The organism is Streptomyces sp. NPDC003034 (assembly GCF_053591375.1).
On record NZ_JBSFTS010000004.1, the window covers coordinates 1 to 56,665 of the forward strand.

General features: G+C 72.1%; 50 protein-coding genes and 1 riboswitch. Of the genes, 19 read left to right on the forward strand and 31 right to left on the reverse strand.

From position 1 onward, the window contains the following. Window positions 1-135: 135 nt before the first annotated feature. Both ACWDX7_RS06430 and ACWDX7_RS06435 read right to left on the reverse strand, forming a co-directional pair. Window positions 136-576, reverse strand: a complete 441-nt coding sequence (locus ACWDX7_RS06430) for an SRPBCC family protein (protein WP_451493195.1) — start codon at window positions 574-576, stop codon at window positions 136-138. A gap of 79 nt (window positions 577-655) precedes the next feature. Further along, window positions 656-1,453 (reverse strand): metallophosphoesterase family protein, encoded by a 798-nt coding sequence (locus ACWDX7_RS06435; protein WP_451493196.1) that lies wholly within the window; start codon window positions 1,451-1,453, stop codon window positions 656-658. 229 nt (window positions 1,454-1,682) lie between these two features. Here ACWDX7_RS06435 and ACWDX7_RS06440 point away from each other — a divergent pair, with 229 nt between their 5' ends. Continuing rightward, window positions 1,683-3,479, forward strand: a complete 1,797-nt coding sequence (locus ACWDX7_RS06440) for an AMP-dependent synthetase/ligase (protein WP_451493197.1) — start codon at window positions 1,683-1,685, stop codon at window positions 3,477-3,479. Between the two features lie 330 nt (window positions 3,480-3,809). On the opposite strand, the gene ACWDX7_RS06445 is transcribed toward ACWDX7_RS06440, so the two are convergent. The 6 genes from ACWDX7_RS06445 to ACWDX7_RS06470 all read right to left on the reverse strand — a co-directional run bounded on the left by ACWDX7_RS06445 (window position 3,810) and on the right by ACWDX7_RS06470 (window position 10,441). Next, window positions 3,810-4,952 carry a glycosyltransferase family 4 protein gene (locus ACWDX7_RS06445; protein ID WP_451493198.1) on the reverse strand — a complete coding sequence of 381 codons (1,143 nt, stop codon included), beginning with the start codon at window positions 4,950-4,952 and terminating at the stop codon, window positions 3,810-3,812. Between the two features lie 41 nt (window positions 4,953-4,993). Next, window positions 4,994-6,124, reverse strand: a complete 1,131-nt coding sequence (locus ACWDX7_RS06450) for a hypothetical protein (RefSeq protein ID WP_451493199.1) — start codon at window positions 6,122-6,124, stop codon at window positions 4,994-4,996. A gap of 75 nt (window positions 6,125-6,199) precedes the next feature. Continuing rightward, window positions 6,200-7,243, reverse strand: a complete 1,044-nt coding sequence (locus tag ACWDX7_RS06455) for an NlpC/P60 family protein (RefSeq protein WP_451493200.1) — start codon at window positions 7,241-7,243, stop codon at window positions 6,200-6,202. Between the two features lie 274 nt (window positions 7,244-7,517). Next, window positions 7,518-8,543 (reverse strand): NlpC/P60 family protein, encoded by a 1,026-nt coding sequence (locus ACWDX7_RS06460; protein ID WP_451493201.1) that lies wholly within the window; start codon window positions 8,541-8,543, stop codon window positions 7,518-7,520. A 253-nt stretch (window positions 8,544-8,796) separates the two neighbouring features. Then, complete coding sequence (locus ACWDX7_RS06465) at window positions 8,797-10,161, reverse strand: NYN domain-containing protein (protein ID WP_451493218.1); 1,365 nt, start codon at window positions 10,159-10,161, stop codon at window positions 8,797-8,799. A gap of 40 nt (window positions 10,162-10,201) precedes the next feature. Next, entirely contained in the window at window positions 10,202-10,441 is a 240-nt protein-coding gene (locus ACWDX7_RS06470; protein WP_008738811.1) for a hypothetical protein, read from the reverse strand. Between the two features lie 245 nt (window positions 10,442-10,686). Here ACWDX7_RS06470 and ACWDX7_RS06475 point away from each other — a divergent pair, with 245 nt between their 5' ends. Next, entirely contained in the window at window positions 10,687-11,409 is a 723-nt protein-coding gene (locus tag ACWDX7_RS06475) for a rhomboid family intramembrane serine protease (RefSeq protein WP_451493202.1), read from the forward strand. Next, window positions 11,406-11,687, forward strand: a complete 282-nt coding sequence (locus ACWDX7_RS06480; RefSeq protein WP_008738815.1) for an Lrp/AsnC family transcriptional regulator — start codon at window positions 11,406-11,408, stop codon at window positions 11,685-11,687. Before ACWDX7_RS06475 ends, ACWDX7_RS06480 begins: the two co-directional genes overlap by 4 nt. A gap of 4 nt (window positions 11,688-11,691) precedes the next feature. Here ACWDX7_RS06480 and ACWDX7_RS06485 read toward each other — a convergent pair whose 3' ends face one another. The 7 genes from ACWDX7_RS06485 to ctaE form a co-directional block, all read right to left on the reverse strand. Continuing rightward, window positions 11,692-12,273, reverse strand: a complete 582-nt coding sequence (locus ACWDX7_RS06485) for a ferredoxin (protein WP_451493203.1) — start codon at window positions 12,271-12,273, stop codon at window positions 11,692-11,694. A 13-nt stretch (window positions 12,274-12,286) separates the two neighbouring features. Then, window positions 12,287-13,705, reverse strand: a complete 1,419-nt coding sequence (locus tag ACWDX7_RS06490; protein ID WP_451493204.1) for an aminotransferase class V-fold PLP-dependent enzyme — start codon at window positions 13,703-13,705, stop codon at window positions 12,287-12,289. 219 nt (window positions 13,706-13,924) lie between these two features. After that, window positions 13,925-14,041, reverse strand: a riboswitch (SAM riboswitch). Between the two features lie 91 nt (window positions 14,042-14,132). Then, complete coding sequence (gene trpD, locus ACWDX7_RS06495) at window positions 14,133-15,197, reverse strand: anthranilate phosphoribosyltransferase (protein ID WP_451493205.1); 1,065 nt, start codon at window positions 15,195-15,197, stop codon at window positions 14,133-14,135. Window positions 15,198-15,389: 192 nt separating this feature from the next. Further along, entirely contained in the window at window positions 15,390-17,018 is a 1,629-nt protein-coding gene (qcrB, locus tag ACWDX7_RS06500) for a cytochrome bc1 complex cytochrome b subunit (protein ID WP_451493206.1), read from the reverse strand. Beyond that, on the reverse strand, window positions 17,015-18,073 hold the full coding sequence (gene qcrA, locus ACWDX7_RS06505; protein WP_451493207.1) for a cytochrome bc1 complex Rieske iron-sulfur subunit: 1,059 nt from the start codon (window positions 18,071-18,073) through the stop codon (window positions 17,015-17,017). The genes qcrB and qcrA overlap by 4 nt, the downstream gene beginning before the upstream one ends. Then, the gene (qcrC, locus tag ACWDX7_RS06510; RefSeq protein ID WP_451493208.1) at window positions 18,070-18,879 is read right to left on the reverse strand and encodes a cytochrome bc1 complex diheme cytochrome c subunit; all 810 of its coding nucleotides are present in this window, start codon (window positions 18,877-18,879) and stop codon (window positions 18,070-18,072) included. Before qcrC ends, qcrA begins: the two co-directional genes overlap by 4 nt. A gap of 76 nt (window positions 18,880-18,955) precedes the next feature. Then, window positions 18,956-19,576 carry an aa3-type cytochrome oxidase subunit III gene (gene ctaE / locus ACWDX7_RS06515; RefSeq protein ID WP_386522100.1) on the reverse strand — a complete coding sequence of 207 codons (621 nt, stop codon included), beginning with the start codon at window positions 19,574-19,576 and terminating at the stop codon, window positions 18,956-18,958. 224 nt (window positions 19,577-19,800) lie between these two features. On the opposite strand from ctaE, the gene ACWDX7_RS06520 reads away from it, so the two are divergent. Next, window positions 19,801-20,202 (forward strand): hypothetical protein, encoded by a 402-nt coding sequence (locus tag ACWDX7_RS06520; protein WP_451493209.1) that lies wholly within the window; start codon window positions 19,801-19,803, stop codon window positions 20,200-20,202. A gap of 118 nt (window positions 20,203-20,320) precedes the next feature. On the opposite strand, the gene ACWDX7_RS06525 is transcribed toward ACWDX7_RS06520, so the two are convergent. From ACWDX7_RS06525 to ctaC, 4 genes are all read right to left on the reverse strand, one after another. Beyond that, on the reverse strand, window positions 20,321-21,571 hold the full coding sequence (locus ACWDX7_RS06525; RefSeq protein WP_451493210.1) for an Ig-like domain-containing protein: 1,251 nt from the start codon (window positions 21,569-21,571) through the stop codon (window positions 20,321-20,323). A gap of 116 nt (window positions 21,572-21,687) precedes the next feature. Further along, window positions 21,688-22,086 carry a cytochrome c oxidase subunit 4 gene (locus ACWDX7_RS06530; protein WP_451493211.1) on the reverse strand — a complete coding sequence of 133 codons (399 nt, stop codon included), beginning with the start codon at window positions 22,084-22,086 and terminating at the stop codon, window positions 21,688-21,690. Further along, complete coding sequence (gene ctaD, locus ACWDX7_RS06535) at window positions 22,083-23,816, reverse strand: aa3-type cytochrome oxidase subunit I (protein ID WP_451493212.1); 1,734 nt, start codon at window positions 23,814-23,816, stop codon at window positions 22,083-22,085. The genes ACWDX7_RS06530 and ctaD overlap by 4 nt, the downstream gene beginning before the upstream one ends. Next, the gene (gene ctaC / locus ACWDX7_RS06540; RefSeq protein WP_451493213.1) at window positions 23,813-24,787 is read right to left on the reverse strand and encodes an aa3-type cytochrome oxidase subunit II; all 975 of its coding nucleotides are present in this window, start codon (window positions 24,785-24,787) and stop codon (window positions 23,813-23,815) included. The genes ctaD and ctaC overlap by 4 nt, the downstream gene beginning before the upstream one ends. Before the next feature lie 283 nt (window positions 24,788-25,070). Between ctaC and ACWDX7_RS06545 the strand changes: the two genes are divergently transcribed. After that, window positions 25,071-26,450, forward strand: a complete 1,380-nt coding sequence (locus tag ACWDX7_RS06545; protein WP_451493214.1) for an aminotransferase class V-fold PLP-dependent enzyme — start codon at window positions 25,071-25,073, stop codon at window positions 26,448-26,450. A 274-nt stretch (window positions 26,451-26,724) separates the two neighbouring features. On the opposite strand, the gene ACWDX7_RS06550 is transcribed toward ACWDX7_RS06545, so the two are convergent. After that, the gene (locus ACWDX7_RS06550) at window positions 26,725-27,699 is read right to left on the reverse strand and encodes a carbohydrate kinase family protein (protein WP_451493215.1); all 975 of its coding nucleotides are present in this window, start codon (window positions 27,697-27,699) and stop codon (window positions 26,725-26,727) included. A 132-nt stretch (window positions 27,700-27,831) separates the two neighbouring features. On the opposite strand from ACWDX7_RS06550, the gene ACWDX7_RS06555 reads away from it, so the two are divergent. Both ACWDX7_RS06555 and ACWDX7_RS06560 read left to right on the forward strand, forming a co-directional pair. Beyond that, the gene (locus ACWDX7_RS06555) at window positions 27,832-28,068 is read left to right on the forward strand and encodes a hypothetical protein (RefSeq protein WP_451493216.1); all 237 of its coding nucleotides are present in this window, start codon (window positions 27,832-27,834) and stop codon (window positions 28,066-28,068) included. Between the two features lie 89 nt (window positions 28,069-28,157). Continuing rightward, window positions 28,158-29,606, forward strand: a complete 1,449-nt coding sequence (locus ACWDX7_RS06560; protein WP_451493217.1) for a hypothetical protein — start codon at window positions 28,158-28,160, stop codon at window positions 29,604-29,606. A gap of 109 nt (window positions 29,607-29,715) precedes the next feature. Here ACWDX7_RS06560 and erpA read toward each other — a convergent pair whose 3' ends face one another. After that, on the reverse strand, window positions 29,716-30,072 hold the full coding sequence (gene erpA / locus ACWDX7_RS06565; RefSeq protein ID WP_008738845.1) for an iron-sulfur cluster insertion protein ErpA: 357 nt from the start codon (window positions 30,070-30,072) through the stop codon (window positions 29,716-29,718). Window positions 30,073-30,360: 288 nt separating this feature from the next. On the opposite strand from erpA, the gene nadA reads away from it, so the two are divergent. Continuing rightward, window positions 30,361-31,548, forward strand: a complete 1,188-nt coding sequence (gene nadA, locus ACWDX7_RS06570; protein ID WP_451492987.1) for a quinolinate synthase NadA — start codon at window positions 30,361-30,363, stop codon at window positions 31,546-31,548. 98 nt (window positions 31,549-31,646) lie between these two features. On the opposite strand, the gene ACWDX7_RS06575 is transcribed toward nadA, so the two are convergent. Next, complete coding sequence (locus ACWDX7_RS06575) at window positions 31,647-32,372, reverse strand: response regulator (protein ID WP_451492986.1); 726 nt, start codon at window positions 32,370-32,372, stop codon at window positions 31,647-31,649. A 69-nt stretch (window positions 32,373-32,441) separates the two neighbouring features. Then, the gene (locus tag ACWDX7_RS06580) at window positions 32,442-33,263 is read right to left on the reverse strand and encodes an adenosylcobinamide-GDP ribazoletransferase (protein ID WP_451492985.1); all 822 of its coding nucleotides are present in this window, start codon (window positions 33,261-33,263) and stop codon (window positions 32,442-32,444) included. A gap of 86 nt (window positions 33,264-33,349) precedes the next feature. Here ACWDX7_RS06580 and ACWDX7_RS06585 point away from each other — a divergent pair, with 86 nt between their 5' ends. Then, window positions 33,350-34,123 (forward strand): hypothetical protein, encoded by a 774-nt coding sequence (locus tag ACWDX7_RS06585; protein WP_451492984.1) that lies wholly within the window; start codon window positions 33,350-33,352, stop codon window positions 34,121-34,123. Between the two features lie 113 nt (window positions 34,124-34,236). Here the strand turns inward: ACWDX7_RS06585 and pspAA are convergent, their stop codons facing one another. Together pspAA and ACWDX7_RS06595 are read right to left on the reverse strand one after the other, a co-directional pair. After that, window positions 34,237-34,515, reverse strand: coding sequence for a PspA-associated protein PspAA (gene pspAA, locus ACWDX7_RS06590; protein ID WP_451492983.1), 279 nt, complete (start codon window positions 34,513-34,515; stop codon window positions 34,237-34,239). 13 nt (window positions 34,516-34,528) lie between these two features. Beyond that, window positions 34,529-35,323, reverse strand: a complete 795-nt coding sequence (locus ACWDX7_RS06595) for a PspA/IM30 family protein (protein ID WP_451492982.1) — start codon at window positions 35,321-35,323, stop codon at window positions 34,529-34,531. A gap of 283 nt (window positions 35,324-35,606) precedes the next feature. Here ACWDX7_RS06595 and ACWDX7_RS06600 point away from each other — a divergent pair, with 283 nt between their 5' ends. Continuing rightward, entirely contained in the window at window positions 35,607-36,206 is a 600-nt protein-coding gene (locus tag ACWDX7_RS06600) for a DUF3043 domain-containing protein (RefSeq protein WP_451492981.1), read from the forward strand. Between the two features lie 107 nt (window positions 36,207-36,313). Further along, window positions 36,314-37,021 (forward strand): class I SAM-dependent methyltransferase, encoded by a 708-nt coding sequence (locus tag ACWDX7_RS06605; protein ID WP_451492980.1) that lies wholly within the window; start codon window positions 36,314-36,316, stop codon window positions 37,019-37,021. 152 nt (window positions 37,022-37,173) lie between these two features. On the opposite strand, the gene ACWDX7_RS06610 is transcribed toward ACWDX7_RS06605, so the two are convergent. After that, window positions 37,174-37,386 (reverse strand): hypothetical protein, encoded by a 213-nt coding sequence (locus ACWDX7_RS06610; RefSeq protein WP_355412687.1) that lies wholly within the window; start codon window positions 37,384-37,386, stop codon window positions 37,174-37,176. Between the two features lie 102 nt (window positions 37,387-37,488). Here ACWDX7_RS06610 and ACWDX7_RS06615 point away from each other — a divergent pair, with 102 nt between their 5' ends. The 4 genes from ACWDX7_RS06615 to ACWDX7_RS06630 all read left to right on the forward strand — a co-directional run bounded on the left by ACWDX7_RS06615 (window position 37,489) and on the right by ACWDX7_RS06630 (window position 43,175). Next, window positions 37,489-38,718 carry a bifunctional adenosylcobinamide kinase/adenosylcobinamide-phosphate guanylyltransferase gene (locus ACWDX7_RS06615; RefSeq protein WP_451492979.1) on the forward strand — a complete coding sequence of 410 codons (1,230 nt, stop codon included), beginning with the start codon at window positions 37,489-37,491 and terminating at the stop codon, window positions 38,716-38,718. A gap of 142 nt (window positions 38,719-38,860) precedes the next feature. Next, window positions 38,861-39,925, forward strand: a complete 1,065-nt coding sequence (cobT, locus tag ACWDX7_RS06620; RefSeq protein WP_451492978.1) for a nicotinate-nucleotide--dimethylbenzimidazole phosphoribosyltransferase — start codon at window positions 38,861-38,863, stop codon at window positions 39,923-39,925. Between the two features lie 85 nt (window positions 39,926-40,010). After that, window positions 40,011-41,906 (forward strand): phosphatidylglycerol lysyltransferase domain-containing protein, encoded by a 1,896-nt coding sequence (locus ACWDX7_RS06625; protein WP_451492977.1) that lies wholly within the window; start codon window positions 40,011-40,013, stop codon window positions 41,904-41,906. 60 nt (window positions 41,907-41,966) lie between these two features. Further along, window positions 41,967-43,175 (forward strand): sensor histidine kinase, encoded by a 1,209-nt coding sequence (locus ACWDX7_RS06630; protein ID WP_451492976.1) that lies wholly within the window; start codon window positions 41,967-41,969, stop codon window positions 43,173-43,175. A 90-nt stretch (window positions 43,176-43,265) separates the two neighbouring features. Here the strand turns inward: ACWDX7_RS06630 and ACWDX7_RS06635 are convergent, their stop codons facing one another. The 5 genes from ACWDX7_RS06635 to ACWDX7_RS06655 all read right to left on the reverse strand — a co-directional run bounded on the left by ACWDX7_RS06635 (window position 43,266) and on the right by ACWDX7_RS06655 (window position 50,196). Beyond that, window positions 43,266-44,087, reverse strand: coding sequence for an endo alpha-1,4 polygalactosaminidase (locus tag ACWDX7_RS06635; RefSeq protein ID WP_451492975.1), 822 nt, complete (start codon window positions 44,085-44,087; stop codon window positions 43,266-43,268). Further along, window positions 44,084-44,749: a spherulation-specific family 4 protein gene (locus ACWDX7_RS06640; protein ID WP_451492974.1), complete on the reverse strand. Its 666-nt coding sequence runs from the start codon at window positions 44,747-44,749 to the stop codon at window positions 44,084-44,086. Before ACWDX7_RS06640 ends, ACWDX7_RS06635 begins: the two co-directional genes overlap by 4 nt. Before the next feature lie 87 nt (window positions 44,750-44,836). Beyond that, window positions 44,837-46,462: a hypothetical protein gene (locus ACWDX7_RS06645; protein WP_451492973.1), complete on the reverse strand. Its 1,626-nt coding sequence runs from the start codon at window positions 46,460-46,462 to the stop codon at window positions 44,837-44,839. Beyond that, window positions 46,459-48,000, reverse strand: coding sequence for a GT4 family glycosyltransferase PelF (gene pelF / locus ACWDX7_RS06650; RefSeq protein ID WP_451492972.1), 1,542 nt, complete (start codon window positions 47,998-48,000; stop codon window positions 46,459-46,461). The genes ACWDX7_RS06645 and pelF overlap by 4 nt, the downstream gene beginning before the upstream one ends. A 150-nt stretch (window positions 48,001-48,150) precedes the next feature. After that, window positions 48,151-50,196, reverse strand: a complete 2,046-nt coding sequence (locus ACWDX7_RS06655) for a hypothetical protein (protein ID WP_451492971.1) — start codon at window positions 50,194-50,196, stop codon at window positions 48,151-48,153. A gap of 348 nt (window positions 50,197-50,544) precedes the next feature. Between ACWDX7_RS06655 and ACWDX7_RS06660 the strand changes: the two genes are divergently transcribed. The 4 genes from ACWDX7_RS06660 (at window position 50,545) to ACWDX7_RS06675 (ending at window position 56,534) form a co-directional block, all read left to right on the forward strand. After that, window positions 50,545-52,074, forward strand: a complete 1,530-nt coding sequence (locus ACWDX7_RS06660) for a leucyl aminopeptidase (RefSeq protein WP_451492970.1) — start codon at window positions 50,545-50,547, stop codon at window positions 52,072-52,074. A gap of 333 nt (window positions 52,075-52,407) precedes the next feature. Continuing rightward, a complete protein-coding gene (gene lpdA / locus ACWDX7_RS06665) occupies window positions 52,408-53,796 on the forward strand; it encodes a dihydrolipoyl dehydrogenase (RefSeq protein ID WP_451492969.1) in 1,389 nt (462 codons plus the stop codon). Window positions 53,797-53,887: 91 nt separating this feature from the next. Next, entirely contained in the window at window positions 53,888-55,711 is a 1,824-nt protein-coding gene (sucB, locus tag ACWDX7_RS06670; RefSeq protein WP_451492968.1) for a 2-oxoglutarate dehydrogenase, E2 component, dihydrolipoamide succinyltransferase, read from the forward strand. Between the two features lie 199 nt (window positions 55,712-55,910). After that, entirely contained in the window at window positions 55,911-56,534 is a 624-nt protein-coding gene (locus ACWDX7_RS06675) for a GntR family transcriptional regulator (protein ID WP_451492990.1), read from the forward strand. Window positions 56,535-56,665: the final 131 nt, after the last annotated feature.

Below are 56,665 nucleotides of genomic sequence, written 5' to 3' on the forward strand. Positions count from 1 at the left end.
TCCGCCGGGCCCTGCAGGACATCCTCGCCGACAACCCCACCCGGGTCAGCCACCAGCAGAACGCGGAAATGACCCACCTGGCCCGGCCTGGCCGGGCCCGCGCCGTCCGCACCGTCCGGGCCGTCACGCGCCGGATCAGGCGGCCTCGACGCGCTTCTTCAGGCCCGCCAGGGCGCGGTCGATGATGACCTTCTCGGCCTTGCGCTTGATCATGCCGAGCATCGGGATCTTGACGTCCACGGTCAGCTGGTAGGTGACCTCGGTGCACTTGCCGCCGTCCACGGGCGTCAGCCGGTAGGAGCCGTCCAGCTGGCGCAGCATCTGCGACTTGTCCAGGGTCCAGCTGACCTCGTCCGCGCCCTTCCAGGTGTAGCTCAGCGTGTGGTCGTCCTTGATCGCGCCCGCGTCGAGGAGCAGCCTGACCTTCTCCGCGCGGCCCTCGGCGTCGGCGGCCAGCACCTCGGCCTCCTTCACCTCGCCGGTCCACTCGGGGTAGCGGGCGAAGTCGGCGATCACGGCCATCACGTCCGCCGGCGCAGCGTCGATCATGATGCTTGAGCTGGTGTGTTCCGCCATCGCGGTCGCTCCTCCGGAGAGTGTTCGAGGAAGTGTGCGGCCTCCGGCCGCCGCTCGAAGGCTACCGTGCGTGCGGAGCTCACCACTCCAGGGCCCAGGGCCTCCCCGTCGCCGCGAAATGCCCGACGTTCACGCATTCCGTCGCGCCGATGCGCATCCGCCGGGCCAGCGGCTGGTGGACGTGCCCGAAGAGGGCGTACCGGGGGCGGGTGCGGCGGATGGCGGCCAGCAGGGCCTCGCTCCCGCGCTCGAAACGGCGGGCGACCGTGTCGTAGCAGAGCTCCGGCACCTCCGGCGGGATGTGGGAGCAGAGCACGTCCACCTCGCCCAGCGCCTCCACCTTGGCGGCGTACTCCTCCACGTCCACCTCGTACGGCGTCCGCATCGGCGAGGGCAGGCCGCCGCCGACGAAGCCGAAGACCCGGCCGCCGATCTCCGCCCGCTGCCCGTCGAGCACGGTCAGGCCGGGGCGGTCGGCGTACTCGGGCCACAGCCCGGGGATGTCGACGTTGCCGTAGGTGGCGTACGTGGGGGTCGGGAAGGCGGCGAACATCTCCGCGTACTGGCGGCGCACGGCCTCCTCGGTCAGCCGTTCCCGGTCCAGCCCGGCCCACAGCCGCCGGCCCAGGGCCCGGGCCTCCTCGAAGCGGCGCGCGGTGCGCAGTTCGACGATCCGGTCGGCGTTCTCGACGCCGAACAGGTCGGGGAAGATGCCGCGCGAGTGGTCGGCGTAGTCGAGGTAGAGGATGAGGTCACCGAGGCAGATCAGCGCGTCGGCGCCCTCCCCCGCCCGGGCGAGGGCCTCGCTGTTGCCGTGCACGTCGCTCACGACGTGCACCCGGGTACCCCTCTTCGCGCCACGCGTGCTGCCAGCCATGCGATCACCCTAGGGAAGTCCGCGGACGGCGGGTAGAGGGGGTTGGGGAGGGGCCGGACCTGCGGTTACTACCGGGTCGTCAACGGGGTCGACTACTGTCGGCACCGTATGGCCGCGTCACTGTGACGCACGGAACATCTGGCCGGTTCCCTCTATCGGGAACCCACTACCGGTGGGTAACGTCCGGTCGGTCCACATGGTGGCGATGGCGCCCAGAGGAGCAGCAGTCTTGCGCGAGTTCAGCCTTCCGGCCCTGTACGAGGTCCCTTCGGACGGGAATCTGACGGATCTCATCCGCCGCAACGCCGCTCAGCATCCCGACACCGCCGTCATGAGCCGCAAGGCCGACGGCCGGTGGCAGGACGTGACGGCGACTGAGTTCCTCGCCGAGGTCCGGGCCGTGGCCAAGGGCCTGATGGCTGCCGGCATCCGTCCCGGCGACCGCGTCGCCCTGATCTCCCGCACCCGCTACGAGTGGGTGCTGATCGACTTCGCGATCTGGAGCGCGGGCGGCATCACCGTCCCCGTGTACGAGACCAGCTCGCCCGAGCAGGTCCAGTGGATCCTCGGCGACTCCGGCGCCGTCGCCGCCATCGTGGAGAGCCCCGGCCACAGCGGGACCGTCGCCGCCCTGCGCGACCAACTGCCCGAGCTGCGCGAGGTCTGGGAGATCGAGGGCGGCGCCCTCGACGCGCTGAGGACCGCCGGCGCCGGCATCACCGACGCCGAGGTGGACGAGCGCAGCACCCTGACGAACGCCGACGACCCGGCCACCATCGTCTACACCTCGGGCACCACCGGCCGCCCCAAGGGCTGTGTGCTGACCCATCGCAACTTCTTCGCCGAGTGCGGCAACGCCGTGGCGCGCCTGAGCCCGCTGTTCAAGACCGGCGAGTGCTCGGTGCTGCTCTTCCTGCCGGCCGCGCACGTCTTCGGGCGCCTGGTGGAGGTCGCGGCCGTACTGGCGCCGATCCGCCTGGGCTGCGTACCGGACATCAAGAACCTCACCGAGGAGCTGTCCTCCTTCCGGCCCACGCTGATCCTCGGCGTGCCGCGCGTCTTCGAGAAGGTCTACAACTCGGCGCGCGCCAAGGCCCAGGCGGACGGCAAAGGCCGGATCTTCGACGCCGCCGCGGAGACGGCGATCGCGTACAGCCGAGCGCTGGACGCCCCCCGCGGCCCGTCCCTCGGGCTCAAGCTGAAGCACAAGGTCTTCTCCAAGCTCGTCTACAGCAAGCTCCACGCCGTCCTCGGCGGGCGCGGCGAGTACGCGATCTCCGGCGGCGCCCCGCTGGGCGAGCGGCTCGGCCACTTCTTCCGCGGCATCGGCTTCACCGTGCTGGAGGGCTACGGCCTGACTGAGTCCTGCGCGGCCACGACCTTCAACCCGTGGGACAAGCAGAAGATCGGTACGGTCGGCCAGCCCATGCCGGGCTCCGTGGTGCGCATCGCGGACGACGGCGAGGTGCTGCTGCACGGCGAGCAGATCTTCCAGGGGTACTGGAAGAACGAGACGGCGACCGCCGACGCGCTGACCGACGGCTGGTTCCACACCGGGGACGTCGGCACCCTCGACGAGGACGGCTACCTGACGATCACCGGGCGCAAGAAGGAGCTCATCGTCACCGCGGGCGGCAAGAACGTGGCGCCCGCCGTGATCGAGGACCGGATCCGGGCGCACGCGCTGGTCGCGGAGTGCATGGTGGTGGGCGACGGACGGCCGTTCGTGGCCGCGCTGGTCACCATCGACGAGGAGTTCCTCGGCCGCTGGGCCGCGGAGAACGGCAAGCCGGCCGGTGTGACGGCGGCGGAGCTGCGGGAGGACGCGCAGCTGGTGGCCGCCGTGCAGAGGGCCGTGGACGACGGCAACGCGGCGGTGTCGAAGGCGGAGTCGGTGCGCAAGTTCCGCATCCTGCCGGCCCAGTTCACAGAGGAGTCGGGGCACATCACCCCGTCGCTGAAGCTGAAGCGCAACGTGGTGGCGAAGGACTTCGCGGACGAGATCGAGGCCCTGTACCGCGGCTGACCCCGCGCGCCCCCCGGCCCCGCCCGGACCCGGACGCACCCCGCCCGGACCCGGACGCATCCCGCCCGGACCCGGACGCATCCCGCCCGGACCCGGACGCACCCCGCCCGGACCGGGACGCACCCGGCGGGGCTGAGACGCAGCCCCGCCGGCGCTTGAGGCGAAACGCGCAGCCCCGCCGGCGCTTGAGGCGAAACGCGCAGCCCCGCCGGCGCTTGAAGCGAAACGCGCAGCCCCGCCGGCGCTTGAAGCGAAACGCGCAGCCCCGCCGGCGCTTGAAGCGAAACGCGCAGCCCCGCCGGCGCTTGAGGCGGGAGGCTCGGCCCCCGGCTACAGCAGCTCGCGCAGCCGTTCCGCGAGGAGGTCCCAGCGCCAGCGTTCCTCCACCCACGCCCGGCCGCGCTCGCCCATCCGCGCCCGCAGTTCCGGATCCAGCAGCAGCGTGCTGATACGGTCCGCCGCCTCCTCTGGGGAGCCGCCCCGGACGACCCAGCCCGTCTCACCGTCCAGCACCGCGTCCGGCGCCCCGCCCGAGTCACCGGCGAGCACCGGCAGGCCCGTCGCCGAAGCCTCCAGGTAGACGATGCCGAGGCCTTCCACGTCCAGACCGCCCCGCCGGGTCCGGCACGGCATCGCGAAGACGTCCCCCGCGCCGTAGTGCGCGGGCAGCTCCTCCCACGGGACCGATCCGGTGAACACCACCGACCCCGCCACCCCCGTGGCGGCGGCCAGCGCCCGCAGGTCCGCCTCGTACGGCCCGCCTCCCACGATCAGCAGCACCGCGTCCGGCACGGCCGCCAGGATCCGCGGCATCGACCGGATCAGCGTGTCCTGGCCCTTGCGCGGGACGAGGCGCGAGACGCAGACGACCACCGGCCGGTCGGTCAGCCCGAGCCGCGCCCGGACCTCCGCGCCGCCCGACTCGGGGTGGAAGGTCTTCTCGTCCACGCCCGGGGGCAGCTGCACCATCCGCGCCGCCGCCCCTTCCGTCAGCGCCGAGGCGATCCGGGAGCGGGTGTACTCCCCCAGGTAGGTCAGGGTGTCCGTGCCCTCGCCGATCCGCCGCAGCAGCTGCCGCGCGGCCGGCAGCTGGGCCCACCCCGCCTCGTGCCCGTGGGTGGTCGCCACCAGCCGCCGCGCGCCCGCCCGCCGCAGCGCCGGGCCCATCAGGCCGAGCGGGGCCGCGGCGCCGAACCACACGGACTCGCAGCCGTGTTCGCGCAGCAGCTCCACCGCCCGCCGCGTCACGCGCGGCGTCGGCAGCAGCATCGTCGTACGGTCGCGCACGACCTGGAACGGCTGCTCGGCGTCGAAGTCGGCGGTGGCCTCGCGGCCCTCCGCGCTGTGCTTCCAGGTGGAGGCGTAGACGACGACCCGGTCGGGGTCCAGCCTCAACGCCATGTTGTGCAGGAAGGCCTGGATGCCGCCCGGTCGCGGCGGGAAGTCGTTGGTCACGATCAGCGTCTTGTGCATGGCCTGCCGACAGTACCGGAAGCCGCCGCGCCGTACGGTGCTCACCGCAGCTCGCCGCGCAGCTCCTCCTGCCAGGCCTTCGTCAGCTCCGCCGGGCCGGTCCCGAGGACGTCTTCGAGGGCGGTCTCCAGCGGCTCCCGGCCCGCCCGCTCGTACAGCCCGACCAGCGCCTCGTCGCCCCACCGCCGGGCGATCAGCCGGCAGGCCAGCCACGCGCCCTCGTACGCCCGGGCCACCGCCTCGGGGTCACCGCCGAAGGAGAAGGCCTCGGCCCCGGGGAGCGCGCCCGGCACCTCTCCGCGCCGCACCGCGCGCGCCAGCGCCGGGGCGGCCTCGGCGGGGGCATCGGGGGCGGCCCGGTACGCCGCCCAGTCCGCGAAGCCTTCGGAGAGCCACAGCGGGGTCGTGGCGGAGGTCGCCGTCCGGGTGGCCACGTGGGTGACCTCGTGGGTGAGGACGAACCGCCGGCCCGCCTCGCCCAGCTCTGCGTACCCCTCGGGGTTGATCACCACCCGGTCGGCCGGGGCGGGGCCCGCGCCCACGCGTCCCGTGGTGACGGCGGCCAGTCCCCGGTAGGCGTCGGCCGGCCTGCCCAGCAGCTGCGCCATCCGGTCCAGGGACCCGGGGACCAGCACCACCACCCGGCCCGCCCACGGCCGGGGCCAGGCCGCGCTCGCCGCGGGGACCGCCCGGTCGGCCTCGGCGGCGATCCCGGCCAGGGTCTCGGCGCCGGCGGCGCCCAGGACCAGGGAGTGCGCGCCCCGGACGACGGCCACCGGTCCCTGGTCCCACAGCTGCGGCGGCGCGCCGGGCGCGGGCCGGTCGGCCCGGACCTGCCAGGTCCCGCCGTCCCCCTCCTCCAGTTCGAGTTCGCGCTGCGAGCCGTCGGGGGCCGCGTCGTGGCCGGCGAGCCGGTAGCGCAGCGCGGCCCGTACGAAGGCCCGTACGCCCTCGCGCCGCACCGAGGCGACCTCGTACGCCCAGTCCTCCAGGGGGATCCCGGAGAGCCGTTCGGGCGGCTGCCGCGACCAGGCGGCCACGGCCCGGCGGATGTCCTGCTCGGTGGCGTCGCGCGGGGGCGCCGGCGCACCGCATCCGGCCAGCAGGAGGCAGAGCAGGAGCAGCAGGACGCGGACGGCGCGACGGCCTGCGGCACCTCGACCCGGAAACATCAGCCGATCGTACGCACCGGCCGGACGGGCGCCGGACCCTGCGGCGCTACGGAGCCCGGCCGGGCCCCGATCGGGTCAGGGCCGGGTCACCGAGGACACCGGCATCATCCCGACCGGGTCGTAGCGGACCCGGGCGCCCGGGTACGGCGCGTGCACCACCTGGCCGTTGCCGACGTACATGCCGACGTGGCTGGCGTCCGAGCGGTACGTCACCAGGTCGCCGGGCCGCGCCTGCGACAGGGGCACCTGCCGCCCGGCGTGCCGCTGGGCCTGCGAGGTGCGCGGCAGGGAGACGCCGGCCTGCCGGTACGACCACACCATCAGCCCCGAGCAGTCGAAGCCGGAGGGGCCCGTGGAGCCCCACACGTAGGGGCGTCCGACCGCGGCCCGGGCCGCCATCACGGCGGCAGCGGCGCGGCCAGAGACGGCTCCCGCGGCGGCGGGGTCGGGCAGGCCCTCGGGGCGTTCCCCGGCGCGTGAGGGGCGCTCGAAGGCGGCCCGCTCCTCGGACGGCATGGCGTTGAGCAGGCGCCGGGCGGCGGCGAGCTTCGCCGTGACGGAGCGCTTGTGCCGGGCCACGTCGGCGCGCAGGGCGTCGAGTTCGGCGAGTTTGCGGGCCGCGTCCTGCCGCTGGTGGGCGAGTCGGCGCTGTTCCTCCCGCAGTTCGCCCAGCTGCCGGGCCTGGCGGTCGGTGAGCCGCTCCAGGACGGCGGCCCGGTCCAGGTAGTCATCCGGGTCCTCGGACAGCATCAGTCCGACGGTGGGGTCGATGCCGCCGCTGCGGTACTGGGCTCCGGCGTAGGTGCCGAGGATGCCGCGCATGGTGTTGATGCGGTCCTGGCCGCGAGCCACCGCGTCCTGGGCCCGGCTGACCTCGGCGCGCAGCCGGTCGGCCTTCTCGCCCGCCTCGTTGAAGCGCTCGGTGGCCTGCTCGGCCTCCTCGAAGAGCCGGTCGACCTGGGTGCGGCTGCTGCCGGGCGGCTCCTGCGGCAGGCCGGGGGCCGCGTTCGCGGGCAGGCCCGTCATGGCGACCGCCGCGGTGGCCGCGGCGGCGGTGAGGACGGTGACCTTCGTGTTCCGTTCGGGGCCGCTGGGCCCGGGCCGGCGATGGGACGCCACGTGAAACCGCTCCCTTGCGCTGTGCGGGCCCCGGGTCCGCCCCCCGTGGACGGCCGTGGGCCGGGTCCGCGCTGGCAGACAGTAGCCGCGCGACCGGGCACCGGCCAACGACCGCCGTGGGCACGCACAGTGACGCCCCGCAGGAGACGCAGGTCACCGGCGGGGCGTGCGGTCAGTACGCCGCCTGCGAATTCGCCCGGATGGGCGGTGTGCGGTGCGCACTTCCGCGAGGCGGGGGCGGCGGGGGCGTGGCCTGGAGCTGGGGCGGCGCGGCTCAGACGCGGACGCCGAACATGAACGGCATGTTGTCCATGGACTCGTACTTGACGCCGCCGCGCGGGTTGGCGGCGTGCAGCGTCATGTTGTTGCCCGCGTACAGGCCGACGTGGTGCAGGTCGTCGTAGAAGAAGACGAGGTCGCCTGGCTGGAGTTGGCTGCGGCTGATGCGTGTGCCGTCGTTGGCCTGCGTGTAGGTGGTGCGGGTGAGGGAGACACCGGCCTGCTTGTACGCCCACTGGGTCAAGCCCGAGCAGTCGAAGGCGCTGGGGCCCTCGGCGCCGGAGATGTACGCGCTGCCGACCTTGGTCTTGGCGGCGTTGAGGGCGGCGCCGGCCCGGCCCGAGGCCTGCACGTTGCCGAGTTCGACGCGCGTGCTGTCGCTGCGGCTGGCGCGCGTCTCCTCGTCCTTGATCGCCGCCCGCTCCTGCGCGGTGAGGCTGTTGAGCAGGGCCTGTGCCTGCGCGAGCTTGTCCGCCGAGACCTTCTTCTTCTCGCCGAGCTCCTTGCGGGTGGCGTCGAGGTCGGCGAGCTTGCCGGCGGCCTCCTGGCGCTGCTGGGCGAGGCTGCGCTGCTTGTCCTGGATCTTCTGGACCGCCTCGACCTGCTTGCCGCTCAAGTGCTCCAGCGTGGAGGCCTTGTCGAGGTAGCTGTCGGGGTCGGCGGAGAGGAAGAGGGCCAGGGACTGGTCGATGCCGCCGCTGCGGTACTGGGCGCTCGCCATGGAACCGAGCGTGCTGCGCAGTTCGTTGAGGTCGCCCTGGCCGCGTGCGACCTGGTCCTGGAGCTGCCCGATCTCCTTTTCGAGCTTCTCCTGGCGCTCCTTGGCCCCGTTGAACTTCTCGGTGGCCTGTTCGGCCTCCTCGTAGAGGGCGTCGACCTGGGACTTGACCTCGTCCTTGCTCGGCTTCGCCGGAGCGGCGGAGGCACCCTGGGAGGAAAGGGCGACGGCTGCGGCCGCGGTGGCGGTCAGCACGGTCACACGAGCACGGTTCGGCTGCTTGGGTCGACGGTGGGACGCCACGAAGGCGAGCTCCTTCTTCCTCTTGCCGCCGAAGGACGCAACTCGGCAGCGCCTTCGCTGTCACCCCGAATGGGTGATCTACCGCACGAAGGTTTGAACAGACCCTAGTGACCCCGCCGTGATCACTTCAAATCCTGTAAGGCAAAAACTCCGTCCCCGACCAGGTTCTTTACCTACAGCGCACGCTGTGTGCCGGGCACTTGACGGTACGTTCCCTGAACGCACCGCCAATTCCGGCATACCGCCGAGGAGTTTACGAAACGCGCGAAAGCCGCTTCAGCAACAAAGCGGACGCGACGGGCCGTGCCCCGGCCTTGGCCACCCCGTCGGCGACCTCCCGGTCCGTGGAGACGACGACCACCGGGCGGCCGGGCGGCTCGGCGCGCACCAACTGGCGGATCAGTTCGTCCGCCGTCACCCCCGCCTTGGAGAACAGCACCCGCACCCCGCGCGGCGGCGCGAGCAGCACCGGGGCTGCCAGTTCGGCCCCGTCGAAGACACAAGTCATCTCCGCGCCCGTCTGCGCGGCCAGCATGGACAGCCCGCCCAGCAGCCGCAGCCGCTGCTTCTCCAGCGGCATCGTCGGATAACCGGTCTTGGTCACGTTGTAGCCGTCGACCACCAGATGCGCCTGGGGCAGCGCCAACAGCTGGTCCAGCAGCGCCGGATCGGTCTCCGACAGGGCGCGCGCCGCGATGTCCTTCGGCATCATCCGGCCGGGCTCCACCGCTTCCACGGTGTCCGCGGGGCGGGTGGAGACGGGCGGCAGCGCCAGCTCGCGGCGCAGCCCCGCCGCCGCGTCGAGCACGGTGTCCAGCAGCAGCCGCAGCCGCATGTCCTCGATGCTGCGGCCCTCGCGGGTGGCCCGGCGCGAGGTCTCCAGCGCCGTCTCCACCTCCGCCAGCCGCGACTTGAGCCGCCGGGTCTCGCTCTCGGCGGCGGCCACGCGCGCGGCCGCCTCCCCGCGGATCCCGTCGATCTCGGCGTTCACCCTGCGCAGGGCCGCCTCGCCGCGCTTGACGTCGCTCAGCGCGCTGCGCAGCTTGCGGTGAAGCGATTCCGCTTCCTTGCGGGCCGCGTCGAGCTCGACGCGCACCTGCTCACCGCCGGTGCGCTGCTGTTCCCGTACGTGGGCCAGCTCCTCGCGCAGCCGCTCCAGCTCGCGCCGGGTCTCCTCGCCCACCCGCTCGGCGTCGGCGCGCTGGGCCTCCTCGCCCGCGGCGGCCACCAGCTTGACCCAGCCGACGGGCCGCAGGACGTACGCGGCGGCCGCCACGTCCAGGGGGTCGGCGGCGGCGGGCGGGACACCGGACTCCAGGGCCCCGGCGAGATCCGCCTGCGCCTCGCGCACCTTCTCAGCGACCCTGCCGCGGAACACGGCGTCGGTCTCGACGGCCGCGGCCATGGCGTTGCCGGCGAACTTCGCGCGCCGCGTCGGGGTGAAGCGGGCGTACTGGCGCAGCGGCGCCGGAAGATCCGCGACCGTCAGTCCGCCGAAGGCGTCCGAGACCAGTGCGACGACCCGGCGCCGCACGCCTTCCGGCAGCGGGCGGTCGAGCACCTCGGCGGCGTCGCCGGCCGCGTCGGCCGGCTCAGCGCCGCTTGCTGGCTCCACAATCCGTCACCCCTACCGTGATCTTCCTGTGGGCGCGCCTCCGTCAGGAGTCCGCGCCCGGCCTGTCCACGAGCTCGATCTGGTCCACCGCGTTGCACCACCGGCAGCGGACCGACTCGATGGTCTCATTGACCACCTCGCGCTCCTCGACCTTGGGCTCCCCGGCGAGGTCCAGGTGTACGTATTCCACGACCTTCGACGAACGGGTGACGTCGAAACGCGTGAGGTTGCCGCACAGGGTGCAGCGCCACCGAGTGGTGTCGGTCGGCAGGGGAACCGTCATCAGGCCGCTCTCTCCTTCGTAGCTGATTCAATTAAAGCCGCCCGCGGGCCGGACCGTCCGCGTCCGGCCGGGCGCGCGGAGGCCGGGAGCGCGGACGGCCGTGCGCGGATGGCCCTGCTGGCGTAAGGCCGTCCAGGGGCGCATACCCGCCTGTCGGGCCGCTCACGTCGGTCCGCGGACCGCAGCTCGTAACCCTACGGCCTGCCACCGCTCCCGGCGGGCGCTGTTGAGTCATGCTCTGTCGCATGATCGTAAGGTGGCGGGCGGTACGCGAGGCTGCCCGGGGACCGGTGGTCACCCACGCGCTGATCGCCGGCTGCGCAGTCGTGTTCCTCCTGGGCCCGGCGTCGGGGCTCGACCCGGCCTACGGGACGGGCGACGAGCTGCTGGCCGCCGGGACGGCGTACTTCCGGCGCTGGGGCGTGATCCCGGCCGAGCTCTTCACCGGCGGCGTCCGCGCCCTGCTGACGCCGCTGACCGCCCTGTTCGTCCACGGCAGCTGGCCGCACCTGCTCGGCAACATGCTCTTCCTGCACGTCTTCGGCCGGATGACGGAGCAGCGGATGGGCCGCGCGGCGTTCCTCGCCTTCTACGTCTGTACGGGCTACCTGGCCCTGGCCGTGTACGCGGCGGCCAACGCGGGGTCCTCGCAGACGCTGGTCGGGGCGTCCGGGGCCATCTCCGCGGTGCTGGGCGCCTTCCTGTGCCTGCTGCCGCGCGCCCGGGTGACGAGCCTGTTCCCGTTCCTGTTCTTCCTGCCGCTGCGCTTTCCCGCGTGGATCGTGCTGTTGTTCTGGTTCGCCCTCCAAGGAGTGGCGGCGCACCGCGCCGAGAGCGGTCCGGGGGTCGCCTATCTGGCCCACCTGGTGGGCTTCTCGCTCGGCTTCCTGTACGCGGGGGTGCGCTACCGGCGTGGGACTAGAGTGAGGCGACCAGCGACGGCCACCGAGGGAGACAGCCAGCCGTGATCACCGCGATCGTGCTCATCAAGACCAGTGTGGACCGCATCCCCGAGATCGCCGAGTCCATCGCCGCGCTGGACAGCGTCAGCGAGGTCTACTCCGTCACGGGTACGTACGACCTGATCGCGCTGGTCCGCGTGGCCCGCCACGAGAACCTGGCGGACATCATCCCGGGCCGGATCAGCAAGATCCCGGGCGTCGAGGCGACGGACACGCACGTGGCGTTCCGTACGTACTCCCAGCACGACCTGGAGGCGGCCTTCGCGATCGGTCTCGACGCGTAGCGGCTCATAGCGGGGGCAGCGCCTCTCCCGACCGGGCGGGGCGGCCCTCTCCGAGCCAGAACAGGTATCCGCGCAGGTAGTCCGCGAGGCCGCCGTCGATGTGGGCGACGTAATCGCGGGCCCCTGAAGCAGCCTCGCGCTCGTCCTCCCGCTCCGAGACGGACCATTTCCGGTCCAGGGCCACGGCCCACTCGCGCACGCGGCCGTGCTCGCTCCACCACTGACGGACCAGCTCAGGGGTCCAGTGTGCGTCGCCGTTGCACTGGTAGCCCACCATCGGGTCCTGGGACGCGGCAGCGATGACCCGGTACGTCTCCTCGGCGTCGCGGGGCTGTCGATAGACGAACTCCTGGCCCGAATCGTCGTCGTAGAGCACCTGGGCAGGCGCGACCTCCCGCCCCACCCAGCAGGTGTCGGTCCCCGCGCCGTAGAACGGCCCCGGCACATTGCGCCAGTCGCGCTCCGTCCACGCGTCCGGCCATTCGCCCCACGGCGGGGCGTACGCCGGCACCCACTGCGCATGACCCGGCAGCGGTTCGCCGACGACGCAGGCTCGGACGGTCGGCATCGGGTCCCAGTACCTCATGATCCGCAGCCTGTCACACGGCCGGGACGCAGCGGCCCTCTTCCGTGCGGTACTGCCACTTCGCGCCCTCCGCGACGAGCTCCTTCACCGCGCGGACGAACCGCTCCACGTGCTCGTCCGGGGTGCCGGCGCCGAAGCTGACCCGGATCGCGTTGAGGGACCGCTCGCCCGGCGCCGCCTCGGGGGCCCCGCACTCGCCCTGGGCCTGCGGCTCGCTGCCCAGCAGCGTGCGCACCAGCGGGTGCGCGCAGAACAGCCCGTCGCGCACGCCGATCCCGTACTCCGCGGACAGCGCCGCCGCGAAGTGGGAGCTGTTCCAGCCGTCCACCACGAAGGAGATGACCCCGACCCGCAGCGCGTCGTCGCCGAACAGGGACAGCACCCGCACCTGCGGGACCTCCGCCAGGCCCGCCCGGACCGTGGCGATGAGCCGCCGCTCCCGCGCGAGCAGGTTCTCGAAGCCCGCCTCGGTCAGGGCGCGGCAGGCGGAGGCGATCGAGTAGACGCCGATGACGTTCGGGGAGCCGGCCTCGTGGCGGGCGGCCGTGGTGTGCCACTCGACGTCCACGCCGCCGTCCTCGCGGCGGGCCACCGTCCGCGAGGCGCCGCCGCCCGCCAGGTACGGCTCGCCCTCCCGCAGCCAGTCCGCCCGGCCGGCCAGGACGCCCGAGCCGAAGGGTGCGTAGAGCTTGTGTCCGGAGAAGGCGACCCAGTCCACGTCCAGGTGCCGCACGGAGACGGGGTGGTGCGGGGCCAGCTGGGCGGCGTCGAGCACGATGCGGGCGCCGTGGGCGTGTGCGGCGGCGGCGAGTTCCTTCACCGGCCACAGTTCACCGGTGACGTTGGACGCGCCCGTGACGCAGACCAGCGCCGGCCCCTTGGGGTCTCCCCAGCTCGAAGAGCCAGGGGACGGCTCCCGGCCGGCGAGGGCCCGCTCCAGGATGGCGACGGCCTCGTCCGCGGTCCGGGGGGCGTTGAGGTACGTGACCTGGGCGTCCGTCCACGGCAGCAGCGAGGCGTGGTGCTCGGTCTCGAAGACGAAGACCTGGCAGCCGGCCGGCAGCACGGCGGCGAGCAGGTTCAGCGAGTCGGTGGTGGAGCGGGTGAAGACGACCTGGTCGCCGGGGCGGCAGTCGAGGAACTCGGCCACCGTGGCCCGGCTCTGCTCGAAGAGGTCGGTGGAGAGCTGGGAGAGGTAGCCGGCGCCGCGGTGCACGCTGCCGTAGTACGGGGCGTAGGCGGCGACGTCGTCCCAGACGCGCTGCAGGGCGGGGGCGCTCGCCGCGTAGTCGAGGGCGGCGTAGGTGAGTTCGCCGCCGGTGACGAGGGGGACGGTGACGTCGCGGCCGAGGACGGGCAGCGGCTCGGTACAGGCGGCCTCGGCGGTGGCGGTGGCGGCGGTGTTCAGGGATGCGGACAGCACAGCGGACATGGCGGTATCTCCCGGCAGGCAGGGGTGAATGGCTTCGGTGTGCCCGTACGCGGCGGGGCGACGGCCGGACGGCCGTGCGGCGGGTACGGGGAGCCCCGGACGGGAGGGGTGCACGAAGTGGCCCTGGTCCGGGGGTGGAAGAAGGGGCGAGTCGCCCTATCGCATTCGCTTGCTCACGGAAAACGCTCCTCGAAAAGACCAGGACCCCTGGTATCGAGGGATCCGCGCTTGCCGTAGACCTCACTGCCTACGACCCGGTCATCACCCGGGGCACCCCGCCACGGAAGGAGGGTTGCCGGACAGCAAGCCGGGGCCTGAACGCTGTCACTCGTGACCTGGTCAGCATCCTGCCACAAGATCCGCCCACGGCAAGACCCCGGTCCGAATGGCGGACCGGGGCCTTGGCCCAAAAGGGCTTGCGCGTGGCCTACGCGTTGCTCGCGGCCACCCAGCGTTCCAGCGCGGCACGGGCGGAACCGGAGTCGATCGCCTCCGCCGCCCGGGCGATGCCCGCCGCGATCTGCTCCTCCAGCGTGCCCGCGCCCGGGTCCAGGGCCACCAGCGCCGCGGCCGCGTTCAGCAGGACCGCCTCGCGGACCGGTCCCCGCTCGCCCGACAGCAGGCGGCGGGCGACGTCCGCGTTGTACGAGGCGTCCGCGCCGCGCAGCTCCGCCACGTCCACCAGGGAGATGCCCACGTCGCGCGGGTCGAAGGCCTGCTCCTCCACCCGGCCCTCGCGCACCCACCACACCCGCGACGTGGCCGTGGTCGTCAGCTCGTCGAGGCCGTCGTCGCCCCGGAACACCAGGGCGGAGGAACCGCGTTCGGCGAGCACGCCCGCCACGATCGGGGCCATCCGGGCGTCGGCCACACCCGTGGCCTGCGCCCGTACGCGCGCCGGATTGGTCAGCGGGCCGAGGAAGTTGAAGGTGGTGCGGATGCCGAGCTCCTTGCGGGCCGCGGCCACATGGCGCAGCGCCGGGTGGAACTTCACCGCGAAGCAGAAGGTGATGCCGGCCCGCTCGGCCACTTCCGCCACCCGCGCCGGGGTGAGGTCGAGGTTGACGCCGAGCTTCTCCAGGACGTCCGAGGCCCCGCTCGCGGAGGACGCGGCCCGGTTGCCGTGCTTGACCACCTTGGCGCCCGTACCGGCGACCACGATGGCCGACATCGTGGAGATGTTCACCGTTTTGGCGCCGTCGCCGCCGGTGCCGACGATGTCCACCGTCCGGCCCGGTACCTCGATCAGGTTGGCGTGCTCGTACATGGCGCGTACCAGGCCGTTGATCTCGGCGACCGTCTCCCCCTTCGCCCGCAGGGCGACGGCGAAGCCGGCGATCTGGGCGTCGGTGGCTTCCCCGCGCATGATCCGGTCCATGGCCCAGGCCGTGTCGTCGGCGCGCAGGTCCTCTCCGCTGAGCAGGGCGTCCAGTACGCCCGGCCAGCCGCGGGCCGCCACGCTGTCGCCGCCTGCCGGGGTCACCACGTTCATGGTCCGCTCCTGCTGCTGGTCAAGGATTCCACGTCGAATGGGAAGGGCTTCAGCCTATCCAGCCCCGGAGACGGCAAAGAGCCCCGTCCAGACACTGGACGGGGCTCTCGCCGTGGCGACACCAGGACTGACCGAAATCAGTCCCTCATGCGGTCATGCGGTCATGCGGTCCTACCGGCACGCGGTGGGAGATCAGTGGTGGCCGTGGCCGCTCTGGATCTCCTTGTACTCCTCCACCGTGGGCTTCTGGATCTGGTTGTCCTCGGCGTAGAAGCCCTTGCTGAGCTTGGCGCGCATCTTCTCGCCGAGCTTGGGCTTGCGCACCACGCCGTTCTCGTCGACCGTCGGGCCGAGCTCGACGGGCCGGTACTGCTCGTGCGAGGTCAGCTTGTGCAGCTGGCCCTGCGGGAGCGGCTCGTGGACCTCGACGAACTCACCGTGCGGCAGACGCTTGATGATGCCGGTCTCGCGACCGTGCAGCACCTTGTCCCGGTCCCGGCGCTGGAGGCCGAGGCAGATCCGCTTGGTGATGATGAAGGCGAGGATCGGTACGACGAAGAAGCCGATCCGGACGAACCAGGTGATCGCGTTGATCGAGAGGTGGAAGTACTGCGCGAACATGTCGTTTCCACCGCCGATCAGGAGCACCGCGTACTCCGCGATCCAGGCGACACCGAAGGCGGTGCGGGTCGGGGCGTTGCGCGGGCGGTCCAGGATGTGGTGCTCGCGCTTGTCCCCGGTGACCCAGGCCTCGATGAAGGGCCAGAGCGCGATGGCGCCCAGCACCAGCGGGAACAGCAGCAGCGGGATGAACACGCCCAGGACGAGCGTGTGGCCCCACAGGTTGATCTCCCAGCCGGGCATGGCCCGGATCAGGCCTTCCGGCATACCCATGTACCAGTCGGGCTGCGCGCCGGTGGACACGTGGTCCGGGCGGTACGGGCCGAGGGCCCAGACCGGGTTGATCGAGGCGATCGCCGAGATGGCCGCGATGACACCGAAGACCAGGAAGAAGAAGCCTCCGGCCTTGGCCATGTAGACCGGCAGCAGCGGCATGCCGACGACGTTCTTGTTCGTCCTGCCGGGGCCCGCGAACTGGGTGTGCTTGTGGTAGAAGACCAGGATCAGGTGGGCCACCAGCAGGCCCATCATGATGCCGGGCAGCAGCAGGATGTGCACCGAGTAGAACCGCGCGACGAAGTCGCCGCCCGGGAACTCCCCGCCGAACAGGAACATCGACAGGTACGTGCCGACGACCGGTACGGACAGGATCGCGCCCTGCATGAAGCGGACACCGGTACCCGAGAGCAGGTCGTCCGGCAGCGAGTAACCGGTGAAACCGGTGAACATGCCGAGGACCAGCAGCAGGAAGCCGAAGAGCCAGTTGACCTCGCGCGGCTTGCGGAAGGCGCCGGTGAAGAAGACGCGCATCATGTGCACGAACATGGCCGCGACGAAGATCAGCGCCGCCCAGTGGTGGATCTGACGGATCAGCAGGCCACCGCGGACGTCGAAGCTGATGTCCAGGGTCGAGGCGAAGGCCTCGGACATCAGGACGCCCTGCATCGGCACGTACGAGCCGTGGTAGTGGACCTCGTTCATGCTCGGGTGGAAGAAGAGCGTGAGGTACACACCCGTGAGGATGATGATGATGAAGGTGTAGAGGCAGATCTCACCCAGCATGAAGGACCAGTGGTCCGGGAAGATCTTGCGCATGTTCGCCCGGGCCAGGCTGTAGATGCCCAGCCGGCCGTCCGCCCAGTCGGCCATACGCTCGCCGGCCGGTGCTTTGCGCTGCTTGGTGTCGTTGGCAGTGCTCATCCGCGCTCCCAGAATGAGGGACCGACGGGCTCTTCGAAGTCGCCGAGCGCTTCGAGGAAGCCTTCGTCATTCACGCCGATCCGCAGCTGCGGAAGCGCGTGACCAGCGGGGCCGAAGATGACACGGGCGCCGTCGGAGAGGTCGAAGGTGGACTGGTGGCACGGGCAGAGCACGTGGTGCGTCTGCTGCTCGTACAGGCTGATCGGGCAGCCGACGTGGGTGCAGATCTTGGAGTAGGCGACGATGCCGTCGTGGGACCACTCCAGCTCCCGCTTGTCCTTGATGTCCTCCGGCTGGATCCGGACGATCATCAGGGCCGCCTTGGCGATCTGGACCTGGAAGTCGTGCTGCTCCTCTTCCAGGCCTTCCGGCATGGCGAAGGTGAGCGAACCGACGACGACGTCCTCGGGACGCAGCGGCTCCATCGTGTTCTGGTTGATGAGCAGCTTGCCCCGGGCCCAGAGGGTCTTGCGGAGCTTGTCCTCGGGCAGCGGTCCGAGATCGCGCAGGATCACGACGGCGGAGAGCGGCAGCATGGCCAGCGCGCCCAGCATCGTGTTGCGGATCAGCGGGCGGCGGCCGATGCCGGACTCGTTCGCACCGTCGGCGAAGTCCTGCAGGACCCTGGCCCGGACCTCCGGCGGAGCGGCGATCTCGTGCCGCTCGTCGGCGACCTCGACATCGGACATCAGGGTGCGGGCCCAGTGGACCGCGCCCGCGCCGATGCAGAAGAGGGCCGTGCCCAGCGTCATGCCCAGGGCGAAGTTGAGCGCGCTCACCTTCCCGATGGGGAAGATGTACACGATCTTGTCGACCGGGAGGGTCACGAAGGAGGCGATGAAGCCCACCGTGGCCAGCATCGACAGCGTGAACAGCAGCGCGACGGTGCGCTCGGAGCGCTTCGCCGCCCGCTCGTCGATGTCCTGGATCCGGGGCCGGTGGACCGGAAGGCCCGGGTCGGCGAACGGATCGTCCGCGACGGCTACGCCGCCGTGGTGCGCTTCGCCCTGCTCACTCGGCAGGAGCTTCTCTTCTGGAATGTCTTGGCTACTCATGACTTCTTGGCCTTAGCGGTGTGGGCCCCGACCCAGACGGCGACAGCGATCAGCGAGCCCAGGCCGAAGATCCAGCCGAACAGACCCTCGGAGACGGGACCGAGGCCGCCGAGCTTCAGGCCGCCCGGGTTGGTCGCCTTCTCACCGTTGACGTTCTGGATGTACGCGATGATGTCCTTCTTGGCCTGCTCCGGCATGGTGCTGTCCGGGAAGGAGGGCATGTTCTGCGGGCCGGTGAGCATGGCCTCGTAGACGTGCTTCGGCGAGACACCCTCAAGGTTGGGGGCGTACTTGCCGTTCGTCAGTGCGCCGCCCTCACCGGTGAAGTTGTGGCACTGCGCGCAGTTGTTGCGGAACAGCTCACCACCCTTGGCGATGTCGGCGCCCGCCGGGTCGTACTGCTTCTCGGTCGGCGTGATGGGGCCCGGTCCGAGGGAGGCGATGTACGCGGCCAGCTGGTCGATCTGCGCCTGCGAGTAGATGTTCGGCTTCGCCGGCACCTGGACGCCCGGCTGCTGGGCGGGCATGCGGCCCGTGCTCACCTGGAAGTCCACGGCCGCGGAGCCGACGCCGACCAGGCTGGGGCCGTCAGAGGAACCCTGACCGCCGGTACCGTGGCAGCTTGCGCAGCCCACGGCGTAGAGCTTCTTGCCCTCCTCGATGGCGAGGGACTGGGCTGTTTCGTCGGCCTGCGCCTTGCCCGCGGGGGCGAAGGCGGCGTACAGCCCCCCAGTGGCCGCCAGGGCGAAGAGTAGAACGACGACCGCCGCCAGCGGATGGCGTCGTCGTGCGGAGAGCTTTTTCACGGATTACCCCGGTGTCAGGATCTTCTGCGTCGGTGTTTCTGGATGGAGTGCCGGGACCTGCCCGGTGACGTGTTCGCTACTTGATCAGGTAGATCGTCGCGAAGAGGCCGATCCAGACGACATCGACGAAGTGCCAGTAGTAGGACACGACGATGGCCGACGTGGCCTGTTCGTGGGTGAACCTCTTGGCCGCGTACGTCCGGCCGAGGACCAGCAGGAAGGCGATGAGACCGCCCGTCACGTGCAGCCCGTGGAAGCCGGTGGTCAGGTAGAACACCGAGCCGTACGGACCGGACGAGAGGCTCATGCCCTCGTGCATGACCAGCTCGGTGTACTCGAACACCTGGCCGCCAATGAAGATCGCACCCATGACGAACGTGATGATGAACCACGTCCGGAGCTTCTTCACGTCACCGCGCTCGGCTGCGAATACGCCGAGCTGGCAGGTGAGCGAGGAGAGCACCAGGATCGTCGTGTTCGTCGCCGAGAAGGGCAGATTCAAGGCCGAAGCCTGCTCTGTCCAGTACTCGGCGCCCGTCACGGATCGCAGGGTGAAGTACATCGCGAAGAGGGCCGCGAAGAACATCAGCTCGGAACTCAACCAGATGATGGTTCCGACGCTGACGAGGTTCGGCCTGTTGACCGTCGGGTGCGCGTGCCCGGTATCTACTGTCGTTGCTGTCGCCACGACCGACATTATGTCGGTCGCTTATCCCGCCCTCACCCTGGGGGGTGCCGTTCGGAGTGTTCGGGGGGTGTGCAAGGCCCGAACGGCCCATAAGAACGGCCTCGGGCGGGTACGGGCGAGGCTGACGGAACCGATGTTGACCCGGTGCTCGGAGGAGTAGCATCCCTTCCCCTGGCCCAGCCGGGACAGTCCAAGATCATCAGCGTGATTCATGTGACACGTGGAGGAACGAAATGCGGGCGACTGCACGGGTTCTGGTCTACAGCGACGACGCGGGCACCCGGGAGCAGGTGCGGCTGGCGGCGGGGCGCAGGCCGGCCGCGGACCTGCCGCCGGTGGAGTTCCTGGAGTGCGCGACACTGCCGGCGGTCCTGAAGGAGCTGGACGAGGGCGGCATCGACGTCTGCGTGCTGGACGGCGAGGCGGCTCCCGCCGGCGGCATGGGCGTGGCCCGGCAGATCAAGGACGAGATCTTCCAATGTCCGCCGGTGCTGCTGCTGATGGGGCGCCCCCAGGACGCCTGGCTGGCCACGTGGAGCCGCGCGGACGCCGCCGTCACCCTTCCGGTGGACCCGGCGGAGTTCGCGGACGCCCTGGCGCGCCTGCTGCGGGCCCGGCTGTCGCTGGACGCCTGAGCGGCACTCCGCGGCCCCGCGGGCGGCCGTACGGCCGTCCGTGGGGCCGTCCGTGGGGCCGCCTCCGGCGCGGGGCCGGCCCCGCGGCCCGGAGCACGGCGGGCCGGGAGCCGGTACGTCAGATACGGGGCCGCAGGCGGGCCTGGTCGATCGGGCTGCGGCCGTCGTGGGTGCCCTTGAGCAGGGCGCTGCCCTCGCGCCATTCCTTCCAGTCCATGTTCCAGTCGCCGTAGCCGTTGCCGAAGGTGTCCATCTCCTCGCCGATGCTGTTGACCACCTCGACGATGTCGCCCTCGGTGATGTTCTCGTAGAACCAGGCGGCGTTGCGGGTGCTCATGCCCGTGCAGCCGTGGCTGACGTTGGCGTAGCCGTGGGAGCCGACCGACCACGGCGCGGCGTGGACGTACTCGCCGCTCCAGGTCACCCGGGTGGCGTAGTAGACGGGCAGGTCGTACCCCTCGGAACTGGCCGCGGAAATGCCCACCGTGGTGCCGCGCATCCGTACGAAGTACTCCTTGCCCAGTACCACCTTGACGCCGTTGCGGGTGGAGAAGCCGGGCTTCCCGGTCGTCACCGGAATGGTGTTGATCACTTTTCCGTTGCGCTTGAACGTCATGTAGTGCGAGGAGGCGTCGGTGATGACCTCGACCCGGTCCCCGATCTCCAGCTTCACGGGCTTGGCGGCGGCCCCGTAGAGCTCATCGGTGATCTTGATGCCCTCCAGGTTGCTCCGGACCGTGACCGTGGAGTTGGCGGGCCAGTAGGTCTTGGGCCGGAAGTGCAGCCTCTTGTCGTCCACCCAGTGCCACGCGCCCTCGGAGCCGGGCGGGGTGTGGACGACCAGGCCCCGTTCCACGATCCCGCGGGCGGCCTTGCCCTTGACGGGCTCGCTGAGCACGGCGATGAGGGGCTGGCCGACGCCGTACTTGCCCTCGTCCGGGCCGAACTCCACCTTCAGCAGGGTCTTGGCCGGGGTGGTGTCGAAAGCGAGCGTGCGCTGCCCCGGAGCGCCGCGTTCGTCCTCGGTGCTCACGGTGACCGTGTAGCGGACGCCCGCGGCCATCGGGGCGGTGCTGTGCCAGCGGTCGCCGGTGGCGGTCAGCTCGCCCGCCAGGCGGCGGCCGTGGGTGTCCACGGCGGTCACGTCGGTGATCCGGCCCTCGCCGCTCTTGGCGGTGACCTCCAGGGGCCGGTTCGGGTCCACGGGACGGCTGCCGGCGGTCTGGTTGAAGGCGACCTGGTCGCCCGCGTCGTACGGGCGGGCTGACTGCGGGGCGTCGCCGGACCCGCATGCGGTGGCGCCGGCCCCGAGGGACGCGACCAGCAGGGAGCAGCCGAGTACCGTCCAAAGACGCGGTGAGTGCTTCATGGAGCCAACGCTATGAAGATATGACAATTACGGCGCGCGGGGTGACTGCAAACGAGGGGCCCGGACTCCTCTGTCCGAGGTGTCCGGGCCCCACGCGTGTGCTGTCGCCGCCGCGGTTACTGGTTCTGGTTCTCGCCGCGGTAGTACTCGTACACCCAGCCCCACAGGCCGATCAGGATGACCGGAGCCGAGAAGTACATCAGCCACCAGCCGAAGATGACGCCCATGAAGGCGAGCGCGCCACCGATGGCCAGCGAGAGCGGCTGCCAGCTGTGCGGGGAGAAGAACCCCAGCTCGCCCGCCTCGTCGGCGACGTCGGCCTCAAGGTTGTCCTGGGCCATCTCGTCGACGCGCTTGGCCGTGAAGGCCAGGTAGTAGCCGATCATGACGCTCAGGCCGAAGGCCAGGAAGAGCGCGGTGGTACCGACGGGCTCCTTCGACCACACGCCGTACACGACGGCCATGATCAGGATGAAGAAGGCCAGCCACAGGAACATCTTGCCCTGGATCTTCACTTGCCGGCCTCCTTGCCACCAGCGACGGCCTTGGCCGCCTCACTGTGGTCCTCTAGGTGATCGAGGGCCGCGATCTCCGGGTGGTGCAGGTCGAACGCCGGGGATTCGGAACGGATCCGCGGCAGGGTGAGGAAGTTGTGCCGCGGCGGCGGGCAGGACGTCGCCCACTCCAGCGAACGGCCGTAACCCCACGGGTCGTCGACCTCGATCTTCTTGCCGTACTTCGCCGTCTTCCACACGTTGTACATGAAGGGCAGCATCGACAGGCCGAGCAGGAACGAGCTGATCGTGGAGATCGTGTTCAGCGCGGTGAAACCGTCGGCGGCCAGGTAGTCCGCGTAACGGCGCGGCATGCCCTCGGCACCCAGCCAGTGCTGCACCAGGAACGTGCCGTGGAAGCCGATGAACAGCGTCCAGAAGGTGATCTTGCCGAGGCGCTCGTCCAGCATCTTGCCCGTGAACTTCGGCCACCAGAAGTGGAAGCCGGAGAACATCGCGAAGACCACGGTGCCGAAGATGACGTAGTGGAAGTGCGCGACGACGAAGTACGAGTCGGAGACGTGGAAGTCCATCGGGGGCGAGGCCAGGATGACGCCGGTCAGACCACCGAAGGTGAAGGTGATCAGGAAGCCGACGGCCCAGAGCATCGGGGTCTCGAAGGACAGCGAGCCCTTCCACATGGTGCCGATCCAGTTGAAGAACTTCACACCGGTCGGTACCGCGATCAGGAAGGTCATGAAGGAGAAGAACGGCAGCAGCACACCACCGGTGACGTACATGTGGTGGGCCCACACCGTCACGGAGAGGCCGGCGATCGCGATCGTCGCGCCGATCAGGCCGATGTAACCGAACATCGGCTTGCGGGAGAAGACCGGGATCACCTCGGAGATGATTCCGAAGAACGGCAGCGCGATGATGTACACCTCTGGGTGCCCGAAGAACCAGAAGAGGTGCTGCCACAGCAGCGCGCCACCGTTGGACGCGTCGAAGATGTGGCTGCCGAACTTGCGGTCGGACTCCAGCGCGAAGAGCGCGGCGGCCAGCACCGGGAAGGCCAGCAGGACCAGAACACCGGTCAGCAGCACGTTCCAGGTGAAGATCGGCATCCGGAACATCGTCATGCCGGGAGCGCGCATGCAGATGATCGTGGTGATGAAGTTGACCGAACCGAGGATCGTGCCGAAGCCGGAGAAGGCCAGACCCATGATCCACATGTCGCCGCCGATACCGGGCGAGCGGACCACGTCGGTCAGCGGGGAGTAGGCGAACCAGCCGAAGTCGGCGGCACCCTGCGGGGTGAGGAAGCCGCCCACCGCAATGAGCGAGCCGAAGAGGTAGAGCCAGTACGCGAACATGTTCAGCCGCGGGAACGCCACGTCGGGCGCGCCGATCTGCAGCGGCATGATCCAGTTCGCGAATCCGGCGAACAGCGGCGTCGCGAACATCAGCAGCATGATCGTGCCGTGCATCGTGAACGCCTGGTTGAACTGCTCGTTCGACATGATCTGCGTGCCCGGACGGGCCAGCTCGGCGCGCATGAACAGCGCCATGACACCGCCGATCATGAAGAACACGAACGACGTGACCAGGTACATCGTGCCGATGGTCTTGTGGTCGGTCGTGGTCAGCCACTTCACGACGGCATTGCCCGGCTGCTTGCGCCGTACCGGCAGCTCGTTCTCGTACGAGTCAGCTGCGGCGGCACCCTGGGATTCGTTGAGGATGCTCACAGTGTGTTCGTCTCCGCGTTCCGGGCCGGGTCGGTCTGCTTGATGCCGGCCGGGAGGTAGCCGGTCTGCCCCTTCTCCGCCAGCTCCTTCAGGTGCGCCCGGTACTCCTCGGGCGAGACGACCTTGACGTTGAAGAGCATCCGGGAGTGGTCGACGCCGCAGAGCTCGGCGCACTTGCCCTTGAAGACGCCCTCTTCGGTCGGGGTGACCTCGAAGACGTTGGTGTGGCCCGGGATGACGTCCTGCTTGAACAGGAAGGGCACCACCCAGAAGGAGTGGATGACGTCGTTGGACGACAGGATGAAGCGGACCTTCTCGCCCTTGGGGAGGTAGAGGGTCGGCCCGGGGTCGTTGGTGTCCGGGTCCCGGTCGCCGGGAACGCCCTTCTGGTAGACGCCCTCGGCGCCCGCCGGGAACTGCTTCGTGAAGCGGTCCGGGAGGGAGGCGAGCTCCTTGGGAACCTCGCCCGCCTTCGGAGTCGCCGCGTCACCGTCGACGTTCTCGACGTAGTTGAAGCCCCAGCTCCACTGGAAGCCGATCACGTTGATCGTGTGCGTCGGCTTGGAGGAGAGGGCGAGCAGCTTCGACTCGTCACGCGCGGTGAAGTAGAAGAGCACCGAGACGATGATGAGCGGGACCACGGTGTACAGCGCCTCTATGGGCATGTTGTACCGGGTCTGCGCGGGCACCTCGATCTTCGTCCGGCTGCGCCGGTGGAAGATGACGCTCCAGATGATCAGACCCCAGACGAGGACGCCCGTGATCAGTGCGGCCGCCCAGGACCCCTGCCACAGCGAGAGGATCCGCGGCGCCTCCTCGGTTACCGGGTCCGGCATTCCGAGGTTGGGGAAGTCTTTATATGTGTACGAGCAACCTGTGGCGGTCGCCAGGACCACGCCCGCAGTCAACGCCTGCAGCAGCTTCCGCCGCATCGGGCGCCGCGGCGAGCGGTCGGAGCCGTAGGGACTCACGTAGCGCCTTCCCGAGAGTCTCGGCCCGCGCGGCCGGCCGCGGCCGTGTTCGGGTCGGTCGCCGGCCCTGACGCAGGCAGGGGTTTGGATGTTTATGCGGACCAAACCCTACTGGACGCTATTTGGGGTCGCGCGGGGAGGGTGCCCAACGCGCCGCTACTGACCCCGAAGGGATGGATGCGCCGTCCGGGGGACGGTCCGAACGGCCCTGAATCACGCGCCCGGGAGGGCATCTGACGGCCCCTGACCTCGGGCATCGGCGTACGCCGGTTAGCGTGGCCGGATGCCGTACTTCGACGCCGCCTCCGCCGCTCCCCTGCACCCCGTGGCCCGGCAGGCCCTGCAGGCCTCCCTGGACGAGGGCTGGGCCGATCCCGCCCGGCTGTACCGGGAGGGCAGGCGCGCGCGGCTGCTGCTGGACGCGGCGCGGGAGGCCGCGGCGGAGGCGGTGGGCTGCCGCCCCGACGAGCTCGTCTTCACTCCTTCGGGCACGCACGCGGTTCACGCGGGCGTCGCGGGCGCCCTGGCGGGGCGCCGGCGCGCCGGGAACCGCCTGGTCGTATCGGCGGTCGAACACAGTTCTGTATTGCACGCGGCGGCCGCGCACGAGGCGCAGGGCGGGACGGTCGCCGAGGTCCCCGTGGACCGGTGGGGCGCGGTGACTCCCGCCGGGTACGCGGCCGCGCTGGACCCCTCGACCGCGCTCGCCTGCCTCCAGTCGGCCAACCACGAGGTGGGCACCGTGCAGCCGGTGGCGGAGGTGGCCGAGGCCTGCCGGGCGGCCGGGGTGCCGCTGCTGGTGGACGCGGCGCAGTCACTGGGCTGGGGCCCCGTGGAGGGCGCCTGGTCGGTCCTCGCCGCCAGTGCGCACAAATGGGGCGGACCGCCGGGAGTCGGACTGCTGGCCGTCCGCAAGGGGGTGCGCTTCTCGCCGCAAGGCCCGGCGGACGAACGGGAATCGGGCCGCTCCCCCGGCTTCGCCAACCTCCCCGCGATCGTGGCGGCGGCGGCGTCCCTGCGGGCCGTACGGGCCGAGGCCGACGCGGAGGCCGCCCGGCTGCGGCTCCTGGTGGACCGGATCCGGCGCCGGGTGGTCCGGCTGGTCCCGGACGTCGAGGTCGTCGGCGACCCCGATCGCAGGCTGCCGCACCTGGTCACCTTCTCCTGCCTGTACGTCGACGGCGAGGCCCTGCTGCACGAACTGGACCGCGCCGGCTTCTCCGTCTCCTCCGGCTCCTCCTGTACGAGCTCCACGCTGACCCCCAGTCACGTGCTGCGGGCGATGGGAGCGCTGTCGGAGGGGAACGTACGGGTCTCCCTGCCGCCGGGGACCACGGCGCAGGAGGTCAATGCCTTCCTGGAGGTGCTGCCGGGCGCGGTGGCGGGCGTACGGGAGAAGCTCGGCGTGAGCGAACCCCCGGCGGAGCCCCCGGTGGCCGAGTCGCTGGAGCTCGACGCGCTCGGGCTGCGCTGCCCGCAGCCGGTGATCGAGCTGGCCCGGGCGATCCGGCGGGTGCCGGTGGGCGGGACGGTGACCGTCGTCTCGGACGACGAGGTGGCCGGGCTGGACATCCCGGCGTGGTGCGCGATGCGGGGGCACGCGTATGTGGGCGAAGCCCCTCGGCCGCGGGGTGTGGCGTACACGGTCCGCCGCCTGGTCTGACCCGCGGTGTGCCGGGCATGCCGGTGCCCGCGGGCGCGCCGCGCGGGGTCGGCCGGTCCGGGCGGGTCCCGGGACCACCGGCTCCGCCGGCGCACCGGGCTCCGCCCGGACCCGCGCCTCAAACGCCGGCGGGGCTGGAAAGATCCGGCCCGCCCCGGCCGAAGCGGGCCAGCCGTCCGCCCGGACAAGACCGGCAAAGCGGGCTCCGCCCGGACCTGCGCCTCAAACGCCGGCGGGGCTGGAATGGTCCGGGCGGGGCTGAAGGGAGGCCGTCCTAGGAGAGATGGGCGCGGACTTCCGTCGCCGCTTCGTCGCCGTACGCCTTCGTGAAGCGGTCCATGAAGTGGGCCCGCGCGAGGGTGTACTCCTGCGTGCCCAGGGTCTCGATGACCAGCGTCGCCAGCATGCAGCCGACCTGCGCCGCCCGCTCCAGGCCGACGCCCCAGCCCACCCCGGCCAGGAACCCGGCGCGGAAGGCGTCGCCGACACCCGTCGGGTCGACCTTCGCGGTCTCCTCCGGGCAGCCGACCACGATCGCGGCCTCGCCGGCCCGCTCGATCTTCACGCCGTTCGCGCCCAGCGTGGTCACCCGCGTGCCGACCTTGGCCAGGATCTCCTCGTCGGTCCAGCCGGACTTCGACTCGATGAGGCCCTTCTCGTACTCGTTCGAGAACAGGTACGTCGCGCCCTCCATCAGGGTGCGGATGTTCTCGCCGTCCATGCGGGCGATCTGCTGCGAGAAGTCGGCGGCGAAGGGGATCCCGCGCGTCCGGCACTCCTCCGTGTGGCGGAGCATCGCCTCGGGGTCGTCCGCACCGATCAGTACGAGGTCGAGCCCGCCCACCCGGTCGGCGACGGCCTTCAGTTCGATGAGGCGGGCCTCGCTCATCGCGCCCGTGTAGAAGGAGCCGATCTGGTTGTGGTCGGCGTCCGTGGTGCACACGAAGCGCGCGGTGTGCAGCACCTCGGAGATCCGGACGGAGTCGGTGTCGACTCCGTGCCGGTCCAGCCAGGCGCGGTACTCGTCGAAGTCCGAGCCGGCCGCGCCGACCAGGACGGGGCGGATGCCGAGCTGTCCCATGCCGAAGCAGATGTTCGGGCCGACGCCGCCCCGGCGGACGTCGAGGTTGTCGACGAGGAAGGAGAGCGAGACCGTGTGCAGCTGGTCCGCGACCAACTGATCGGCGAATCGGCCGGGGAAGGTCATGAGGTGGTCGGTGGCGATGGAGCCGGTGACTGCGATGCGCACGGCGTGGACGCTCCTGCGGAGGATGGCAAGCGGACATTCAAAACTACCCCGTCACCGACCGTGAACCGACCGGCCGAAACTACCCCGTAGTAGGCCTTTCTTCCCGTGGGCCCCGGTGCCTACGGTGCCCCCATGACCTCTACCGATGGCTTCGGTTCCACCGAGTACACCGCCGACGCGCGCCGAGCGGAAGGCTCGCGCCCGCCGGACTTCGCGGAGCTGCTCGGCGACTGCGCCCGGATGGCCCCGCACTGGGCGGTCCCGGCGGGCCCCCGGCCGGACCCGGTCGCCGCCTCGCAGATCCACGGGATCAGGGTCCCTGCGGCCTCGGCGCGGCTGATCGCCTCCACCGCCGCGTACGGCGACTGAGCGGATCCACCGGGCGCCGGGGAACCGTTCGCGCGACTGTTTCGTCACACCCGCGTCACGTACGACGGGACTGGCGAAGGAGCGATGCGGTGACCAGCGAACAACCCGATACATCACGCGGCACACGACGGCGGCCGGCCTGGGCCGTCGGCTCGATCGCGGCCGCGGTCCTGCTGGCGGGCGGAGGGGGCGCGTACTGGGCGTCGACGGCCCACGGCGACGGCGCGTCGGGCAGCCGTACGGGCGACACCACCGCCTCCGCGCCCCGTGCGGCGGGGATCCCCACCGGGCCGGGCATCGCGCCCGGTGAGCCGGACCCCTCCGGCGGCGGGGTGGTCTACCGCGCGGCCGCCCCGCTCCCGGAAGGCCCGGCCAAGGCGCCCGCCTTCACCGCGTCCGGCGAGGTCACCCCGGCGGAGGTGACCCGGCTCGCCACCGCCCTCGGCATCGCGGGGGCCCCGCGCCAGAGTGGCGACGTCTGGCTGGCCGGGGAGGCCGCCGACGGATCGGGGCCCCGGCTCACGGTGACCCTCAAGGCCCCGGGAACGTGGAACTTCCAGCGCTACCAGGGCACGGGCCAGGGCTCGGGCAACGGCGCCGGGGACGACTGCGTGCGCGGCAAGGACACCTGCGGTCCGGCCACCCTCCCCCACGGCGCCGACGGCGCGGGCGCGGGCGCGGGCAAGCCGGTCTCGGAGGAGGCCGCCAAGGCCGCCGCGGCTCCGGTGCTGATCGCGGCGGGTCAGGAGGGGGCGGAGCTGGACGCGCGCCTGACCCAGGGAGCGGTCCGGGTGGTGAGCGCCGACCCGGTGATCGGCGGCCTTCCCACGCAGGGCTGGACCACCAAAGTGAGCGTGGGCGCGGACGCCCAGGTGGTGGCGGGAAGCGGCGAGCTGAAGGCGCCGGTACGGGGCGCCGAGCAGCCGGTGGTGGGCGCCGTGGAGGCGCTGGCCCGGCTGAACGCCGCCTCGGGCGGCTCGGACGGCGCGGCTCCCGCCCCCAGCGGCTGCGCGTCCTCGGTCCCGCTGGAACCGGACGCCACCGCCACGGCCCCGGGCGCGGTGCCGTGCGATCCGGAGCCGCGCCCGATGAAGCCGCCGCGCACGGAGACCGTACGGGGCGCTGTGCTCGGGCTGGCGGCGGGGACGCTGGAGGGCGCGCGGGGCCTGGTGCCGGCCTGGCTCTTCGAGGTGGCGGGCAAGGACGGCGGCCCCGGCCACACCGTGGCCCAGCCGGCCGCCGCCGAGCAGGAGTCCCCGGGGCCGACGGACGGGCGCACCGTGCCCGGGTTCTCGTACGCCGCGGGTGACCGGAAGCTGACGGTTCACTTCTGGGGCAGCGTGTGCTCCTCCTACGCCTTGGAAGCGCGGGAGCAGGCGGCGTCGGTCCTGGTGAAGATCATCGACACGCCGCACAAGCCGGGCCAGGCCTGCATCATGCTCGCGCAGGAGATGTCCGTGTCGGCGACGCTCCAGCAGCCGCTGGGCGAGCGCAAGGTGCTCGACGCGACCACCGGCAAGCCGCTGCCGCCGCAGTAGCCGTATAGCCGTAGCCGCCGAGAGATGCAGCGGGCCTACATGCGGGAAGGGCCCGCCCCCGGTCGGATTCGACCGGGGGCGGGCCCTTCCCGCAGAGCTGGGCCGGGGCTTAGCTGAACGAGTCGCCGCAGGCGCAGGAACCCGTCGCGTTCGGGTTGTCGATCGTGAAGCCCTGCTTCTCGATCGTGTCGACGAAGTCGATGGAGGCGCCGTGCAGGTACGGGGAGCTCATCCGGTCGGTGACGACCTTCACACCGTCGAAGTCCTTGACGACGTCCCCGTCGAGGGAGCGCTCGTCGAAGAAGAGCTGGTAGCGCAGGCCCGAGCAGCCGCCGGGCTGGACGGCGACGCGCAGCGCCAGGTCCTCGCGGCCTTCCTGCTCCAGCAGGGTCCTGACCTTTTCGGCGGCGGCGTCGGACAGGAGGATGCCGTCGCTCACAGTGGTCTTGTCGTCCTGTACGGACATCTGCATTCACTCCCGAAGTGGGCGGCTCCCCGCCGGAGACAGGGAAACGTCGGACTCTTGCCGTCGGTGGCAACGAGCGGGGCCGCGGATTCATTCCGGACCCGACGCTGTTCCTCTTCATGCTCGCACACCGGGCGCGGGGGCGGACCGGATGAGCCGCGGGCTAATGCGTCACATTGACACTATCGGCATCGTCAAAGTGACGTGAAGCGGTTATGATAGATAGCGTCAAGTAGACGAGAAGTCGAATCGATGCCCTCAGCAGTCCGTTGTCGCAGAACAGAAAGGGTGCGTGTCGTGACCACCGCCCAGCCTTTGGACGTCCAGCCGACGCCGCTTGCCCTGCTGCTGCTCGGCCGTGAAGCCGACCCCAAGAGCGAGCGCGGGGTGGAGTGCCCCGGCGACCTGCCCTCGCCGTCGGACCCCAACCTGGTGGCGCGTGCCCGCGCGGCCAAGGAGAAGCTGGGGGACAAGGTCTTCATCCTCGGCCACCACTACCAGCGGGACGAGGTCATCGAATTCGCCGACGTGACCGGTGACTCCTTCAAGCTGGCCAAGGACGCGGCCGCCCGGCCCGAGGCCGAGTACATCGTCTTCTGCGGCGTCCACTTCATGGCCGAGTCCGCGGACATCCTGACCTCGGACGACCAGAAGGTGGTCCTGCCCGACCTGGCCGCCGGCTGCTCGATGGCCGACATGGCCACCGCCGAGCAGGTGGCGGAGTGCTGGGACGTACTGACCGACGCCGGCATCGCCGACGTGACCGTGCCCGTCTCGTACATGAACTCCTCGGCCGACATCAAGGCCTTCACCGGCAAGCACGGCGGCACGATCTGCACCTCGTCCAACGCGAAGAAGGCCCTGGAGTGGGCCTTCGAGCAGGGCGAGAAGATCCTCTTCCTGCCCGACCAGCACCTGGGCCGCAACACCGCCGTCCGCGACATGGGCATGTCCCTCGACGACTGCGTCCTCTACAACCCGCACAAGCCGGGCGGCGGCCTGACCGTCGAACAGCTGCGGAACGCCAAGATGATCCTGTGGCGCGGCCACTGCTCCGTCCACGGCCGGTTCTCGGTCGACTCGGTCAACGACGTGCGCTCCCGTATCCCCGGCGTGAACGTCCTCGTGCACCCCGAGTGCAAGAACGAGGTCGTGGCGGCCGCGGACTACGTGGGCTCCACCGAGTACATCATCAAGGCGCTGGAGGCGGCCCCGGCCGGCTCCAAGTGGGCCATCGGTACCGAGCTGAACCTGGTCCGGCGCCTGGCGAACCGATTCGCCGCCGAGGACAAGGAAGTCGTCTTCCTCGACAAGACGGTCTGCTTCTGCTCCACGATGAACCGCATCGACCTGCCGCACCTGGTGTGGACCCTGGAGTCCCTGGCCGAGGGAAACCTGGTCAACCGGATCGAGGTCGACAAGGAGACGGAGAGCTTCGCGAAGCTCGCCCTGGAGCGGATGCTGGCGCTGCCTTAGCACCCGCTGCCCTCCGAAGGGCCGCACCCCGGACCGGGGGGCGGCCCTTCGGCGCGGCCGGGCCCGGCCGACCGGGGCCGACCGGGGGGCGCGCGCCGCTACTCGGCGCGGGGCCGGACGAGTCCCGATTCGTAGGCGATGACCACCAGTTGGGCCCGGTCCCGGGCGCCGAGCTTGGCCATGGCCCGGTTGACGTGGGTCTTCACGGTGAGCGGGCTGACCTCCAGCCGACCGGCGATCCCGTCGTTGGACAGCCCCTGGGCCACGAGTACGAGGACCTCGCGCTCCCGTACGGTCAGCGCGTCGAGCCGCTCGGCGTGCGCGCCGGCCGAAGCGCCCCCGGCCGGGCCGGCCCCGCCGCCCTGGGCGAGGAAGGTGGCGATGAGCCCTTTGGTGGCGGCCGGGGAGAGCAGCGCCTCCCCGGCGAAGGCCACGCGGATGGCGGCCAGGAGCTCCTCGGGCTCCGCGCCCTTGCCGAGGAAGCCCGAGGCTCCCGCCCGCAGGGCCGAGACCACGTACTCGTCCACCTCGAAGGTCGTCAGCATCACCACGCGCACGGCGGCCAGCTCGGGGTCCGCACTGATCATGCGGGTGGCGGCGAGCCCGTCGGTACCGGGCATCCGGATGTCCATCAGCACGACGTCGGCCCGGGCCTCCCGCGCGAGGGCGACGGCCTGCGCCCCGTCGGCGGCCTCCCCGACGACCAGCATGTCCGGCTCCGAGTCGACGAGCACCCTGAAGGCGCTGCGCAGGAGCGCCTGGTCGTCGGCGAGCAGCACCCTGATGGGCGCGGCGGCGGTCGGTTCCGTCGTCGTGTGATCCACGGGCCGAGGGTACGTCGCCCCGCGCGGCCGGCACCGGAGCGGGGCGGAGGCGGCGCAGGGGCGGCCGGGTCAGCCCAGGGCCAGGACCACCAGCGCGGTGGTCGCCGCGACTTCGGCCAGGGCTCCGAAGACGTCCCCGGTGACCCCGTCGAAGCGGCGGACGCACCGGCGCAGCAGCAGCTGCGCGCCCAGCAGGGCCGCGAGGACCGCCGCGGCGTGCCGGGCCGCCTCGGGAAGGCCCATCGGCAGGGCGGCGGCCGCGGCGGCCAGCGCGGTGGCGGCGGCGAGCGCGGCGGCCGCGCCGCGCGGGACCACGCCGGCGACGGCCGCGCCGAGGCCTTCGGGGCGGGCCGCAGGGACGCCTTCGCGGGAGGCCAGGGTCATGGCGAGGCGGGCGGTCACCGCGGCGGTCACGGCGGCGAGTGCGCCGCGGATCCAGCTGTCGGCGTACGCCTGGGAGAGGGCGGCGACCTGGACGAGCAGCACGAGCAGCAGGGTCACGACGCCGAAGGGGCCGATGTCGGACTGCTTCATGATGCGCAGCGCCTCCCCGGCCGGTTTGGCGCTGCCCAGCCCGTCCGCCGTATCGGCGAGGCCGTCCAGGTGCAGCCCCCGGGTCAGGGCGGCCGGTACGGCGACGGTGACGGCGGCGGCGAGCAGCGGGCCCCCGCCGAGCAGCAGCAGGAGCGCCCCGGGCACGGCCGCGAGCAGACCCACCACCAGCCCGGCGAGGGGAGCGCAGGCCATTCCGGTGCGGGCGGCGGGGCGGTCCCAGCGGGTGATGCGGGCGGGCAGCACGGTCAGGGTGCCGAAGGCGAAACGGACCCCGTCGAGGAGCGAGGCGCGTTCCACGGGCGGTCTCAGGGGCGGATCATCGAACGAATCTTTCATCGGCGCGAACGCTACCCGCTCACCGCGGGCGGTAAATTACCCGTTACCCACCAAAAAGGGGAGTTGCCCAGCGGGGAGTCGGTCGGATGGATCACTGGTGGTACCGAAACATCGTCGAACCGGGGAAGCTGCCCCTGCTGCTGGCCCTGCTCTCGTTCGTCTTCTCCTTCCTCGTCACCCGAGTGATCACCCGGGCGATCCGGGCGGGGAAGGGACCCTTCAAGAACATCACCCCGGGCGGCGTGCACGTGCACCACGTCGTACCGGGGGTGATCCTCGTGATCATCGGCGGCTTCGGCGCGATCGGCAGCGGTGCGCACGGCTTCGGCTCCGCGCTCTCGGCCGTGCTCTTCGGCCTCGGCGCGGGCCTCGTGCTGGACGAGTTCGCGCTGATCCTGCACCTCGACGACGTGTACTGGACCGAGCAGGGCCGCAAGAGCGTGGAGATGGTGGTCCTGACGGCCGCGCTGGTCGCGCTGGTACTGGGCGGGTTCCTGCCCTTCGGGGTGAACGAACTGAGCGCCGACGAGCGGCACAACCGGGCGCTGGTGGTCATGAACACGGCCACGAACTTCTTCCTGGCCCTGATCGCCCTGTGGAAGGGCAAACCGCGCACCGCCGTCTTCGGTACGGTCGTCCCCCTCGTGGCACTGGTCGGCGCGATCCGGCTGGCCCGGCCCGGTTCCCCGTACGCGAAGAGGTTCTACGCGAGCCGCCCGCGCGCCCGGGCCAGGGCGGGGCTGCGCGCCTTCCACCACGACCGGCGCTGGGCGGGGCCCCGCCGCCGCTTCGAGAACTTCATCGGCGGAACCCCCGACCCCCAGGAGGCGGTCGCGGTGGAGAAGCGGCGCACGCCCTGACGCAGTCCACGCGCTGAACCGGATCCGTGCCCTGCAACGGGCCAGCGCCCGCCCCCGGAGGTCGGGAGCGGGCACCGGTACTCGTTGACGGCGCGGGGAGCGGGACCCCGGGCTCAGCCCGGGATCAGCCCGCCGCCGGTGAGCATCTCCCTGACCTCGTCCAGCGTCGCGTCCTCGGCGGGCAGGATCAGCTCGGACGGCTCCAGCGCGTCGTCCGGAAGCGGCTTGCCCAGGCGCCGCACGGCATCGAGCAGCTGCCCCAGCGTGCGCCGGAAGCCCTCCTCGTCACCGCCCTGCACCTCGGCGAAGAGTTCGTCGTCCAGCCTGTTGAGCTCGGTGAGGTGGCTGTCGGCCACCTCCACCTGACCTTCCCCCATGATGCGGACAATCATGACGGGCCCCGTCCTACTGCTTGTCGAACCGGTGCTGGCTCTGCGGCTGCTGGGCGGAGCCCGCGGCTCCGCCCTCGATGGCCTGCTGCTGCGCGGACGGGCCGCCGGCCAGCTCCGCCTTCATGCGCTGGAGCTCCAGCTCCACGTCCGTACCACCCGACAGGCGGTCCAGTTCGGCCTGGATGTCGTCCTTGGAGCCGAGGCCGCTCTGGTCGTCCAGCGCGCCCGAGGCCAGCAGCTCGTCGATGGCGCCGGCGCGGGCCTGCAGCTGGGCGGTCTTGTCCTCGGCCCGCTGGATGGCGAGGCCGACGTCGCTCATCTCCTCGGAGATGCCGGAGAAGGACTCCGCGATGCGGGTCTGCGCCTGGGCCGCCGTGTAAGTGGCCTTGATGGTCTCCTTCTTCGTCCGGAAAGCGTCCACCTTGGCCTGGAGACGCTGCGCGGCGAGGGTCAGCTTCTCCTCCTCGCCCTGCAGGGTCTGGTGCTGCACCTCCAGGTCGCCGACCTGCTGCTGAAGGGAGGCCCGGCGGGACAGGGCCTCGCGGGCCAGGTCCTCGCGGCCCAGGGCGAGGGCCTTGCGGCCCTGGTCCTCCAGCTTGGCGGACTGCCCCTGCAACTGGTTGAGCTGCAGTTCCAGGCGCTTGCGGGACGTCGCCACATCGGCGACCCCGCGGCGTACCTTCTGAAGCAGCTCCAGCTGCTTCTGGTACGAGTAGTCGAGGGTCTCGCGCGGGTCCTCGGCCCGGTCAAGGGCCTTGTTCGCCTTCGCGCGGAAGATCATTCCCATACGCTTCATGACACCGCTCATGGGCTTCGCGCGCCCCCTTCTGACGGACTTCGCTCCAGGTCACCAACAAGACCCACAGTACGGGCCCTGTCTCCATTACCGCACTGTTCGGGCACGGATGCGCTCCTCCTCCAGGACGACTACGCCCGCCGTTTGTCAGGCGCAAGGAGGAGGTGACCCGAGGAGACGCCGGGCCGCGAGGAACGGGCCCGGCGCGAACCGTGCACAGGGAAGGACGCCCGCCGTTGCCGGATCGTTCCCCACCGGGGTGGGGGCCGTGCCCCTGACCACGTAGGGTTGGCATGTGTTTGGTAGCCGCTCCTCCAAGGAAGAGAAGGCCGCCGCCACCGACAAGGTGAGCGCCGACCTCTCGCAGCCCCGTAACCCGCAGGCCCCGAAGGGCCGCCCTACGCCGAAGCGTGCTGTGGCCCAGTCGCAGCGCAAGGCCGTGGTGGCCTCGACCGGCAACCGCAAGGAGGATGCCAAGCGTGCCCGTGAGCGCCGCCGGGTAGAGATGGCCAAGCAGCGCGAGGCGCTGGCCAGTGGCGACGAGCGCTATCTGCCCGCCCGTGACAAGGGGCCCGTCCGCAGGTTCGTCCGCGACTTCGTGGACTCCCGCTTCTCGGTCGCCGAGATGTTCCTGCCGCTGGCGGTGATCATCCTGGTGCTCAGCATGGTGCGGGTGCCGTCGATCCAGAACATCGCGCTGCTGCTGTGGCTCGGTGTCATCGCGCTGATCATCGTCGACTCCGTCGGACTGGTGCTCCGCCTCCGCAAGGCCCTCAACGAGCGCTTCGCCAACGAACCGCGCCGCGGCGCCGTCGCGTACGGCCTGATGCGCACGCTCCAGATGCGCCGGCTGCGGCTGCCCAAGCCGCAGGTCAAGCGCGGGGAACGGCCCTGAGTCGAGCGACGCCCGGAGCGGCCGCGCCCGGGCAGGGCTTCACCGAGGGGGGCCGCCTGTGGCTGGAAGGCCTGGGCGGGCTGCGCAACGCCGTCCGGCAGGAGCTCGTGGGCCGGCAGGTGGACGAGCAGATAGCGCAGCGCTTCCCGGTCGGGCAGCGGCTGCGCGTGCTCGACGTCGGCATGGGCCAGGGGACGCAGGCGCTGCGCCTGGCGCGTGCCGGGCACAGGGTGACGGGGCTGGAGCAGGATCCCGCCATGCTGGCCGTCGCCCGTGAGGCGCTGGCCGCGGAACCGGCCGGGATCCGCGACCGGGTCCGGCTCATGGAGGGTGACGGCCGCGAGACCGGCGCGCACTTCCTGCCGGGCAGTTTCGACGTGGTGCTGTGCCACGGGGTGCTGATGTACGTGCCCGAGTCGGACGCCATGCTCGCCGGGCTGGCCCGGATGCTCGCCCCCGGCGGACTGCTGTCCTTGCTCGTGCGCAACGGCGACGCCCTCGCCATGCGCCCGGGCCTGGCCGGCGACTGGGCGGCCGCGCTGGCCGCCTTCGACAGCCTCGACTACACGAACCGGCTGGGCCTCGACGTGCGCGCCGACCGGCTCGCCGGGCTGACGGCCACGCTGTGCGGGATCGGTGCGCCGCTGCAGGCCTGGTACGGCGTCCGCGTCTTCACCGACGGGACCGAGGCCGGCGAGACGCTACCGCCCGACGACGAGCTGGAGCGGCTGCTGGCCGCGGAGGACCGCGCCGGGCGGACGGACCCCTACCGCGGGGTCGCCGCGCTGCTGCACCTGTGCGGCGTACGAGGCTGAGCCGCCGGCCCGGCCGGCCGCATCCGGGCACGCACCCGGGCGGGCACTGACCCGGGGGCGGCGGGATCCGCTCCGGGCCCGGTCCGGCCGGGACCCGGGTCCGGGTCCCGGCCGCCGCCGCTCACCGCGGTCCTGCTCGGTGCGGCCGGGCGTCAGGCGTCCAGCGCCGCCCGCAGGCTCATCGTGTAGAGCTCGGTCCCGCTGTCGTCGGACAGCTTCACCTGCTCGGTGCCGCCCTCCAGCAGGTCCTTCCAGTACTCACCGATCCAGGACTCCGCGTCCCCCTGCGTGGTGAATTCCTCCGGAACCACCGACGGGCTCGTCTCGGTGCCGTCGGCCGTCTCGAACCGCCACGTCCACGCCATGTCCGCCTCCGTTGCTCGTCCGCTGCTCACACTTCTCGCCTTGAGTCTGCCCGCAGAGTAACCGGGCGCGCAGCAGTCCCGGCGACGCGGGAGGATCATCCTGTGGAACTCACTCTGCTCGGCACCGGCACACCCGAGGGCCTGCCCCGTCCCGGCTGCCCCTGTGCGGCCTGCGCGGTCTCCGTCGGCCCCCGCTCCCGCGCCGCTACGGCCGTCCTCGTCGACGGGGCGCTACTGCTCGACCTGACTCCGGGCGCGGTACTGGCCGGCGCCCGAGCCGGGCATTCCCTGGCCGGCGTACGTCAGGTCCTGCTGACCCATCCGCACGACGGGCCCGCGGTCGAACTGCCGCCGGGACTGCCGGCCGCGGGACGGGTGCCGGACGGGCGGGAGCTGTCGGTGATCTCCGGGCACCGGGTGCGGGCGGTGGCGATGGACGCGCCGGGCACCGGGTACGAGGTGACCGGCCCGGACGGCAGCCGGCTGCTGTACCTCCCGCCCGGCGGGGCCCCCGGCGGGCTGGGGTCGGCCCGGGCGGATTCCGCGGGCGGCGCGGTGGGGCAGCGCCCGTACGACGTGGTCCTCGCGGACGTGCTGGGCCGCCCCGAGGCGCTGGCGCGGCTGCGGGCGAGCGGCGCGATCGGCCCGGCCACGGATGTGATCGCCGTGCACCTGGACCACGACACCCCGCCGGGGCGGGAGCTGGAGCGCCGGTTGGCGGCCGCCGGTGCCCGGGCGGTGCCGGACGGGACCACGGTGATCGTCGGTGAGTACCAGGCGGTGCCGGACCTGCCGCGCCGGACCCTGGTGCTGGGCGGGGCCCGGTCGGGCAAGTCCGTCGAGGCGGAGCAGCGGCTGGCCTCCTTCCCGGAGGTGGTCTACGTGGCCACCTCGGGCACCCGCGAGGGGGATCCGGAGTGGGCGCAGCGGGTCAGCCTGCACCGGGAGCGCCGGCCGGGGAACTGGCGGACGGTGGAGACCTGCGACCTGGTCCCGCTGCTGGCCGGAGCGGGCCCGCCGCTGCTGATCGACTGCCTGGCGCTGTGGCTGACGGACGCGATGGACCGGGCCGGGGCGTGGGACGACGCGGTCTGGGCGAAGGGCGGGCAGCAGCAGGTGCGCGAGCGGACCGCCGAGCTGGTGTCGGCGGTCCGGGCGACCCGCCGCCAGGTGGTGGTCGTCAGCAACGAGGCCGGTTCGGGCATCGTCCCGGCGACGGCTTCGGGCCGCCGGTTCCGTGACGAGCTGGGCCGTCTGAACGCGGTGGTCGCGGGCCAGTGCGAACACGTGGTGCTCGTCGTCGCCGGGCAGGCGGTCGTTCTCAAGGAATAGCAGGGATGACCGGGGAGCCCGGCGCGGTCGGGTCGGCTTCCGGCCGGTCCGGGGAGCAGGGCGCCGGAAGCCCGCTCGTGTAAGGCTGCCGGGCGGCGTGAGGCCCCCGAGAGCGGACTCGACCGGCTGTACGCTCTGGCAGATGACCACGCTGAATCTCGACGACTTCTCCGATCTGATCGAGCGCCCCGACGGGGGCGTCCGGCGTGACGCCGAGGACCGCCGTGAACGGCTGGCCGTGCCGCCCGGCGCACTGGGCCGGCTGGACGAGCTCGCCGAGTGGCTCGCCGCCGCGCAGGGGCAGGTGCCGGTCAAGCCGATCGAGCGCCCCCGGGTGGTGCTCTTCGCCGCCGACCACGGGATCGCCGCCGCGGGCGTCTCCGCCCGGCCCGCCGGCACCGGCCACGAGCTGGTGCGTACCGTGCTGGAGGGGGCCAGCCCCGTCGCCGTCCTGGCCGGCCGGTTCGGCGCCACCGTACGGATCGTCGACGCCGGGCTCGACTGCGACCCCGGGCTGCTGCCCGAGGACGTGGTCCGCCACCGCGTCCGGCGCGGCAGCGGGCGGATCGACGTGGAGGACGCGCTGACGGCCGAGGAGGCCGAGGAGGCGCTGCGGCTCGGGATGCGGATCGCCGACGAGGAGGCCGACTCCGGGACGGACCTGGTCGTACTCGGGGACCTCAGCGTGGGCGGGACCACCGTCGCCGCCACCCTCGTCGCCGCCCTGTGCGGAACCGATGCCTCCGTCGTCACCGGCCGCGGTGGCCTGCCCATCGACGACCTGGCGTGGATGCGCAAGTGCGCGGCGGTCCGCGACGCGCTGCGCCGGGCCAGGCCGGTCCTCGGCGACCAGGTCGCGCTGCTGGCGGCGGTCGGCGGCGCCGACGTCGCCGCGATCACCGGTTTCCTGCTCCAGAGCGCGGTGCGCCGTACGCCGGTCATCCTCGACGGCGTGGTCTCGGCGGCCTGCGGACTGGTGGCCCAGCGGGCCGCCTTCCGGGCCCCCGACTGGTGGCTGGCCGGGCAGGCGACCGGCGAGCCGGGCCAGGCTAAGGCGCTGGACCGGATGGCGCTCAACCCCGTGCTCGACCACGGCGTCACAGTAGGAGAAGGAACCGGGGCATTGCTGGCGCTTCCCCTGGTCCAGGCGGCCGCCGCACTCGCGGCGGAACTCCCGGAGCGGGCGGCGCCGGAGCCGGCGCAATGAGCCGCGGGGCGCGCGGTTCTGAGCAGGCCGCGGTCCCCGGACCGAGCTCACTCGTGGACGGCGACGCCCCATAAGATCACTTTCTATGGGAGAGGTCCGTTTGACCAGCGAGAACACCGACCGCGGCGGCGCACAGGCGCCGGGTCGGACGTCCGGCAGGAAGGACACCGGCGGCGATCCCGCCGGCAAGGGGGCGGGGGGCGGCCGGGAGACCGGCCGCGGGAGCACCCGCTCACGGCGCGGCGCCGCCTTCGCGGTCTGGTACCTGCGCGTCGTCACCTTCGTCAACTTCCTCAGCGCGGTGTGGCTTTCGCTCGGGCAGGACCTGCGCAGACACAACACCGACGACTTCTACACCCCTTATCTGCTCACGGCCGGCTTCGCGTCCGGGCTGTTCTCGCTGCTGCTGGCCGTCACCATGGGCCGCCGCAAACGCGCCGCCTGGATCCTGAACCTGGTACTGGCCGGCCTCCTGCTGCTCGCCTTCGCCGTCGCGGCCTTCGCGCCGTGCACGGAGGGCGATTTCAACCTCTGCTACCCCGAGTTCCGGGACCACCCGCAGAACTGGGTCTCGCTCGGCCTGACCGCCGCCTTCGTCGGCGCCCTGCTGCTGGGCCGCCGAGAGTTCTACGCCAAGGGCGACCGCTCCAACCCGGCGCTCGCCACCCTCGTCGCCGCCGTCGGCCTGCTGGTCACCTCGCTGATCGCGGCCCTGCTGGTCGGGGCCACCGACACCGGGCCCGACAGCTCCGAGGCGGGCTTCCTGGACCGCTGGCGGTACGGGGTGATGCGGCTGATCACCCTGGCGCCGGACGACATGTCCTACGACGCGATCACCCCGCCCGGCTGGGTGGACGTCTTCATCAACGTCATGTCGATGGTGCTGCTGCTCGCGGTGCTGTTCGCGGCCTTCCGCTCGCGCCGCGCCGTCGACCCGCTCACCGAGGAGGACGAGGAGCGGCTGCGGGCCCTGCTCGCCAAGCAGGGCGAGCGCGACTCGCTCGGCTACTTCGCCCTGCGCCGCGAGAAGTCCGTCGTCTGGTCCCCCACCGGCAAGGCCGCCGTCACCTACCGCGTCGTGGGCGGGGTCTCGCTGGCCTCCGGCGACCCGATCGGCGACCCGGAGGCCTGGCCGGGCGCCATCGAGCCGTGGCTGGCGGAGGCCCGTGAGCACGGCTGGGTCCCGGCCGTGATGGGCGCGAGCGAGGAGGCCGGGCAGATCTACGCCCGCCACGGCCTGGACGCGCTGGAGCTCGGTGACGAGGCGATCGTGGAGACCGACGAGTTCACGCTGGAGGGCCGGGCCATGCGGACCGTCCGGCAGGCCTACAACCGCGTCAAGCGGGCCGGTTACTCGGTCCGGATCCGCCGCCACGCCGACATCCCGGCCGAGGAGATGGAGGTGCTGGTGCGCCGCGCCGACGACTGGCGCGACGGCGCGACCGAGCGCGGCTTCTCGATGGCGCTGGGCCGGCTGGGCGACCCCCGCGACGGCCAGTGCGTGATGCTGGAGTGCACCGACGGCCACGGGGAGCTGCGGGCGGTGCTGTCCTTCGTACCGTGGGGCCCCAAGGGCCTGTCCCTGGACCTGATGCGCCGTGACCGGGATTCCGAGAACGGCCTGATGGAGTTCATGGTCATCGAACTCCTCGAACGGTCCAAGGAGATCGGGGTCACCCAGGTCTCGCTGAACTTCGCGATGTTCCGGTCCGTCTTCGAACGCGGGTCCAGGCTCGGCGCCGGTCCCGTGCTGCGGATGTGGCGCTCGCTGCTCAGCTTCTTCTCCCGCTGGTGGCAGATCGAGTCCCTCTACCGGGCCAACGCCAAGTACCGGCCGATCTGGGAACCGCGGTTCATGCTCTTCGAGAAGAGCGCGGACCTGCTGCGGATCGGTATCGCGGCCGGCCGGGCCGAGGGCTTCCTGGAGGCCCCCGGCCTGCCGAAGTGGATGCACCGCAGGCATCTGGAGACGATGCGCTGACGGCGTGGGCGGCCCCGGGCGCGGCCCGCCGGCGCCCGGGGCAGGCCGTACCGTATCGGGGTGACGACAGACCTCGGGCCGTTCGCGCCCACCCGGCAGTGGCTGCGGAACCATCCGCTCGCCACCGATGCCGTGCTCGCGTCCGGGGCCTTCGTCTTCATGGTCATCGGGTCCTTCGCCGATCCGCACGGCCCCCACGGACCCACCTTCGGCTCGCGCGCCCCCGAGCCGCTCTCCCTGCTGCTGATGCTGCTGGGCGCGGCGGCCCTGGTCTTCCGGCGGCTGGGGATGCGGGCCGTGCTCGCGGTGACCTGCGGGCTGTCGCTGCTGGAGCTGACCACCGGGGATCCGCGCGCGCCCGTCGCCATGTGCGCGGTGATCGCCCTGTACACGGTGGCCGCCAGCACCGACCGGCCGACGACCTGGCGGACCGGGCTGCTCACGATGGCGACGCTGACGGGCGTGGCCATGCTGGCCGGGCCGCTGCCGTGGTACGCGCAGGAGAACCTGGGGATCTTCGCCTGGACCGGGATGGCCGCGGCCGCCGGTGACGCGGTGCGCAGTCGCCGGGCCTTCATCGACGCCATCCGGGAACGGGCCGAGCGGGCCGAGCGGACCCGTGAGGAGGAGGCCCGGCGGCGGGTCGCCGAGGAGCGGCTGCGGATCGCGCGGGACCTCCACGACGTGGTGGCCCATCACATCGCACTGGTCAACGTGCAGGCGGGCGTGGCCGCGCACGTCATGGACAAGCGGCCGGACCAGGCCAAGGAGGCCCTCGCCCACGTACGGGAGGCCAGTCGCTCGGCGCTGAACGAGCTGCGGGCCACGGTGGGGCTGCTGCGCCAGTCCGGTGATCCGCAGGCGCCGACCGAGCCCGCGCCGGGGCTGGCCGTACTGGACGAGCTGGTGGAGACCTTCCGGCATGCCGGGCTGCCGGTGGAGGTGATCGTCCAGCTGGGGCGCGAGACGGCGGCGCTGCCGGCCGCGGTGGACCTCGCGGCGTACCGGGTGATCCAGGAGGCGCTGACCAACGTACGCAAACACGCCGGGCCGAAGGTGCGGGCCGAGGTCAGCGTGGTCCGCGTGGGGGACTCGGTGGAGGTGACCGTGCTGGACGACGGGGGCGCCGCCGTGCCGGAGCCGGCCGAGGCGGGCGGTGGTCACGGGCTGCTCGGCATGCGGGAGCGGGCCGCGGCGCTGGGCGGGTCCTGCTCGGCGGGCCCCCGCTTCGGCGGCGGCTACCGCGTCCACGCGGTCCTCCCCGTCTGAACCCTCCGCCTTGCAGCCTCGGCCGTCCTCCAGCCTCGCCGGCGGGGCTCGGTTCGGCTCCGGCCAGGTCCAGTTGGGCTCCGCCGGAGGCTACCGGCAAGTGCGGCGCCAGGGGCCGAGGTCGTACTCCTTCTGCAAGGAGCTCAGGCGCAGCTCGCGCGAGCGCTCGCAGAACCGGTCCGCCGGCAGCTCGTACTCCGCGTGGAAGACGGCCTTCCCGGCCTTGATGAAGGGGGTCAGCCGCTCGCACTCGTCGTACTGGGCGCACTGCTCGTTCACGGCGAAGTCGAACTCGCCGACCAGCTGCGGAATCTGGTCGAGGTCGTTCTTCAGCCCGACCGCCAGGCCCCGGTCGTGCGCGAGCTTCGCGATCAGCCGGTTGTAGCGCAGTTGGTCCTCGGCGGTGAGGGGGAAGCCGGACTCGTTGCGGTAGGCGTCCATGTTGTCGGGCTCCACCGCGTCGAAGCCCTTGTCCCGGCACATGTCGAGCCGCGCGGCCATCAGCGGTTCCAGCTGGTCGAGGCGCCGGATGTCGAGCCAGCGCTCCCCCTCCCAGCCGTTGCCCCGGCCGAGGACCGCCTTCGGGAAGTCGTCGGCGTCCGGCCGGAACTCCTCCCAGGCGCCGGTGGAGAGGTAGCAGATGGTGCGGCGTCCCGCCTTCCGCAGTGCGGCGACCTGCGCCTTGGTGGTGGTGAACCCGTCGACGTCGTACACCGGCGCGTCCACCGAGGTGTCGAGCCTGCCGCTGAGCTGCCACTGCCAGCCGGTGCCGGGCCGTGGCTGCCAGCGCTCCCCCGGCACCCGGTCCGGCAGCGGCTCCGGCAGGTCGTCGTCCGGTTCGGCCGTACAGGCGGCGAGCAGGAGGAGGGTTGCGAGGAGCAGCGGTCCGCGCAGGCGGGGGAAACGGTTCATCCGGTCGCCTCCAAGAAGTACGGGAGGGTCCCCCACGGGTGCGCGCCGGTCCCGGGAACCGCGCAGTGCACCCCCGCTCCCCGTTCCGCCGCGAGCCGCTCGGCGAGTTCGGCGGCGGGCGCGCCCGGCGGGACGGCGTAGACGAGGTGGCAGAAGCGCTGTGCGGGGTGGTCGGCGGTCCAGGGCGGCGGCTCGGCGGCCGGGTCCCGGTAGGCGTCCCAGGGGCCTTCGAAGGTGACGAGCAGATCGGCGAGCCGCGCGTAGCCGGGGTGCGGGTGGACGCCGTGGTTGAGGACGAGGGTACGGGCGCCCGCGGCCCGGGCGGCGATGGCGAGCCGCCCGTAGTGCGCCAGCAGTTCGGGGCCGGAGGCGGCCTGGTCGAGGAAGGCACCGTCGGCGCCGTACCAGTCGCGGTGGCGCAGCAGGTCGCGCACCACGGCGGCGTGCGGGCGGCGCCCGTAGTCGGTGTCGGCGTACCCGAGGACGGACACCCCGGCCTCACGCAGCCTGGTCGAGACCCGCGCGAACCGTTCGTCGGGGGCGTCGCCCGGGCCGTTGTCGGGGTTGAGCACCACGGAGTGCAGCCGGCCGGCGGCGCGGATGAGCCGTTCCCAGGCCTCGGGCCGGTCGGCGGGGTGCTCGTAGAGGGGCACCAGCAGCATGGGGTCCTTCTTCTCGTACGGTCTCGGGTGATCGGCGGCGGGGGGCGGCGGGCATGTCCGTGGCGGGCGGCGGCCGGTGGCGGGAGGTCAGCGGTGCGCGGTCACCCGGCCGAGGAGCAGGCAGACCAGCAGGGCCAGCACGGTGGCGGCCGCACCCGCCACGGCGAGCTGTACCACCCGGGGCGGCCCCAGGCCCGTCAGCAGGGCGAGGCTCTGGGCCGCGGCGGCCGAGGCGCAGACCACGGCGGCCGGCCGTACCGCCCCGAAGGACTGGAGGAGCAGGCCGGTCCACATGACCGCGCCCAGCAGGAGCAGGGTCGCGACGCGGACCCCGGTGAGGTCCGCGGCGTCCGGCCAGAGCAGGGTTCCGGCCGCGCCCAGGGCCAGCAGCACCGCCAGGTACAGGGCCAGGCACCGGCCCAGCGTGGCGAGCATCCGCCGCCGGAACGCCCCGGGTGAGCGGGCCGCGCGGAGCCCGGCCAGGCTGCCGCTGCGGAAGCGGTGGAGCAGCCATTCGGCGGGCCCCATGCTGAGGGTGAGGGCCACCGCCGCCGGAGCGGCGACGGCTTCGGCGGGGCCGTCGGCGAGCACCTCCCCGAGGGCGGCGTACAGCACGAGCAGGCCGGTGCCGAGGCCGAACACCCCGTACGGCACCGAGTCCGCGAGCCGGGGCCCGCGCGGGGCGTACTCCTGGTCGCCGCCCCGCAGCATCCGCCACCGCACCGGGCCCGCGCCGGGTCCGCGTACGGCGCGGCCGCGGACGCGGCTGCGGACGCGGCGGGCGGCGGCCCGCAGCCCCAGGGCCCGCGGCAGTTCCCGTACGGCCAGGGCGCAGGCGGCGAGGAGGGAGACGGCGAGGAGGGCCACCCGCACCGGCACGGGCAGGTCCACGAAGAGCACGAGCAGGGCTCCGGCGGCCATCGGGCCGAGCGCGGCGAGCAGGACGCGCTCGCGGCCGAGGACGAGCAGGACGGTGGCGGCCCCGACGTAGAGGGCCTGTCCGGCGGCGAAGGCGCAGGAGAACGGCGCCCCGCCGGGCACCGCCAGCGCGGCGGCGGTGCCCAGCAGGGAACCGGCGGGGGCGCCGACGAGCAGGGTCCGCCCGGCGGCGGCCCGGTCGCCGAGGCCGAGCCAGGAGTAGGCCCGGTGGGACAGGGCCTGGTCCCAGGCCCAGCCGATGAGCGCCCCGGCGAGCAGGGTCAGTGTCCCGGCGGGCAGGCCCAGGCGGTCCGGCGGGCCGTCGAGGAGGGGTGCGCCGAGGAGGTAGGCCAGACCGGGCAGGGCGAAGATCACCCCGCGCAGCAGGCAGGCGCGGAGGGAGACCTTCCACGGGTCGGGGGCGTGGTCCGGCTCGGGGAAGGCGCGGGGCACCCGGGCGTAGAGCTCCTCGGCGAGGCCGAAGGAGTCGTGGCGGCCGTAGGCGAGGCGGATGTGCTCGTCCGTCATGCCGTCGGATTCCAGGACGGCGGCGATCTCGTCCGGGTGGACGGCGCCGGCGATGAACACGTCGAGGCGCGCGGCCAGTTCGTCCATCGGGTCGGCGGCCGGGCCTTCCCGGCGCGGTCGCGGGAGAGCCGGGAGGGTGTCGAAGTCGCCGCTGGTGCCGGTTGCGCCGGCCGGGTGCGGCGGGCCGCCGAGGAGGGCAGCCGCGTGCCGGGCCGGTACCGGCGGCGCCGGCGGGCCGGGCGGCTTCAGCCAGAGGGATCCGCTCACCGCAGGCTCCCTTCGGCGGACTCGGCGCGGGGCCGTCCCATCGCGGCGAGCTCGCGGTACCAGGGGTCGGCGAGCCGCTGGGTCCAGGTGTCGTCGGCGTGCACGGGCAGGACCGGCTGCCCGGCGAGCTCGCGGTAGATGTGCCGGAAGCCGTCCACCGACCGGTGGAGGGTGAACTTCCGCACCACCCGCTCGCGTGACATCCGGCCCAGTTCGAGGCGTCGTACGTCGTCGCGCAGCAGCGCGAGGGCGGCGCGGGCCATCGTCTCCGGCTCGCGCGGCGGGACGACGAGGCCCGTGTCGCCGACGGCTTCGCGGACCCCGCCGACGTCGGTGGAGACGGTGGTGCGCCCGCAGGACATGGCCTCGATGATGCTGAAGGGGAAGCCCTCGCTGATGCTGGAGAGCATCACGACCGTGCCGGCCGCGTAGGCCTGGGCGACCTGCTCGATGCGGCCCTCGTAGCTGATGCCGTCGCTGACCCCCAGCTCGGCGGCGAGCTCCTCCAGGCGGAGCCGGTACCCCGCGCAGCCGTCGGGGACGGGGCCGAAGAGGCGCAGCCGCAGGGCGGGCAGTTCCTCGCGCATGAACGCGTAGGCGCGGATGAGGGTTTCGAGGTCCTTGATCGGGTCGATGCGGCCGCACCAGCTGAGCGTGGGGACCTCGGGTTCGGGGCCGGCGTCGGGGAAGGCGTGGGGGTCGACGCCGTTGTAGACGGTGCGGATGCGGTCGGGGCTGGCGCCTCCGCGCTCCTCCCAGCGGCGGTTGTACTGGTTGCAGGGGGTGATCAGGTCGGCCTGGCGGTAGCCCTCGGTGTTGAGCTCGCGGTAGAAGCCGAGCACGAGGGCTTTGACGGGCCAGCGCTCGGCGGCGGTGCGGTAGCCGAGGTAGCGCTCGCGCAGGTAGATGCCGTGCTCGGTGAGGAGGAAGGGCACCTGGTCGAGCTGTTTGGCGGCCAGGGCGGGGAGGGTGGCGAGGCCGCTGCTGACGGCGTGGGCGACGCTGTCGTGCGGGATGCGCACACCGAGCGGACGCAGGGCGTGTTCCAGCAGGTCGGTGGCGGTGAGCGCGTCGTGGACGGTGGGGCGGGCCCGCGCGGTGGCGAGGCCGGGGCGGGTCCATACGGCCATCAGCAGGCGCAGTACGGATTCGGAGCGCAGGGCCGGCCCGAGCCGGCCGGCGCGGGCCAGGACGGCCAGTTCGCCCAGGGCTTCGGAGAAGCCTCCACGGGCGGGATCGAGCAGGGAGAGCAGGAAGGTCTCGTAGATCTCGGCGAAGCGGCGGTGGGCCTTGCCGCGCGGGGCGGCGCGGCGGCCACGGCCCGTGGGAGGGCCCCAGAGCGGGACGGCGGTGTGGCGGTAGACGTTGCGCGGGAGTTCCCAGGTGACCGGCTCGCGTCCGGAGCCGGTCAGGGCTATGACGTTGAAGTCGACCTCCGGCATGCCGCGCACCAGCTGGTCGCACCAGGTGCTGACGCCCCCGTGGACGTGCGGGTAAGTGCCTTCGGTGAGCATGGTGACATGGCGCCCATGGCTCATGCGGTGTGTCCCCCCAGGACGGAAAAGGGGCCGGCGCCCGTGGTTCGCGGAGCGCCGGCGCTGGTGGTACGGGTGGTACGGCGGGTCGTACGGCCGGATCGTGGGCCGGCACGGATCGCGGTCCGGCCGGATCCCGGTCCGGCCGGGCCGTCAGCCGGGCAGCTTGAGCGTGACGGCCGACTGGAGCGCCTCGGGCCCGGTCCAGGCCGATCGGGTCCCCGCGTACGGGCTGCCGAAGGCGGCGGTGCCGAGCAGCAGTTGCTTCCTGGTGCCCTGGGGCGCGGTGACGGGGGCGACGACGCCGGACGGCGCCTTGACCGTGACGTCCGCCCCGATGCGGTAGGCGGTGACGCTGCCCGCGGCGAGGGCCCTGTCCCAGGCGGCGCGGCGGCCGAGCTCGATGCCGGCTTCCTTCTGCGTCTGGTTCACGATCGGCGCGCTGGGGGCGTACAGCGTGCGGTAGGTGTCGAGGACCCGGTCGAGCACCGGGTAGAGGGTGCGGTCCTCGGCGAGGTTGGACTGGTGGACGTAGTGCGGGCGGGGGTCGTTGGCCAGCACGTGGCGCAGCGCGGTCCGGGCCTCCTGCGGGACGATGTGGTCCAGGTAACCGGTGTTGACGTCGAGCGGGTCCGGCAGGCAGGTGGAGGTCGCCGGATCGTCCTCGCAGACGCCGCTGCCGCCGTCCGCGCGGCTGGTGTAGATCCAGTTGTACTCGTCGGCCATCTCGGCGTTGGTGCCCGTGTTGTAGTACACGTTCATCGGGTGGCGCGGGACGGTCAGGGCACTGCCGACCGCCCGCTGGGCCGGTTCGCGCGAGTTGTCGCTGGCGATCCACCTGACGCCGTTGTCGGCGAGCGCGCCCGCCAGATTGGGATTGTCGCGGTCCTGCTGCGGCAGGGTCTTGAGGCCCGAGTGCTCGCCGGTGACGAGCTCGGCCCGGTCGAGGACGATGCCCTTGGCGGCGGCCCACTCGTTGTTGTCGCGGATCTGCGCGGAGATCTTGGCGCGGCTCATCCAGCTGACGGCGCCCTGGGCGTTCTTGGCGCAGCTCCAGGGGACGGTGGTGGTGTCCTGGACGCAGCCCAGGAAGGGGTGGGTGTAGGTGTGGTTGATCCAGCGGTACGCGGCGCGGTCCGCGAGGAGCTGCGCGGTGAGGGCGTCGGTGTTGCCGTTCTCCGCCTTCCATTCCTCGCCGGCGCCCGCGTTGAAGACCATGTCGAGCTTGAAGCCCTTGGCCTGCTGCCACTGCGCCAGGTGGCGCGCGTCGGCGGCGGTCATCCGGATGGTGCTCTCCTTGCCCTCCCCGCCCGCGCAGGCGTAGTCGCCGGGGGTGCAGTCGAGCTCCTTGTTCCAGCGGGCGTCGGGGGCGAAGACGTCGTCGACGTGGACCGCGAAGTAGTTGCGGCTGCGGCCGAGGTGGACGCCCTGGGTGAGCCACTCCACGATGCCGCGGGCCAGCAGCCGGAACTGCCGCTGGTGCTGGTTGTAGCCGAAGGTGACGACCAGTTCGCTGCGCCCGTCGTGGGTGTACTCGCCGAGGAGCGAGGCACGTTCCGAGCCGGTGGGGCCGACGGGGGCGTCGAGGTAGCTGGTGTAGCCGGCGCGCGGCCGGCCCATGAAGCCGTAGCTCTCGGGGATGAGGGCGGAGTTGTCCTCGAAGGCGAGCTGGCCGCCGAGGTAGCGGAAGGGACCCGTCCGGCCGGCCGGGGTGACGGCCGCCGCCGTCCCGTCGAGCTGGCCGCTGTACCCGCCGTTGTCGGTGTACTCCAGCCCCACGCCCGGATGGGCCCAGGTGTACGCGTCGACCTGACGGATCCCGTACGCCGCCTCGTAGGCGGTGAGCGCGGCCATCTCGGCCGAGCCGGCGCCGAAGGGGTTCTCGTTGGGCAGGACGACGCCCTGGTACTTGGCGCGCGGACGGCCGCTCGCGCCGTCGGCGGGTTCGCTGAGGAATCCGGCGTTGATGACGGGGCGGCTGCCGCTGCCCAGCTCGACGCGGGTGTAGGGCACTCCGGTGTCCCGGAGTTCCGCGGTGATGGCCGCGACCGAGCTGCCGCCGTCGTCGACGACGAGCACCTTCAGGTCGATGCGCGGTGCCACCGCCGCCCGGGCGCTGGCCCCGGGTAGTGCCACGGACACCAGGGCCGCCGCAGCGCATGCCGCGGCGAGCCTGTTGACCCGGTTCTTATGGACCATGTCGGCCTTTCCCCCCGCAGGCGCCCCTCGGAACGGCCCTGGGCGGACGGCCGGGCCGGGGAGGCTCTGTGGAATTCATGCAAAGGAACCCCGCGTTCCCTTGCGAGAGTGAGCCGAGTCTCCCGGACCCCCGTCAGGTCCGAGCGGCAAACCCGGAGCAGAGACCACAGATGGGTGAATCGGATGACCTACTGATCGAACAATGTGCCAAATCTTCGAGTGGCGTACGGACGAGTCCGTGCGCGTACGCTCATTTCCGGGCGACGGCCGACCCCGAATACGATCGCGTCCGGATGGCCGTCCACCCACTCGGCCCACACACATAAACGGAAGCGAGACCTCACCACCGTGACTGCTCTGACTCTCAGCACTGCCGGCGCGGCGACGCTGCGCGCCGACGCCCTCGTGGTCGGCGTGGCGAAGGGCCCCAAGGGCCCGGTCGTCGCCGCGGGCGCCGAGGCCGTGGACAAGGCGTACGACGGAAAGCTCGCCGCCGTGCTCGACGCGCTCGGTGCCTCGGGCGCCGAAGGCGAGGCCACCAAGCTGCCGGCCCCCGCGGGCCTCAAGGTCCCGGTCGTGCTGGCGGTCGGACTGGGATCCGTCCCGGAGGAGGACGAGTCGTACGACGAGGAGGCCCTGCGTCGCGCCGCCGGCGTGGCCGCCCGCGCGCTGCACGGCACCAAGAAGGCCGCCTTCGCCCTGCCCCTGGACGACGCCTCCGCCCTCACGGCCGTGGCCGAGGGCGCGCTGCTGGGCGCGTACGCCTTCACCGCCTACCAGGGCGGCGAGAAGAAGGACGGCAAGAACGGCGGCCCCAAGCAGCCGCTCGCCGAGATCGCCCTGCTGGGTGCCAAGCCGCGCGACAAGGAGCACAAGGCCGCGGCCGAACGCGCCGTGGTCGTCGCGACCGAGGTCAACATCGCCCGCGACCTGGTCAACACCCCGCCGAACGACCTCACCCCCGAGGCCTTCGCCGCCGTCGCGTCCGCGACCGCGAAGGAGAACGGCATCAAGGTGCAGGTCCTGGACGAGAAGGCACTCGCCAAGGGCGGCTACGGCGGCCTCATGGGCGTCGGCAAGGGGTCCGAGAACCCGCCGCGCCTGGTGAAGCTCTCCTACACCCACGCCAAGGCGGAGAAGACCCTGGCCTTCGTCGGCAAGGGCATCACCTACGACTCGGGCGGCATCTCCCTGAAGCCGGCCGGCCACAACGAGACGATGAAGTGCGACATGAGCGGCGCCGCCGCCGTGTTCGCCGCCGTCGTCGCGGCCGCCAAGCTGGGCCTCAAGGTCAACGTCACCGGCTGGCTCGCGCTGGCCGAGAACATGCCCTCCGGCTCCGCCACCCGCCCCGGTGACGTGCTGCGCATGTACAGCGGCAAGACCGTCGAGGTGCTCAACACGGACGCCGAGGGCCGCCTGGTCCTCGCGGACGCGCTCACCAAGGCCTCCGAGGACAACCCGGACGCGATCGTCGACGTGGCCACCCTGACCGGTGCGATGGTGCTGGCCCTGGGCAACCGCACCTTCGGCATCATGGCCAACGACGACGCCTTCCGTACGTCGGTCCACGAGATCGCCGAGGAGGTCGGCGAGGCCTCCTGGCCGATGCCGCTCCCCGAGGACCTGCGCAAGGGCATGGACTCCCCCACCGCCGACATCGCCAACATGGGCGAGCGCATGGGCGGCGGCCTGGTCGCCGGCCTCTTCCTGCGGGAGTTCGTCGGCGAGGGCATCACCTGGGCCCACCTCGACATCGCCGGCCCGGCCTTCCACGAGGGTGCCCCGTACGGCTACACCCCCAAGGGCGGCACCGGCTCCGCCGTGCGCACCCTGGTGCGGCTGGCCGAGCGCACGGCCACCGGCGACCTGGGCTGAGCCTGCGCCGCCCCGTGCCACCCCCGCGCCGGCTCACGGCCCGCGGGGGCGCACGCGTGTGAGACGTGACTCGCCCCGGGACCCCGCCGAGGGCCCGGGGCGAGTGCGCCCACAACGAAATCCGTACGTTTCTACGCTTCGGTAACCACTCCTCCGGCAGATCGACCTGCCACAGTGCGGGCCCGGCGTCCCGCGTTCCCCCGACAAATGCGAAGATGGGTTCTCGGCAGGACAGGGCCCCCACCACAGGGCCGAAGAAACAAGCGGCCGATTACCAGCCGCCGCCCGGTCACAGAGGACCGGTGCCCGGCGCACATGCATGGAGGACGTGACGTGGCGAACGACGCCAGCACCGTTTTCGACCTAGTGATCCTCGGCGGTGGCAGTGGCGGTTACGCCGCGGCGCTGCGCGCATCCCAGCTGGGTCTGGACGTTGCCCTGATCGAGAAGAACAAGCTCGGTGGCACCTGCCTGCACAACGGCTGCATCCCCACGAAGGCTCTGCTGCACGCGGGCGAGATCGCGGACCAGGCCCGTGAAGCCGCCCAGTTCGGTGTCAAGGCCTCCTTCGAGGGCATCGACATCGCGGGTGTCCACAAGTACAAGGACGAGGTCATCTCGGGCCTGTACAAGGGTCTGCAGGGCCTGGTCGCCTCCCGCAAGGTGACCTACATCGAGGGTGAGGGCCGCCTCTCCTCCCCGACTTCCGTCGACGTGAACGGCCGGCGCGTCGAGGGCCGCCACGTCCTGCTGGCGACCGGCTCCGTGCCGAAGTCTCTGCCGGGCCTGAACATCGACGGCAACCGCATCATCTCCTCGGACCACGCGCTGGTCCTGGACCGCGTCCCCGAGTCCGCGATCGTGCTCGGCGGCGGCGTCATCGGCGTCGAGTTCGCCTCGGCGTGGAAGTCCTTCGGCTCCGACATCACCGTGATCGAGGGCCTCAAGCACCTCGTCCCGGTCGAGGACGAGAACAGCTCGAAGCTGCTGGAGCGCGCGTTCCGCAAGCGCGGCATCAAGTTCAACCTCGGCACCTTCTTCGACAAGGCCGAGTACACCGAGAACGGCGTCCGCGTGACGCTGGCCGACGGCAAGACCTTCGAGGCCGAGGTGCTGCTGGTCGCCGTCGGCCGCGGCCCGGTCTCGCAGGGTCTGGGTTACGAGGAGCAGGGCGTCGCGATGGACCGCGGCTACGTCCTGGTCGATGAGTACATGCAGACCAACGTGCCGACCATCTCGGCGGTCGGCGACCTCGTCCCGACCCTCCAACTGGCGCACGTCGGCTTCGCCGAGGGCATCCTGGTCGCGGAACGTCTGGCCGGCCTCAAGGCCGTCCCGATCGACTACGACGGTGTCCCGCGCGTCACGTACTGCCACCCCGAGGTCGCGTCCGTCGGCATCACCGAGGCCAAGGCCAAGGAGATCTACGGCGCGGACAAGGTCGTGGCCCTCAAGTACAACCTCGCGGGCAACGGCAAGAGCAAGATCCTCAAGACCGCGGGCGAGATCAAGCTCGTCCAGGTCAAGGACGGTGCCGTGGTCGGCGTCCACATGGTCGGAGACCGGATGGGCGAGCAGGTCGGCGAAGCCCAGCTGATCTACAACTGGGAGGCTCTGCCGGCCGAGGTCGCGCAGCTCATCCACGCGCACCCGACCCAGAACGAAGCGCTCGGCGAGGCCCACCTGGCCCTGGCCGGCAAGCCGCTTCACTCCCACGACTGATCGTCACGGGCGCGACGACCACTTCCGCACCTCCCTCGCTCGGCGCTTCGCGCCGGCTGGGGAGACCCCACCGTTAGGAGCAACCGAAACCATGCCGGTTTCCGTAACCCTCCCGGCGCTCGGAGAGAGCGTGTCCGAGGGCACTGTCACCCGTTGGCTGAAGGCCGAGGGCGAGCGCGTCGAGGCTGACGAGCCGCTGCTGGAGGTGTCGACCGACAAGGTCGACACCGAGATCCCCTCCCCCGTCTCCGGCGTCCTGGCCTCCATCAAGGTCGCCGAGGACGAGACCGTCGAGGTCGGCGCCGAGCTGGCCGTCATCGACACCGGGGCATCCCCGGCGGAGCCAGGGGAGGGCTCGGGCGCGGCGGCTCCGGCCGCCGAGGCCCCCCAGGCCCCCGCCGAGGCCCCCGCGGCCGAGGCCCCGCAGGCCGCCCCGTCCACCGAGACCGAGGCTCCGGCGCCCGCGCCGACGGCCGAGGCCGCGGCCGGCGGCGGTTCCGCCGAGGGCACCGATGTCGTACTCCCCGCCCTGGGCGAGTCCGTCACCGAGGGCACCGTCACCCGATGGCTGAAGCAGGTCGGCGAGTCGGTCGAGGCCGACGAGCCGCTGCTGGAGGTCTCCACCGACAAGGTGGACACCGAGATCCCCGCGCCGGTCTCCGGCACGCTGCTGGAGATCCTGGTCGGCGAGGACGAGACGGCCGAGGTCGGCTCCCGCCTGGCCGTCATCGGCGCGGCCGGTGCCGCCCCCGCGGCCGCCCCGGCCCCCGCCGCCCCGGCACCGGCTGCTCCGGCACCGGCACCGGCTGCTCCGGCACCGGCTCCGGCCGCTCCGGCACCGGCTCCGGCCGCCCCGGCTCCCGTCCAGGCCGCCGCCCCCGTGGCCGCCCCGGCTCCGGTCCAGGCCGCCGCCCCGGCCGCCGCTCCGGCTCCGGTGACCCCGGCTCCGGCTGCCGCTCCGGCGGTCTCCGGTGACGAGGGCGCGTACGTCACCCCGCTGGTGCGCAAGCTCGCCACGGAGTCCGGCGTGGACCTGTCCGCGGTCTCGGGCACCGGTGTCGGTGGCCGTATCCGCAAGCAGGACGTCCTGGCCGCCGCCGAGGCCGCCAAGGCCGCTGCCGCCGCCCCGGCGGCCGCGACTGCCGGGGGCGCCGCCGCTCCGGCCGCGAAGGCTCCGGCCGCCGCGGTGTCCGAGCTGCGCGGTCAGACCGTGAAGATGACCCGCATGCGCAAGGTCATCGGCGACAACATGATGAAGGCCCTGCACTCGCAGGCACAGCTCAGCTCCGTGGTCGAGGTGGACATCACCAAGATCATGAAGCTGCGCGAGAAGGCCAAGGCCTCCTTCCTCGCCCGTGAGGGCGTCAAGCTCTCGCCGATGCCTTTCTTCGTCAAGGCCGCTGCCCAGGCGCTGAAGGCCCACGCGGTCGTCAACGCCCGGATCAACGAGGACGAGGGCACGATCACCTACTTCGACTCGGAGAACATCGGCATCGCCGTGGACTCCGAGAAGGGCCTGATGACCCCGGTCATCAAGGGTGCCGGTGACCTCAACCTGGCGGGCATCTCCAAGGCGACCGCCGACCTGGCCGCCAAGGTCCGCGGCAACAAGATCACGCCGGACGAGCTGTCGGGCGCGACCTTCACCATCAGCAACACCGGTTCGCGCGGTGCCCTGTTCGACACGGTCATCGTGCCGCCGAACCAGGTCGCCATCCTGGGCATCGGTGCCACGGTCAAGCGCCCGGTGGTCCTGGAGACCCCCGAGGGCACCGTGATCGCCGTCCGCGACATGACGTACCTGACCCTGTCCTACGACCACCGCCTGGTGGACGGCGCGGACGCGGCCCGGTACCTCTCGGCCGTCAAGTCGATCCTTGAGGCCGGAGAGTTCGAGGTCGAGCTCGGTCTCTGAGACCGCCCCACACGCGGCCTCACCCACGGCGCCCCCGCCCGGAACACTCCGGGCGGGGGCGCCGTCGCAGGTCCGGCGGCCGGGGCTGTAACCAGCCTCACCCGGGGTCACCCACCGGGAACCCAACGCACGGGCCGGTGCGGCCGTATTGTCTACGCATCAGAGCACTGCGCGCCCCCCAGGAGATGAAGCGCCGATGATCACCCCACCCGTCGTGCACTCGCTGCGCGAGCAGATCCGCGAGCACATCGTGGAGGGGATCGTCAGCGGGCGCTGGAAGCCCGGCGAGCGGATCGTCGAACGCCGGATCGCCGTGGAGCTGGAGGTCAGCCAGACCCCCGTACGGGAGGCCCTGCGCGAGCTGGAGACCCTGCGGCTCATCGAATCGGCGCCCAACAAGGGCGTGCGCGTACGGAACCTCTCCGCGGCGGACCTGGAGGAGATCTATCCGGTCCGGGCGGGCCTGGAGCAGATCGCGGCGGAGCTGGCGGCGCCCCGGCTGGCGGCCGACTGCTCGGCCCTGGAGCCGCACGTCGCCGCGCTCTGGGAAGCGGACCGCAGCGAGGACGGCACGGCGCAGGTGCGGCACACGGTGGGCTTCCACCGGGAGATGGTGCGGGCGGCCGGGAACAGCGTGCTGCTGCACACCTGGGAGAGCCTGGGCATCGAGGTGTTCACGGCCCTGTCCATCCGCTGGCTGGGCACGGTCCAGAAGTCCTACGCCGAGGAGCACGAAGCGCTCGTCCAGGCGTTCCGCAGTCAGGATCCGGACATCGGACTGCTCGTAAAGCGGCATGTCCTGGGGTGCGCGCCCCGCGCCTGACCTCGGACAGACCCGCCGAGGGCGCCGCATTGCCCCGTTTTGCCCGGCACCGCGTGCCTGATTATCTGGCACGCGGTGCCGACTTTTGATCGGAATGACATTTCTTGGCCACTTTTATTTGATCGATCATC

Bases quoted from the DNA above. Each gene is read 5' to 3' on its own strand.
- ACWDX7_RS06430 (WP_451493195.1), bottom strand. From the start codon at position 576: ATGGCGGAACACACCAGCTCAAGCATCATGATCGACGCTGCGCCGGCG.
- ACWDX7_RS06435 (WP_451493196.1), bottom strand. From the start codon at position 1,453: ATGGCTGGCAGCACGCGTGGCGCGAAGAGGGGTACCCGGGTGCACGTC.
- ACWDX7_RS06445 (WP_451493198.1), bottom strand. From the start codon at position 4,952: ATGCACAAGACGCTGATCGTGACCAACGACTTCCCGCCGCGACCGGGC.
- ACWDX7_RS06450 (WP_451493199.1), bottom strand. From the start codon at position 6,124: ATGTTTCCGGGTCGAGGTGCCGCAGGCCGTCGCGCCGTCCGCGTCCTG.
- ACWDX7_RS06470 (WP_008738811.1), bottom strand. From the start codon at position 10,441: ATGACGGTTCCCCTGCCGACCGACACCACTCGGTGGCGCTGCACCCTG.
- ACWDX7_RS06475 (WP_451493202.1), top strand. From the start codon at position 10,687: ATGATCGTAAGGTGGCGGGCGGTACGCGAGGCTGCCCGGGGACCGGTG.
- ACWDX7_RS06485 (WP_451493203.1), bottom strand. From the start codon at position 12,273: ATGAGGTACTGGGACCCGATGCCGACCGTCCGAGCCTGCGTCGTCGGC.
- ACWDX7_RS06490 (WP_451493204.1), bottom strand. From the start codon at position 13,705: ATGTCCGCTGTGCTGTCCGCATCCCTGAACACCGCCGCCACCGCCACC.
- trpD (WP_451493205.1), bottom strand. From the start codon at position 15,197: ATGAACGTGGTGACCCCGGCAGGCGGCGACAGCGTGGCGGCCCGCGGC.
- qcrB (WP_451493206.1), bottom strand. From the start codon at position 17,018: ATGAGCACTGCCAACGACACCAAGCAGCGCAAAGCACCGGCCGGCGAG.
- qcrA (WP_451493207.1), bottom strand. From the start codon at position 18,073: ATGAGTAGCCAAGACATTCCAGAAGAGAAGCTCCTGCCGAGTGAGCAG.
- ctaE (WP_386522100.1), bottom strand. From the start codon at position 19,576: ATGTCGGTCGTGGCGACAGCAACGACAGTAGATACCGGGCACGCGCAC.
- ACWDX7_RS06520 (WP_451493209.1), top strand. From the start codon at position 19,801: ATGCGGGCGACTGCACGGGTTCTGGTCTACAGCGACGACGCGGGCACC.
- ACWDX7_RS06525 (WP_451493210.1), bottom strand. From the start codon at position 21,571: ATGAAGCACTCACCGCGTCTTTGGACGGTACTCGGCTGCTCCCTGCTG.
- ACWDX7_RS06545 (WP_451493214.1), top strand. From the start codon at position 25,071: ATGCCGTACTTCGACGCCGCCTCCGCCGCTCCCCTGCACCCCGTGGCC.
- ACWDX7_RS06555 (WP_451493216.1), top strand. From the start codon at position 27,832: ATGACCTCTACCGATGGCTTCGGTTCCACCGAGTACACCGCCGACGCG.
- erpA (WP_008738845.1), bottom strand. From the start codon at position 30,072: ATGTCCGTACAGGACGACAAGACCACTGTGAGCGACGGCATCCTCCTG.
- ACWDX7_RS06580 (WP_451492985.1), bottom strand. From the start codon at position 33,263: ATGAAAGATTCGTTCGATGATCCGCCCCTGAGACCGCCCGTGGAACGC.
- ACWDX7_RS06585 (WP_451492984.1), top strand. From the start codon at position 33,350: ATGGATCACTGGTGGTACCGAAACATCGTCGAACCGGGGAAGCTGCCC.
- pspAA (WP_451492983.1), bottom strand. From the start codon at position 34,515: ATGATTGTCCGCATCATGGGGGAAGGTCAGGTGGAGGTGGCCGACAGC.
- ACWDX7_RS06595 (WP_451492982.1), bottom strand. From the start codon at position 35,323: ATGAGCGGTGTCATGAAGCGTATGGGAATGATCTTCCGCGCGAAGGCG.
- ACWDX7_RS06610 (WP_355412687.1), bottom strand. From the start codon at position 37,386: ATGGCGTGGACGTGGCGGTTCGAGACGGCCGACGGCACCGAGACGAGC.
- cobT (WP_451492978.1), top strand. From the start codon at position 38,861: ATGACCACGCTGAATCTCGACGACTTCTCCGATCTGATCGAGCGCCCC.
- ACWDX7_RS06625 (WP_451492977.1), top strand. From the start codon at position 40,011: ATGGGAGAGGTCCGTTTGACCAGCGAGAACACCGACCGCGGCGGCGCA.
- ACWDX7_RS06635 (WP_451492975.1), bottom strand. From the start codon at position 44,087: ATGAACCGTTTCCCCCGCCTGCGCGGACCGCTGCTCCTCGCAACCCTC.
- ACWDX7_RS06640 (WP_451492974.1), bottom strand. From the start codon at position 44,749: ATGCTGCTGGTGCCCCTCTACGAGCACCCCGCCGACCGGCCCGAGGCC.
- pelF (WP_451492972.1), bottom strand. From the start codon at position 48,000: ATGAGCCATGGGCGCCATGTCACCATGCTCACCGAAGGCACTTACCCG.
- ACWDX7_RS06655 (WP_451492971.1), bottom strand. From the start codon at position 50,196: ATGGTCCATAAGAACCGGGTCAACAGGCTCGCCGCGGCATGCGCTGCG.
- sucB (WP_451492968.1), top strand. From the start codon at position 53,888: ATGCCGGTTTCCGTAACCCTCCCGGCGCTCGGAGAGAGCGTGTCCGAG.